Genomic DNA, 51,268 nt, shown 5'->3' with positions numbered 1-51,268 from the left:
CACACAAGGGTTTCGGATGATGGCCGCGGCTTTCCCTGCCCCTGCGCCAGCCCGGGGTAGCGATCAGGCGGCCCAATCGTCATCGACGGGCTGCAGCCGGTTGGCGATACCGTCGAACCGCGCGGCCTCGGCGCGGAACCGGTCAGCGCCGCGCCGGCGAGTCGCCCTCGCCCGCCAGTCGCCGCTGTGATTCCTGTCAAGGTCGTCGGCCTGCTGCCATAGCGAAGCCGCCCTCGCGCGCGCCCAGCGCGCCTTGCCGATGCTCTTCTGATCCATGGAGCCACTGTCGCCGCCGGCGGTCGCACGCGCCGATACGGAGGCAACGCCGGCTGACTGCCTACCAGGTCCGGTTCTTCCGCTGGGCAGCGCGGGCCACTTCGCGCTGATCGATCTCCAGGCGAAGCCGCTGCTGATGCCTTACCGCCCACAGCTCCGACCCGATTACGCCCTGCTCGTAGCTGGTGCATAACCGGCGGCCGCGGTGCTGGTCGTCAAGATGACGGTCCACCTCGACCCACCAGGCGTTATCGTCCACGCGCTGCGATAGGCGCAACACCTCCGTCATGCCGCAGTAGATGGCATCGGGAAGTTGATCGGCACGGCTGGCGACCGAGCGCCATCGGAAGTCGGGAGGAAGCATGCGCGCAGGATACGCTCGCCCGTCTCAGGGATTGCGACCGGATTGCATGCATATTGCGTCGCGATGCTTGCTGGTGCATATTGCAAGCATCTGGGACCAGAGTGCTTGCGATGAACGACAGTAGCTCCAGCAACACCCCACAGTCCGCCGGGGGAAAGGCCCGCGCGACAGCTCTTACAGGCGCTAAGCGCTCTGAGATCGCGAAGAAAGCCGCCGATGCTCGTTGGGGGAGCGCTAAGAAGGCTACCCACGAAGGAACCCTCACGATCGCGGACGTACCGATCACCTGTTACGTGTTGGAAGATGGCAATCGTTACATCAGCACTCGCGGGATCATGAAAGCTCTGAAGCGGCCTTGGCGAGGGCGGAAGTATGCCGGGACCGAACTGCCCGTATTCTTGGAGGCAGCGAACCTTCATCCCTTTATAAACAAAGACTTGAAGGAAATACTGACCGGGACCGAAGTGCGCAGCACGAGAGGGGTCGTGTCAGAGGCGTTCAGGGCGGAGGCTCTGCCGGCTGTCTGCGACATTTATTTGCGTGCTCGCATCGAGGACGAACTTACCGCCACCCAATTGGTGGTCGCGCAACAGGCTGAGGTCTTGGTGCGCGCTCTCTCCCAGTTGGGCATTATCGCGCTGGTCGACGAAGCCACCGGTTATCAAGAGGTGCGGCCACGCGACGCCCTGCAGCAGTACCTAGACGTCGTACTACGAAAAGAGCTCGCTGCCTGGTCCAAGCGTTTCCCCGACGAGTTCTACGAGAACATCTACAAGCTCAAAGGCTGGCCCTGGCCCGGCATGAAGAAGAACCGGTTCAGCGTGGTGGCGCACTACACCCGTGACCTGGTGTATGACCGACTCGGGACAGGAGTCCTGAAGGAGCTTGAAATGCGCACGCCAAAGACCGAAAGCGGCAGCCGCGCCAATAAACTCCATCAGTGGCTGTCCGATGATGTTGGGCATCCCCTTCTAGCGCAGCACCTCCATTCACTAATCATGTTTCAGCGCTTGGCTATCGCAAGCGGTCATGGCTGGCAACGATACGTAAAGATGGTTGATCAGGTTCTGCCGCGGAAAGGCGACACGCTAGAGCTGCCGCTAAGCGATCCAGATTAAGCGCGCGGCCTACAAAGACCAGCGGGCGAGTCAACGCAGGTAGCTGCTTCAATCTCGTCGCCACGTTTGTATTGCACATGCATTACAAGTCATTGAATTTAATTGATTTTATTGACCCGCAGCAATTTACGTGTTCTGCTCTACCCGCGCCTCGACGATGCTCACTTCTGGGCAGGGGACGCGAAAGGGCAAAGCATGGACGACGTACGAATCACCTACTCGCAACTATTCAACCCCGGGTTCGTCAGCGCCCACACCAGGTTTAGTTCCATAGAGGAGATGCTCACGGCTGCAGGAGTAGACGTAAGCTCTGCGGAAGCGTTTGCGGCTGTGCCTCGCGAGCGGCTCGATCAACTTGCAATGAAAGAGACACGACACACCTCTTGGGCTGACTTCACGAAGGCAGCGACTGAGCCATTTAAGGCGAAGCTCGTTAGCGAATTGCTAGCGGGCCGCGGCGTAAGGCGCCGTGTAATTCGTTGATAAAGCGGTGGTCGGCTGTGCAGTTAAGGAGCTGACCAAAGGAAACGTCTTCTGGTGCCGGAGAGGCGCTGCTCAGGCGCCCCAGCACCCGGGCTGAGCTGCCTGCGGCTCCCGGATCCGGCATGCCGATCATGCGTCCCGGGACACCCGGAGACCATAGGCCGACTGCGCACGGCAGCGTCGGCGCTGCCCTACGCCGCCAACCGATGCTCGTAGAACGGATGCCGCTTGTCGTCGAAGATTGCGTAGAGCGCGCCCAGATCGGCCGGGTTGGGGTTGAGCCAGGCATCCACATGTTCGGGCTTGATGTTGATGATTGTCCGATCATGGCCGGCCTCGGCGACCTCGGGCTCGGGCTCGTCGGTGATCGCCGCGAAGGACAGCAGATCAGGCTCCTCTCCGGCCGGATCGACCCAGTGCGACCACAGGCAGGCCACCAACATCGGATCGCCGGTGCGGGGCGTGAACTGCACTACTTGATTGCTCCCGTCCGGCCCCTCCACGTTCTCGTAGAAGGTGTCCACCACCATGAGCGCGTGCGTGTATCCGAAGGCTGGCCGCCAGAAGCCCTCCAGGCTGTCGCGCCTGGCGTTGTAGGTGCCGGGGTAGCGCTGATCGTAGCTGGCCGGCTTCCCGGCGAGCCGGCACTGGTAGCGCATCGGCTTCACTACTCGATTGCCGCCCTCCGACACGATCACGGCGCCGTACACGCCGGGGAAAATCCGCGAGTCTCTTGCCGCGTGGTCGGTGCGCCGAAGGTCGGCCAGCTTGCCTTGGGCCCGGGCGATCTTGTTGGTGGCCACCCGCACGTCGTTCTCAGCCTTCTTCGTGACCTTGGTCTGCAGCGCGCGCTCGGCGTTGACCAGGCGGGTCTTCTGGGTGAACAGCTCCTGCTCGAAGGCAGTGGCATCGCCGGCGTTCCAGTCCTGGATCGCCGCCCAGACCGAACGCTCGGCGGGTGTCTTGCCCGCGGCGAACGCATCATCCATGGCCTTCGGCGTCTTTGGCCGCTTCTTGCCGGGATCGTGGGCATACAGCGCCGCGAACTCGTCCATAGACACGACTGCGCCGAACTCGCGCACGAGCTTGTGGTAATCGGCCTTGATTTGAGCGGAATAGCACATCGCCGGATTACACCACGGCCCGCTCAAGGATCCGTGAGCGACGAAATCTGCCGAACCTTAACAAGCGGACGGCTATGATTCACGTTCGAGGCATCCCGGCCCCGTCGCCAACCACAGAGGCCCATGCCCAACACCGGACAGTTCTATCTCGTTGACGTCGCTGGCCAGGCCGATGAGGCTGGGCGGCTCCTTGAAGTAACGAGCGTTCAGTGCCGATGCCTGCCGTGCGGCTGGTCGTTTGATGCCTTGCCTGGCCGGGGCCTGATTGCCATTGCGGGAGGAGCCGTTCTCGCCTGCCCGCATTGTGAGAATCGTCAGGCCGTCAGCTTGGCTAGATTTTCTGAGTTCATTGACCGCGTTGGCAGCGGGTCTCGTCCGGCACCCACGGATGCCGACCACCTGAGCCACTAGCGGGCTGAAACGGTGGCAATGCTGCTGGCCAGCGAGCCTCCTTCCATGAAGGCGTACCGCGTCAGCCGAGCAGTCAACACCCCACGCAACAACGATGAGGCTCTGCTGCGGCAACTCGCCTGACTTATCTGCCCACCTCGATTGCGTCCGCCCGAATAGCGCGGAGCAGGCCTTGGCTGCCGCCCAACATCGCGATGCCAGGCGTTGCACTGACGCTCATCGTCGCCCCGAAGACCAGCGCCGCTCCATCGGACCGTCGGATGTCCGATACCGGCAGGTAGCCTGACGTCTTGACCCTGCCCCACCCCGAGGGGTAGATGTCCTCCCAGGCGATGCCCGCGAACAGGCTCGCCGCGTCGGCCGCCGTCATCAGGCGCACGCGCTTGTAGCTGCCGTCGTAGGCCAGCACCGAGCCCATGGGGATGCCCACGGCAGACGAGTTCTGCAAGCTCTTTTCCTCGTCCCGAATGTTGGGCCGATAGCGATTCCCCAGCGCATATTCGGTGGCCGAGGCGGCGCTACCGAGCACGGCGTTGATCGCCGCCAGGATCGCTGCATTGGTCGCGTTCGTGTAGTCCTGGTCGAACGTAACCGTGAGCGGCGCCGCACCATCTACCGCGACAGTCAACACCTTGTTGACCGTGCTGCAGTCGCCGAGCCTTTTACCCAGGCTGGTGATGAACACCGCGTTGGTCGGCCCGACACCAGCACCAGAAACGTCCACGGACCCATGCACGTAACCCGGCAGGTTGGCGGCTCCGGCGAAGGTGCTGACGTCACCGAAGAGCACCGCTGCGGCGGTGCCCGACACGGCGATGGAAGAACCCGCGCCGCCGGCGCTGGCGACCTTCAAGGCCCGCCCGAAGTCGCTGATCCGGAAAACGAAGGGCGTGTTGCCGTATCCACTGACCTCAATCTCCGCGTGGGAGGCCGGCTGGTAGTCCAGCGTCGCAGGCATCCACGGCGAAGGGTTGTAGAAATAGTCGCCGACCACCTCGCAGCCGATGAGGACATGTCGATCCCGCTGACGCGAGCCGAGCGGCTGCGCGCGGATGGCAAGGCCCGCGACGGCTCCGTCTACGGCCGTGCCGATCAGCCGGTCGTTTCGATTCTCGACGTAGCTGGGCTTGGTGAAGTCACGGTTCGTGTGGAAACTGAACGCGCAGAACGGGGAACGGTAAACGGTCCCTTCGCTGCGGAAGTCCCAACCACTGGATACGCCCATCCCCCAGGCCGCCTGCGAAACCCAACCTGCGAGCGTGTTTCCGAAGTGTTCGATCCAGCTGTCGCGCACGCTGATCTTGGAATCCGGATTGGCGCCCGAGGCCTCACAGTGGACCGCGTAGCGGGCGTTTCGGGCAGTTACCTTAATTCCATCCAGCGTGCCACTCTGGACTACCCAGAAAGGCTGATAGTTCGCAGGCGCTTCAGTCGAACCGTCTGGCAGCTCATAGTGGATCCATGGGCGTGCAGCCCCCTGTGCTTTAAGCGTTGCGAAGGGCGCCAGTGTCCAGTTGAAATCGCTGGAGTAACGGCCGCCCGCAACCAGCAGCGTCGTCCTGCGCGTTGCCGATCGATCTTGCACTGCTTGGTTAGCGGCTGCCGGCGTGGGATAGGTTGTGCCAGGCCGGACCTCCATTTTAGAGCTTTCATATACGCCAGCGTCTGCCCGCAGAGTGCGCAGACGCACATCCAGCATATTGTCGTTCGAAGTCGCGCCGCCAGTCGGCGAGCCAGGCAGTTCGTAAGTGATCCCGGAGAGCTGAGCGGTTCGCAACTCGCCCGTCGCCGCGGCAGTGGTGCCGACCTGCATCACCAGACCTACGCGGTCTGCGCCTGCAGGCACCTCGATCTCACCAGATTGGGTAATGACGTTTCCAGACTGGGCGATGGTGAAGTTGGAAACAGTGAGATTGGACGATGCTGCCCCTATCAAAGCTTGTGCGCGCACGCCGGTGAGCGGTGTAGAGGCAATGAAGCCGAGCGTGGCCGAGTAGATCTGAGTAATCCTGACCGTCATTCCCCGTGCAGCTCGAGCGTCGAAGTCCGCGGCCAGGTAAGAAGTTCTGCCGGTCTCACCTGCCGGGATCGAAAGGCCAATCTTGCGACCAGTGCTGTCTGCTACCGCCGTAGCACCATTGGCAACGATGACCCGTGGAAGCGCTCCAGGAAGCATATCTCCGGAGGTGAGCCGCGCTTCTTCAGCAACTGCCCGACCGGATTGGATCTCTTGCTGAAGCGGAGCCAAGCGCATCTCCAGCGCCAAGTCGTTTTCAGACCCAATACCATCCCCTGCCGAGACAAATGAATATCCGATCTCACTGAGCGAGAGCGTCCGATTCGCACCTACTGAAGGCGCGTTGCTTGCCACCTGGATAACCAATCCCACACGGTCAGCGTTTGCTGGAACTTCAAGCGTCGCTTTCTGCACGATCAGTGTCCCTGATTGCTCGATCGAATAGTCTGAGACACCAAGGTTCGACGACGCGGAACCAGCGAGATATTGTGCTTGGACCAGATTCAGAGGCGTATTGCTCAGCCAATTCGCCGTAGCTTCATACCGTTGGGTTACTCGGATGCGCTTCCCTCGCAGTGCCTGGGCGGGGAAGTCGGCCGCTATGTAGGTAGTGGCACCAGTTGTGCCTGCAGGAATGGAGAAGCCGCTTGGCAAGCCTCCGATTTGACTGAGCACGGCGCCGTTGAATGCCTGCGCGCGGGGCACAGCCTGTCCACGCACATTCCCGGACGTCAGCGCCACGACACTGTAGTCGGCCTTCTGCGTCAGCACGTCCGCGCTACGCCACTCCAGGCCGGCCGCGACCCTCACGTAGCGGCCGCTGTTGCTTACCGTCAGACCCGACACTGGATCGACATGCGTGCCGCTGTCGCCGATCACCGCAACCTGCCGGTTCAGCGGGATCTGATTGGCCGCTGCCGCCGCGCTGGCCGCCGCCCAGGTTGGAAACTCGATAGTGCTGCCGTCGGCGAGGAACTGCTGGAAGTCAGCTTCCACGCCGGTCCAGCTTTTGCGCGTCTGCCCGCGGCGGTCAAGCCAAGTGGTGGCCGGCCCATTGATACCCGCATCAAGGTTCTCGGCGTTGTCGTACAAATCCAGGGGCGAGCTCGAGCCCACCGGATTGCCGGTGTTGTATTTGGTCATCTGGGTGCGTCTCCGGTGGTGCTACGGCGCGGTCGCGTCGTCGTATTGGTAGAAGGCGGGGTCGTACTGCAGGGCAGCCAGCTCGACGGAGCCGTCTTCGCCTGGCGTGAGCTCGGCCAGCACGGCGTCATATCCAGCGCGCGTGCTGTCGCAGAAGATCAGCTCGGGGGGATCAATGGTCGGGTCGTCCATGATCCAGGTGTTGAAGGCGTGGTCGCCCGGCAGCGCCGAGGCGGCGATGGTCAGGCGGTGGTCGTCCACACGGACCGGCACGATCACGCTGGATAGCGTCCCATCCTGGAACCGGATCAGGCACCGCGGTGCCGGCAGGCTCCAGTCCAGGTACTCGCCCACCTCGATCAGCACGCGCGTGCCGTCCAGGCGGGCCGATTCGATCATCGCGCTGGTGGTACTGGATCCGGGGATATCGTCGAACAGCTTCACCCGGTCGCCGTACTGGTAGACCAGGCCCATCATCTCGGTCTTGGTCGTGTAGGTGAGCCGCTGCCCTTGGTGCTTCATGAGCCGCCGCATACCGATCCGGTAGGCGCGATCGCGCGTGCCCACGCCCTGCAGCTCGAACGTCTCCACCTTCCATGGCGTGCCGCCGCCCGGCAGCCGGCACTCCACCGTCTCGGCCGCCCAGGTCACCTCGTCGATGTAGGTCACGTCTACGCCGTCGAAGTCATCCGGCCCCGGCGAGGTGAACGCCGTGGTCAACGGCTCCAGCTGCCGCTGCGGCGAGATGCCGCCGCGCCAGGCCTTGATTCCCTCCCGGCCGGCCGAGCACATCGAGTCGATCAGCAGGAAGTACCCCATGCCCGCCTGCGCAGCCATCTGCAGCAGGTCCAGCGCGCTGGTGCCGGACTTCTCCGCGCTGAAGTCGAAGAACTCCCCGCGCGGCGTCCAGTAGGTGTTCTCCAGGTGCGTCAGCGTCTCGGTGTCGATCTGGTCCGCTGGAAGGCCCAGCGATCGCATCACGTGGATCATCGCCCCGCTGATGCTGCGCGCGGTGCCGTCGTCATATAGGCGGGTCGCCTCGACGTTGAACCGGCGGTCCGTCTGCGCCGCCAGCTTGGTGCCGGTGGTCACCGTCAGACCGATCGTGGTGAGGTCGTCGTAGCGCGTGGGCCGCTGTGGCAGCCGCGCGCGCAGGCCTTGCCAGAAGCAAGCATCGCGCGCCGAGTTGCCGCCGCGCTCGGTCACCCGGCGCACGCGCACTTCGATCTGTCCCGGCGTGCCCAGCGTGATGCGCTCGGTGAAGCCCAGCGAATCCTCGGAGGTGGCCGTGTAGCTGTGGGTACGCACTGACCATGGATCGCCCGAGCCGTAGACACGCCACGCCACCCGAACTGTCACGGTGAAGGTGCGCTTGTTGCCCTTGTCCGTGTACCAGATCAGGCCGCCCGGGAAGTTGAAGTCGTACTCGAATGCGTCGGTGGTTTCGCCGTTGGGGCAGACCAGGAACGGCCCGAGCCATTCTTCGCTCTCCTGCAGACCGGTCGCCCGGTAGTCGGTCGCGGTCCGTGAGGTCCAGCCCGGCCAGCTGGTATCGACCACGCCGCCCTCGGTTAGCCGCTGGACCACCAGGGTGAGGCCGGACACGGCGGCGATGCGGTACTCGCTCTGGCCGCGCGACATGGCCAGCGAGACGCTGCCCGGCGGCAGCCCGCCGAAGGCAGTGCCGCCAGGGCCGTCATAGGCCAGCGTCACGCGGGGCAACGTGGCCGGGGTGCCACCGGTGGTGGCCACACCCGCCGTGGCTGCCGGGCTGGGGCCGAACACCGCCGCCGGCAGTCCGCTGAAGGTGATGCTTCCGCCAGCATACGGGCTGGCCGCCTCGGCGATGGTGACCACCCCGCCCGACTGCGTCGCCACCAGGCCGCTGTCCACCAGCTGATCGTTGATCGCGGTGAGCAGCACGCCCAGGGTGATGTAGTTGGCCACCAGCGCCACGCTGTAGCTGGTGCCGCGCCAGCCGATGCCGAAGGTGACCGGCGTGCCGCTGAAGTCGAAGCCGGTGACCGCAGCCGAGCCAGTGAGCAGGGCGGGACTGCCGCCGACACCGGGCACGGCGGGCGAACCGGGCGCGTAGCTCGCCACGAACAACCCATAGTCGGCGCCGTTGTAGGTCAGTAGCACCGGCATGCCCACATACGGGGCCAGCTCGGCTACCGCGCTACCGGCGATGACGGAATAGAGGCCGCTGGTGGTCGCGGTAAAGGTCGCCGCCACCTTCAGCGTCAGCACAGCGCCGACGGTCCAGGACGCCGGCACAGACGTGGCCGGCCGTTCCTTGCCGTTCGCATCGGTGACCGTCGCGTTGTTCAGCGTCAGCACGTTGCCCGACACGGTCACCGAATCAGCATTGAGGCTGGTGGCTACGTCCGCCGTGTCGCTCAGGTCCAGGCCGGCCGTGCCGGAGGCGGTGGCGCCGACCTCAGTCGAGTTCACCCAGTTCTCCGAGCGCACGTCGCCCCCCACGTCGGCGCCCGGCGGGTAGATGGTCATCTCCACGTCGCTGCCGAAGGAACTGATCGGGGTGTTGCCCAGCCGCGCGGAGCCGAACGGGATGACATGCCGCCCTTTGCCCACGCACACGAACATCTGCGTGCGGTAGGTCTTGCCGCCGACGAAGCGCGATACCGGCTGCACCAGATAGTCGGCCCAGACCCGGCACCGCCCCAGGACCTCCCGTACGGGGCTGCCAAGGCGCGCGGAGTTCGCCCGTGCGGTATCCAGGCTGAGCGTGTCGCCCTGCCCGTACCGGCTGCCCGAGGGCATGGTGGCAACCATGTAGATCGCGTAGGCAGCCATGACGGCCACCACGACCCAGTAAACGACCGCGGCGGCGCCTTCGTAGTAGGGGATCGGGTAGATCCGCACGTCGGTGTCGGATTCGATCCAGGTAGAAGCCCACGCGTCCGCCGGCACTGCGGCGCCGCACACCTCGACCTCGATCGGGTGCGGGCCCTCGCTTGCGTAGCTCGGCACGTTGGAGCGCAGCCAGCCATCGATCGTGGTCCTACCGTGGCGATGGGTCTCCAGCGCCTCGCCCGGCATGCGTGAGGGGAAAATCTGGATCACGCGTAGTACTCCACCCGATTGAAACGGCACTCGAAGCGGGCGACCGGCAGCACGGTGACGTTGCGGCCGTCGTTGCACTCCAGCGCGCACATGCGGCCCTCGACCTCCACCAGCACCGCCACGTGGGTGACCACGCTGCCCTGATAGCAGAACGCAACCGCGCCTTCCACGAGGTCACTGCCGGCGTGCTGCAGGGCAGCCTCGTTCGCCAGTTCAGCCAGGTCAGCGCGCGTCGCACCCGGGTACTCGTCCCATGGCGCGAGGCCAAGGTCACGGCGCACCTCGTTGACGACGCCGTAGCAATCCAGCTCCGGGAACTTGCGGCCGCCGCTGACCCAGACCACGTCCAGGTACTTTTCCAGATCGATTTTCATGTGATGTAGCGCAGCCCCGGGTGCTTGGTGAGGTTGAAGCGGTCGCGCGGCCAGGCCGTGTCGAGGATGTTCATGAAGCCGGCTGTCACCTGGACCTCGGTTGCAGTCCACTGCCCGCCCTTGATCACCATCGACAACGGCTTCTTGGCCGGCGCCAGCAGGTCGTTGCTCAGGTAGATCCGTAGGGTGACGGTCACTTCGAGCCGGGCCGCCAGCGCCGCCCGGATCTCGGTGCTCACCACCCCATCGATGTTGGTCAGTGCGAAGCGGAGGTCTTGGACCCCGTCGGCGTTGCGTGTGGGCTTGGCCACATCCATGCCGCAGGCCTTGAAAGTCACGGTCTGTCCTGTCTCCAGCACCGCGGTGATGTCCTCCCAGCCCTTGGTGAGATAGTGGGTCTTGCTACCGACCGCGATCGCCAGGGTTTCGTGCTCCACCTCCGCGCCGCCGGAGGCGTACAGCCGTTCAAGAATGCTCATGGCCTAGGCCACTCCCTGTTTGCAGCCAAGTCGATGACGTTGGCCTGCAGGATTCCCTCGGGATACTCAGACCAGCCGTCTGCCAGCAGCGGCCGGGCGTAGATCTCCAGCGGTGCCGTGATCAGCCACAGGTTGCTGTTGGTCAGCGTCGGGCCGTCGTAGATATCGGTGAACCGGCTCTTGTAATAGTCCATCCCCAGTGGGCTGCGCAGACGGCACGCGAACCACGCAACACCGTCGTTCAGCCCTTCCTGAAACCACTTCTCGAAAAGCGCGGCTTGCCCGTCGTTCAACAGCCAGCGAACCTCGACGTTTGTCGGCGTGGCCGTATAGGCGCGGCGCGGCATCGATCGACCACTGACGAACGTGGACCGCTTCAGCGGCGAGACGTGGCGCAGGCCGTAGCCTTCGCGCAGCGGCTCGGGCAGCCACTGCGGTTGCATGATCAGCGCCATTACCCGACCTTCCTTCTGACGTTCCAGTTCGAGCGCATCGCGCGAGACTGCGGGCCGGTGCCCGAGGTGGTATCTGCAACGCGGTCCTTCCGCGCCAAGGTCACCGCCCGGGTGACGGTCTGCTCCAGCATCAGTCGCTCCCGCTCACTGATCGAGCCGTTGACGTTGAAGTTGAACTCGTTGTTATCGCCAGCACCGCCGCCGGTGCTGGTGTCGCGAGCCACCCGCTCCAGGGTGGCATCCAGCTTCGCGCTGGTGGCCGCGGTAGTGACCCGCTCGCCCTTCTGCAGCAACCAGGTGCCCGTCTCGGGAACGCTGTCGATGCCGTCGTGCGCCATGCCGACCGCGGAGATGCTGGAGATGATCCCGGCCGTCGCCGCAGCGACGGATGCGATCGCGGCCAGATTGGCTGGCCACGGATTCTTCGCCGCCTCGGCCATGCCTGCCTGGATCGCCAAGGTTGCCTGCGCGATCGCGGCCGCCTTCTGCGCCACGAAGGCGACCTTGTACAGCGCAGACTGCTCGCCGAAGCTGTTTCGCATGATGTCTGTGACGCTGCCGAGGCCCTGCTGTGCAGCGGTCAACGTGACCTGCCAGCGGGAGTCTTCCAAGGATTGCAGACGTTTCTGGTGCTCGGCCCTCATCTGCTCTTCCTGAGCATCCCATTCGCTTTCGAGATCCGCACGCGACTGCCGGTACTCATTCAGCGCTTCGAGCTGAGCTTCATACCTCGCGTTCTCCTGTTCCATGGCCTTGTCGATCTTGGAGAACTCTCCGGCCGCGCCGCCATACAGCGCATCCGGCCCAGTGAAGCCGTCTGCACCCGTTCCACCAACCTGGTCCAGCGCGCGCCGAGCGGTCGCCGCGTAGTCCGAATCATTCGCCGCGCCGGCTGCGGCCGCCGCCTGGATCACCTTCAGCCGCTCGCGCGCTAGGTCGACGCCCAGGCTGTCCTCTCGGTTCAGCTCCTTGCGCAGCTTTGCGAATTCGTCCGTCGCCTTGGCGGCCTTCTCATTGGCGTCTTTCACACCGTTAAGCCGGTCGATCTCCATCGCCCAGCCCCGCAAGGTCTCCTGCTGCTGGGCATTGAGGCCACGTAGAGAACCAGTGGCGAGCTCGAAATTAAGCTGCTGCAGCTCCGTGGCCTTCTCGGACCTGTCCGCGCTGGCGTCGAACAGCGCTATCTGGCGCCGGTACTGGAGGCCTGATGCTTCGTAGGCACGCATCAGCTGCTGCTGCGCGGCAGCCCGCTTCTTCGAATTCTCGGCGTCGGCCGCGGCAGCAGCGGCAGCCTCCCGCCCTGCGGGATCGCCAGTAACTCCGGCCGCCGGCACCGGATCCATAGCCTTCTGTGCCCTTGCCGCCTGGGCGGCCAGGTCCTGGGCCAATGCGAGCTTGGCCTGCTCCTGTGCGATCTCACCCTGCAGTCGCTTGATCACCGTATCCGGCGTGCTCAGCAAGTCGGACGGAATCAGCTCTTTGGCATTCAGCATCGATAGCCCGAGCGTGCCGCGAGCCTTCTTGACCGCGTCCACCGTGTCATTCAGCCGCTTGATGCGGTCCTCCACGCGGACCGTATCGAACGCATCGGGCCCGTTGAGCCGCGCAGACAGCTCCTCTGCGACGAATCCCGTGGCGCCGGCGAATGAGGCCGTGAACTTTGCCAACACCCCGATTGCCTCAATGGCACCAGAGATGATGTTGTTGAAGCCCTCGCGCACCTGGGGATCATTCAACGTGGCAATCAGCGTATTCACGGCCTCCGTAGCACCAGCCAGGCTTCCATCGCCGCCAGTGGTCAGGTCGTTGATAGTGTTCATCAGCGCTGCCAACGCGCCACCGAAGGTATCCCGAGCAGCCTGGGCCGCGCCGCCGTACGATTCCTCCAGGATCTCCAGAATCATTATCTGGGCTTCACCCTCTTTGCCGGCTTTCACCAGCTCGTCGATGGTGCCGCGCACTTCCTTGGTGAACGCCGCGCCGAAGCCCTGCTGCGCGAGCGCTGCCGCGGCCTTGCTCGGCGATTCCAGCGCGCGACCAATCGTCTCGGCCGACTGGCTAACGCTGATGCCCAGGCGTGCCGACTGATCGATGATGGCCTGCATGGCGCGGGGGATGTTGGTCCCTAAGATGCCCGAGTACGAAAGCAGACGGGTCTGGGCTTCCACGATCTCGCCACCGCTGAAGGTGGACTTGGCGGACAAGGTGTCGGCCATATCCAACAGCTGCTGCCGTGTGTAGCCTGCGGCACCGCCGGTCGAACGAATGATCGCGTCGAGCTGGGCGATCTCCCGTTCCGCAGCGACTGTGTTTCGGGCGATCAGAACCACCGCGCCGGCAATAGCTGCACCGAGGGCAACGCCCGCCATCTTCGCTTCTTTCTCGATGTTCTTGCGCCATTTCTGCGTCTGGCGTTCGGACTTGTCCAGGCCGGACGCAAAGCCGCCGATCTCGGCAATGACGTCGATGGTCAGCGTGCCGAGAGAACGTCGTGACATGTGCAGTTATCCCCAGCTCGCCATCGCCTCATCAAGGCCGATCGGCTCCGCTTTCTGGTATCGAAGGAAGTCAGTTACTTGGAATGCCGGGGCTGACGGCTTGCGCTTGCTGTTGGCGAACAAGCTGGCCAGCAGGCCAGCGTTCCAGTCGGCGCGCATCATCGGGTTCAAGCCTCCGTGGCGTTCCCGGTATGCAGCCCAGAGCCTCACCTCGCGAGCGCTGAGGCGTTCCTTCGCCACAGCAATGGTTTCGCCGCCGATGCCGTTAAGCACCAGCTCGCACCAGAACTCGTCTTCCGGTGTTAGCTCGTAGCTTTTCCCAGCGAGTTCACCTCGCCGATGGCGCTCAGCAGCGCCAGTGTCAGGGCGCCGTCCAGCGCGCCACGGTCCGCATCGGACGCGCCGGTGATGTCACCGACGGTGAAGACGGGCTTGCCGTCCTCATCGCAGATGGAGGCTGCGATACGGCCGGCCACGCTGTCCTCGCGTCCGCCGGCGGCGAGCACGTCGGAGATTGCGGACTGGAAACCCAGCGGCCGCACGAACACCGTGGCGGTGAACTCCTGCTCGCCCTGGCGCCAGCTGATCTCCTTCTCGACCGGACGGCCGGTGAAGGCTCCGGCCTGCAGCAGACCGGCGATCGACAGGGATACCGCCGTGCTCTTCCGGACGGACGGCGGTGGCACCGCCCGCTTCCGGCTCTGGGTCTTCGCAGCGGTCACGGGGTGGCCTCCTTACGCAGCCAGACACCTGCACCCGATCGCTGCATGCTTGCAGCCGTGGACACTACTGCATTCCCCTGGAAGTCGAAGGGGAAGTCAGCCACGTAGGCGTTGAAGATGTACCAGGTGCGCGTCTTCGGGAGCACCATTTCGGGCTCTTCGCTGCGAACGGCCGTCGCTGCCGCGCCAGTTCCGGCACCACCGGTGAAGGTGACTGATGGAGCGGTGGTGTAGCCGGTGCCCGGGTTGGTGACCGTCACACCGATCACTGCGCCATCATCAACGATCGCGGTTGCGGTCGCGCCGGTGCCACCGCCGCCGACCAGAGCGACGGTCGGAGCGCTGGTGTAGCCGGTGCCACCGCCAGTGACGTTGATGGCGCGGATGGAGCCGCCCTGAGCCAGCGTTGGCTCGATATCCACGCCGTCAGACCACCCGATCGCCCACTGGGTCAGCTCATCGGAATCGTCCTCACCGAGCTGCCACATGAGGTAGTGGCTATCGTTGCGCGGGTCAGCGTTGATCGTGACCGATGCTTGGCCCGGCGTCCGCAGGCCCTTCTTGTAGGACCGTGCCTTGGTCTCGGACAGGCAGGTGTCTTCGATCTGGTCCGCCGGGTTCGCGCCGGGGTTGAAGTTGGTGATGCACTCGATCTCGCGGATCTGGCCATTGATCAGGCCGTACAGCTGGGTGCCTTGCGTCAGCATGCTCATGAATGTCTCCCTGCGGGCATAAAAAAACCCCGCAGTGCGGGGTGTGGGTGGGTGAAACGGACGAACGTCTTCAGCGCGGCACGAGCCAGTCCACGTCAAACGAGTAGCGGTACAGCTTGGTTTCGGGGTCTTTCACCTGGTCACCCCAGCGGGTCACGTAGGCCTGTCCCTCGATCGCGTCGCGGATAGCCCGCGCCGCCGGCAGCAGCGAGACCGGGTCGTCGCTGTAGACGTCGATCTGCAGCGAGTACCCGTCCACGTCAGGGCGGTCGCCCAGGTACTGAGCCGGTTCTCCGCCGATGGTCTGCCAGACGACGTAGGGCCGCGCCGGCGGCTTCTCTACCAGTCCGAACGGATAGACCCGTGTCGGGTTGCTGCCGAACAGAGCCAGCACCGCCGCGCTGGCAGTGCAGGCTTGGAAGATGGGCGCGATCACTTCCTTGCTCCCTTCGCCTGTTTGGCAAGTGCGCGGTCGAGCGCGCGATTGAACTCAAGCGCGAAGGTATCTACCGCCTTCTGTCCGGCCTGCTCGGCCACCGGCCGCAGGAATGGGCGGGCGGCCACCTTGGCCGTGCCCAGCTCCACGTGGCGCCAGTACCAGGTGTCGCCGCCGGGATTGCTGGAGCTGCCCTCCGTTGCATAGGTCTGGCCAGTGCGACGCTTGCGGCGGTTCTCACGGGTGTTGCCGTACTGCCTGGCACCGCCGAGCACACCCAGCCGGAAGGCCAGCTGCCCGTCGTGCTTGAACGCTCGGCCGTCCCAGCGCAGATCGATGTTCTTCCAGATCTCCTCGCCCGTCTCATGGTCGTCCAGGCGGCGGGCGTTGCTCTGCGCCTGAGCACGCAGGACGGCGGTCGCCTTCCGCAGCGCGGCGCGACCGCCCTTGGCATTGGCCTCGTTCTTCAGCTGGGCCATCTTCGCCTTCACGCCGTCCAGGCCACTGACGTCGAACCGGATGTTGTCAGCCATCGTTGACGCCTTCGCTGCATGGCAGCGTCATGTATTCCAGCCCGCTAACCGGGTCGGCCAGCACGCCATGGACGTTGTAGACCTGCCCCCGGTGGATGATGCGGCTCTTGTCGGTGACGCCGACACGGTGCCGGATGGTGATGCGCGCGGTCACCTCGCTGTCGATAGCCTGGGCGGCCACGAACTCGCGGACGGACGCCGGCACGACTTCGGCGAACACCGTGGCCAGATCAGTCCACGTCACGATGGGTGCGCCGGATCTGGGATCCTGGCTCTCCACGGGGTTCTGTATCAGCACCCGGTGGCGGAGGCGGCCGGCAGCGATCACCGCGGCTTCCCGCTCATGTAGGTGCCGGCCTCCGGATCAGCCTCCACGTCCTCGCTCTGGCAGACGTAGTCCATCAGCCGGTTGGTCGCCTCTGCGTTCTCCGCCAGCGCCTGGGCGACCGCCATCATCGCCTGAGCCTGCGCCAGCTGAGCCGCCGCGGACGCCGCCAGCGCCGCTGCCAGCTCGTTCTGATCGTTCATGCGCAATCCCCATCCATTTCAACAGCCAGGCCCGACGGCGCAGGCAACCTTGGCAGGCCACATCAAACCCCCAGCCCGACCCGGTAGGGCCAGAGCAGGCTTCGGGTGCCTTCCTTCATATCCGACACGATGGTGCCGGTGATCACGTTTTCGCGGTTCGCGTACAAGTGCCCGAGGGTGAGTAGCACCGCCGCCCGGATCGCGTCGTTGACGACGATCGGGTCACAGCCCGCGGTGCCGGCCAGCACCGCCGCAGCGAGGGCGTCCTCATCCTCGTAAACCCGCCGATTCAGGAAATCTTGAGCGGCGTCCTCTGCCGCTCCGCCGTAGAGCGTCAGCATTTGGTCGTCGTCGCTATCGACCCGGCAATGCTGCCGGGCCTGTTCGATGGTCACCAGGCGCATGTCAGTCCGCCTTCAACGCCGCTTCCAGCGCTTCGACAACGGTCTTGCGGTCCTTACCGGCCTTCTCCGCATCGAGAGCGGACTGCAGCAAGACCTTGTCCTGCAGCCCAGCCAGCGACGCGATGACGTCCGGAGCGTTGCCGTCGACCAGCAGCTCGCCCGGCGGCGACTTGGTGCTGGCGGTGGTGCCGCCTTCCCCCGTACCGCTGCCGGGGCCGGGGCCGGGGCCGGCGTTCGTGCTGGCGCTGGTGCTGTCCACCTCGGGCGCGCCGCCCAGAACTTCCACGAGGCCCTTCTTCTCCAGCTCTTCGGCCTGCCGTTGGTTTCCCACGGGGAACCGTTCGCCCACCTTGCGGGAGCCGTGGTGGTCAAAGCTGGCAATCGCTCGTACTTCGTACATGTCCTGTCTCCAGATAAAGGAAAGGGCGGCCAAGCCGCCCTCTCGGTGGACCGTGACGCCCCCCCTTACGGGGTGTCGAGGTCGGTCATGGTGCCCTTCACGAAGGCTTCCGGACGGTAGACCGTCAGCGCCAGACGCTCTTCCATCAGGATCTTCACCATGTTCTTGACGAAGTCGCGGTCGTCTTGCGTGGCCACCATGACATTGACGTCCTCGCGATCATGCAGCTCGGCCGCGATGCCGCCGCCGAACGCACCCACGAGGAACTCGCCGCCTCCCATCGACTGGGTCGGCACCACGTTGCGGCCCCACAGCGCCGGTGTGGTGATGCCGCGCGGGTTGGCGAACAGGTAGGCGTTGTCGTCAGTCTTCTGCAGCTCGATCGCCGCCCAGTCCAGCGGGCTGATGACGATGCCGTCGGCCCAGGCTTCGGCCAGCTCGACCTGCAGGAGCGCCAGACGCAGGCGGTCGATGCGGGTTTCATTCTGGACGGTCACGCCCGGGTTGGCGTATGCGCGCGCCTGGGTGTAAAGACCATCGATATTCAGGCCCACGCCCGAACCCTTGAGCAGCTGGGTTTCTTCCTTGAGCTTCAGACCGTAGCGCAGGCGACCGTCAATGTAGCCGCGAAGCGTCGGGATATCGGCCAGCACCTGGCGGGAGGCGTGGATCCAGTGGGCGATGGTGGTCACCGCCGCCTGATCAGCTTCGAACGTCAGGTTGGATTCCGGCTTCAGGCCGGTCGGGTTTTCGGCCACCACGTCCGCGTTGTTGGTGTAGCCGGTCTCGCGCACGTACTGGATGGCGTTGGAGGTGGTCGGCACCACGTTCAGCAGATCGCGGATGGTCAGGCGGCGCAGGCCCGGGGCGATGATGCCCTCCCGGCGCTGCGGAACGATCAGGTCACCGGCCGATGCGCCGTCGCTGGTCACGACAGCCTTCACATCCATGTTGAACTTGCTGCCGCCGCCGCTGGCCGCGCGCGCGGCCCACGCCTGGAAATCCTCGTTGGAGGCCAGCTGCTCGCCCATGGACTGCGGCGCGGCGTACTGGCCACCGCCCTGCTCGAGCTTGGCCACCAGCTGCTCGGCCGACTGCAACCGCGCCTGCAGCGCACCCTGTTCGGTCAGCAGCTTGTCGACGTTGGCGCGGGTTTCATCGGTGAGCCTTGCGTGCGCCTTGATTTCCTTCTCGGCGGTCTCCGCCTGCGACTTGATCTGGTCACTGATCTTTTCCAGCTCTGCCTTGATCGCGTCAGGCAGCGCGGCCGCCATCACCGGCGCCATGAGAGCACCTTCGGGGCTGGTGAACAGGGTGGACAGCAAGTGGGTGCCGGCGACCGCGTCTGCGGAAATGACCAGCAGCGCCAGCGTGGTGACAATGGCGGCCAGGATGTACTTGTTCTTCATTGGGTGTACCTCAGCGGTTGGGGATGGAAAACGACTTGAGCGCGGCCAGGTAGTCGGCCTCGGTTGGTGCGACGACAGGGGTTTCCTGGCCGTGATCGGTGGGATCGCCCGCACCGCCGCCAGCGGGATCGCCCGCGCTGGACTTGAGTTCACTGATCAGCTGCATGGCTTCCGACTTCGGCATGCCGGACGCGCGCAGCGCCGACTCAATTCGCCGCACCGCAGAAGCGCTTGTCTTGCCCGCGCCGCGCTCGACTTGGTCGGTCGGCAGCAGCTCGTCGGCGAAGCCGCCCTCAATCGCGTCGCTACCTGCGATCCAGGTCTCGGCGTCCATCAGCTTCGCCATCGCCTTCTGGTCCTGGCCGGTACGCGCTGCGTATATGTCGGCCATGGCCCGGTCGAAGGGCTCCAGCGTCTCGGCGTATTCGCGCAGGTCATTGCGGTTACCGGCGGCGACCACCCATGCGTTGTGGATCATCAGGAAGCCAGCCCGGGCGATCTGCACGGTATCGCCGGCCATGGCGATCACCGAGGCCGCCGACGCCGCAAGGCCCAGCACCTTCACGGTTACCTCGCCGTCGTGCTCGCGTAGCAGGTTGTAGATGGCCAGGCCCTCGAACATGTCACCGCCCGGGCTGTTGACGTTCACGGTGACCGGCCCCTTGCCGAGGTTGCGCAACGCGCCGGCGATGCGCTTAGCGGTCACGCCCTCCCCGGTCCAATAGTCCTGGCCGATCACGTCGTACACGCTGATCGAGCGATCGGCGTCGTCATTTGTGGCGGCGCGCACGCCCGGGTTCCAGCGGTCCAGCGCGCGGGGCAGGATCTGGCTGCTAACACCCGCGCACACCCTGCCCTCCGGAGCGCCCGGCAGCTTCTTGATCGTCATGCGGTCAGTCCTTCTCTGGCTCGTCTTTGAATCCCAGGAACGCGCGAATCGCGGCCCGGGCTTGGTTGGCGTCGGACGCCTGCCCGAGGCTGTCCAGCGTGGTCATGGCGCTCTGCACCGTCAGCACCGCGGCGTTGCCGCCCATCGGCTCCCGGTCCTCGAGCTCCCGCACTTCGTCTCTAGTCAACACGCCGTTGTTGACCATCGCGGTGTAGAACGCCGCGCGGCCGGCGCTATCGGCGCGCAAAAGGCCCTCCACGGAGAACTTCGGGTAGAAGCGCGACCGGTCGGTTGGCGTCATCAGATCCTTGCTGATCGCCTGCTCAACGCGCTTCAGCCACGGTGCCAACGTGAACGTGAGGAACCCGATCATCTGCTGCTCGATGCCGGTGCCCCAGCTGCTCGACTTCTCGGTGTGCCCGACCATCCAAGGCGGCACGCGGAACCAACGGCAGACCTCTTCGACGCTGAACCCCCGCGACTCCAGCAGCTGGGAGTCGGAAGGCTTGATGCCAAGGCTCCCGACATCGCTCCCGCCTTCCAGCAGCGGTGTCTCGCCACGCTCGACCGAACCAAGCACGTTCTTGTGGAACTCGGCTCGCTGGTTGGGTTTCAGGAAGGCCGCGATCTTGTAGTAGATCGTCTGCAACATGCCGTTACTGAAAGTACGCGCTGCGGCACGGTCGGCCGCTATGGCGCCGCCGAACACGTGAGCCCCATAGGCGATCACCGAAACACCGTTCTTTCCGTCCAGGGTGAACCCCGGGATCTCCCAGATCCGCTCACGGGGAATTACACGCTGCCGGCCATCCTCTTCCGTATAGCGCCATTGCTTCTTGCCATCAGCGCCACGCGAGGGATACAGCCGATCTGGGTTGAGGAACTGCAACCCCACCAGGCGGCCGCCAATCAAAAGTTTCTCGGCGCGCCCAGCGCCGCGCAGTAGCATGGCTGCGACCATTGCTTCCCAGAACACCGACGCCGAAGAGTCGACGTTCGGCTGGTCACGGATGACCAAGTGCAGCGGGTGTTGTGGCGCGGGCCTCTTACCGTTCTTTGCACGCTCGTACATGCCCAGAGGCAGGGTAGCGATAGTTTCGGAGATCAGGCGCACGCAGGCCCATACTGCAGAGACTTGCATCGCCGTGGCGGGGGTGACAGACACGCCAGCAGGCCCGCGCCCGCTGGCGAAGCTGCTCCACCCCGCCTCATCGGTAAGCGACAAGGGAAGCCCTAACCAGTCGCGGACAGCGGTGGCGATGCGGCCGGGCTGCTTCAGTGCCCCGGCCGTCACGCCTTGCCCCTGATCGGAGATGACAGGAATCCGTCCATGTCGCCTTCGTCCTCGCCTGTCGGCATCGACAGACCGATACCCATCAGCAGTGCCGCCATGTCATCGATCTTGTCCGGCGACCGTTTCTTGTCGGGCTTCATGTTCAGGTTTCCATCTTTCAACGCGATGAGGTTGGACGCGCACCAGTTCAGGACCGGGTCGTTTCCGTGTTGGATCTTCTTACCGATGTAGGCCTGCTCGAGTTCCTTCATCGCGGGGTGATAGTTCTTCGTGGTCTGGTTGAATTCGACCAACGGGTGCCCATCCGCCAAGAGACGCTGTGAAATTTCAGCTGCGTTCCAGCGGTCATATCCGATCGCCTGGGGACCGAAGCGGGCGATGTCCTCGCGGATCCTTGCCTCCACCACGCTGTAGTCGGTGACCTCCCCTTCGGTCGCCTCAATCAAACCAGCCGCCACCCAGCCGGCATACGGAACCACCCCGCGCTCAGTGCGCGCCCGCACCGCGTCTGCCGGAACGAACCGCCGGCCCCAGGTGTAGTAGATGCCGTCTACTTTCCAGACCAGGCGCCAGGACGTCATATCCAGCGTACTTGCCAGATCGAACGCGCCCCAGCACGGCTGCCCTTCGAGCCAGCCCAGATCGACCGCGCCACCGCACCTCTGCCACTTCGTCAGGTCCACCCAGCCGGTGGCAGAAGACGCCGGCCGGTTGAGCCGCTTGATCTTGAACTCGGCCAGCTTCGAGGGCATCTGCCGCGCCTCGACGGCCTCCTTGCGGATGGCCTTCAACAGGTGCGGGTTGGCGTCCATCAGCGGGTTGGCTTTCGGCCACGCTGATTCATCGAATTCATCGTCGTCATCGTCGACGGCGAAGAACACCACCAGGAAGTGGTCGGCCGAATCGCCCAGGATGCCCTGTAGCACCTGCTTGGCGAACTGCCGTATTTCTCCCCACGGCCCCGGGTTGGTATATCCCTCAGTCGTGGTGTACAGCCATAGCGGGTTGCTGCGAGCGCCAGCAGCTGACGTCAGTACGTTCAAGAGGTCCGCCGACTTGTGGGCGTGGATCTCGTCCAGGCCTACATGCGACGGGTTGAGGCCGTCCTGCGTACTGGCCTTGGAGTTGATCGGCTTGAACGTGGCCCCCGTCTCCACCCGGCTGATCGCGTTGGCCCAGCACGCCAGCCCGAACGCCTCCTGCAGATCGGGCGTCTTCTCGGTCATGCGCTTGGCGACGTTGAAGATGATCCGCGCCTGGCTGCCGGTCGTGGCCGCCGAAATGATTTGGGCGCCCTCTTCCTCTTCGCAGCACTGGCAGTAGAGCAGGATCGCCGCAGCCAACGTCGACTTGGCGTTCTTGCGGGCAACCGCGAACAGCGCCGAGGTGAAGCGTCGGCTGCCATCGAGGTTGCGGAAGCCGAATAGCTGCACCACGAAAAACACGTGGGACCGGTGCAGCTCGATCTCCGGCCGTGCCCACTTTCCTTCAACGTGCGGAAGCTTCTCGATGAAGTCGCATGGGTCGCATGCGTGCCACTCATCGAACAGGAACGGCGGCCGCTTCCGCTTGGCGCGCTTGAGGTCCGCCAGGAATCGCTTGCCGGCCAGCCGAATCCACTTTCCGAACTTCTTGCCCTTCTTGTCGGCTACCGCCTCTTCGGCATACGCCGTGGCGATACCAACGTAATCACGCACGGGTCTTCCGCTTCGCACCGTTGTTGGCGAAGGCGTTCCCGGTCTTCTCTACATCCCCGGACGGCCGGACCTTGCCCTGGGCAACTGGCGTCAGCCCGAAGTCATTCATCAGGCCGCGCAGCTGCGACACCATCGACGCCACCGGAGCCAGGCCGGCGGCATAGAGCTGCACGGTGTTGCCGTGCAACGCGCACAGCTGGCCGAACGCGGATAGGCCGGCCTCGGTCAGCAGCTTGTTCGCGTGCAAAATAGGTGCCAGCCGGTCCCATTCTTTGATGGCGTGGGCATTCGGCAGCCAGTCCGGAGCAGGAGGCACGTCGGACACCAGCGGCAGCTCGGCGGCCGGCGCCGGCGGCGCGCGGTCAGGGCGATCCGTGCCGGCCACCACTTTCAGCGATGTCGGTTTGCGGGGGTTCGCCATATTCGTTCCGAGGGCGGTCGGTTGACCGCGAAAAATTGGTTTTTCTCAACTGACGGTGCAAATAAACAGCTGGGCGTATGGTCAGGTGAGAATGACTCTCAAACTTTCGACCTCCCCCTCCCCGTTTTGTTAATTTTTCGTTAAATCTCGTTCTATTTATGGAACACGTGTCGGCCGAACGGCGTTCCCGAATCCACCGTCTTCCCTCGCCGTTTTGGCGTCGTGGCAGCGCTTGCAGAGGGCCTGCCAGTTGTCGGTGTCCCAGAACAGCGCTTGGCAGCGTTTGTGCGGCTTGATGTGATCGACCACCGTCGCGAGCCTCACTCGGCCGGATCGCTGGCACTCCACACAAAGCGGCGCTCGTTTGAGGAACGTCTCGCGGGCCTTCTGCCATCGCCCGCCGTAGCCGCGTTGCGCAGTGGTGAGGCGAACGGCTTCGGCCGGGACGTGCGCCACCGCATCGGCCTTGTGCGGCCGGTGCTTGGGGGCACGCGCAGGCACTACCGGTCCGCCTGGATCACGGCTTGGCAGGCGCGGAGCTGGTCGTCGGCGTCTCGGCCGATTCGAACAACTCGGCCCGCAAACTCTTCTCGGCGCTGGGTGGCCGCATCACGTTCGAGGGTGCCGGCTGCGGCTTGGGACAGGAGGCCGGTGTGGCACGCGGCGAGGTCGTTGCGCAGGCGGAGAGCACCAGAGCGCAGGTCAGCCACAACAGCATTAGCGACGGCCGGGGCCGCAGCGCGGTCATCTTCATGCTTCGCTCCGATAGTGGCCATGGTGTCGGCCTGGCTATGCTCGATTGCCCGAGCTTCGTTCACTTGATCGACGACCGCCTCTGCGCCTTTCGCCCGCTGGTCTAATTCGGCCACGTTCGCGCGGTCGCCGCGCCAGGACCAGCCCGCCCAGAAGGACAAGGCTATCGCCACGGCGGCGAGCAGGGCATAGAGACGGATCATCAGGGCATCTCCGGCGGGATCACCGCGCCTACCTGGCGCATGGCCGACTCCAACGACATGACCCGCAGCCTAAGTCGGTGGGCCTCTTCCTGCGCCGTCATGCGCAACTTGATTTCCTCGGCCAGCTGCAGCGTGGTCGCCGCCTGAGATTCTTCCAGCGACTTCACGCGCTGCACCAGGCCATTCAACAGGTCGACGTTGGCGTCCGTCTCGGTCCGCTCTTTGCGGCGGGAGAGCAGCGCCCCCCAAGTTTCCCTTGCCACCCAGAACGCGGCGAGACCGCCGGCCATCCACCACGGGACGGTTTCCTCGGTCATGACACGACCACGCCACCGGCTTTGCGGTAAGCCGCCAGCAGGTCATCCAGCTTCCGCTCGTGCTGCCCATACCCGGCGCCCGGCAGGCTCGCCCAGATGTTGCGGACGAAGCCGATCGCCTTGACGACATGGCCGGCCTTGATCAGGTCGAGCGCCCTCCGCTCCCTGATCTGCTGGATGGCGATCAGATCCTGGCTGAGGGGAGAAAAGTCCTTCAGCCCCAGCAGACGGCGATACGCGTCGTAGTACCGCGACAGCAGCTGGTAGCGACCAGCCGCCGTGGACTTGATGCCCAGTCTGGGCAGCGACACCAGCTCGCGCGGGTGGTCGGCATAGCCGGTGAACAGCCCGCCTCCCACGATCACGTCGTAGCCGTGGTCCTTGGTGGGCTGCTTGCCGTTGTCGGTGCCCTCGGACCAGGCCAGCATGTCCAGGAACGCCACGACGTTCACGCCGCCTGCTTGTTGGGGAGTGATGCGAGCCATGGGCTTTCTCTGTCAGGGCGCCCGCCCCGCCGCCGGCTGGGCGCAAGGGTTGATCCGGTCTGGGAAGCGGGCAAAGAATAAGCCCGGCTCAGTGGCCGGGCATAGTCGCGTGCGATGGTAGGAATCTACTTGTAAAAGTGCGGAGGTGTCACCTCCGCAATCCATTCTTGACCAACCAGGGGTCATGGGCAGGGAAACGTGTCCTTCAGTGCCAGGAGAACAATCAACTCGATTGAAGTGTCGTTGTCGACCACGCCTTTACCCACGTGCTCCTTGATGTACCGATTGGTAATGCTCAACACCATATCCTGGTCCGTTCCCAGCTTCGGAGGCATGCAGAACATAGGTGTACCCGTGTCGTGGGTGATTGCGGCGTTCGACCAGAAGATGCCTCGCGCCACACCGATGGCATAAGTCTCAGCCGTGCTCTTGACGGCACCGCCCGCGTCAACAGCCTGCTTGTAGGTGCTCACGCTCACCTCTGCATGCGCCGAGGCGCTGACAAGTAGCAACGCCGCTGCAACCATCCTGATTTTCTTCATTTTCGCTCCCTGTAGGCGACGTCTATCGGCACAGCCATTTGAATCTTAAGGCTGATGAGTCAGTCCTTACCACTCAGCAGTGTGCCAGCCTGGCTCAAGCTGCGTGGCCCAATGAAGAGCGCATGTACCAAGCCGCCTCTTGCTCTGCCTCCACCATTTTGCCGAGCAACCACTCGTACACCGGCTTCCACGTCCTGCGGTATGCGGCCTCGTCCCGGCCAATGGCGGCCGCTCGACGCCGGTCGCTCACCGCCCCCAAGCCTGACCCGCCACACATCTTGCAGACTACTCGAAGATCTCCGGAAACCGTTTCGCCTCGGCCCTCGCAGCCATTGCAGTGCGGCCTGGCCGCAATCTCATTGATCACGGCGCCGGCCAGGCTCGGCAGCGACTCCAGCGTGCTGATCGGCCAGCACTGCGCCTTGATCTGGCCCAGACGGAGGGCGGCACGGTCTCGCTCGCCCCGCTGCTCAGCCGTCACCGCACCGGCCCAGCCCATACAGACCTCCGCGATGCCCAGCTCGGTGCGGGCATCGGCCAGGCGGCGCTGCTGCCGCCGCAGCTCGGGGGTCACCAAGGCGATCACCGCGTCCCGCAGCTTGTGCCGGCGCAAGGCCGCGCCGTCCGGCCACCAGCAGGCCTCCAGCAGCTCCCGGCCCAGCCCGGCAGGCACCATGCCCAGTGCAGCCGCAATGTCCTGGTTGGTGAGGTCGGGCGTCCCGCCGCGGCCGGTGTCGAACTTGACGGTGGACGGGCCCAGACGGGCCATCAGCTCACGGACGTTTGCCATCTTCTTTCCCCAGTTGATCGTTGAGATTTCCCGCACCGGTAATGCGCACCACCACCTGCCCGCCCTTCCTGCGTTCTTCGTGCACCATGTGGCGCGTGATGAACACCTTGTCGTCGATCCCCAGGACCTGAGCGATACCGTCCCGGTAGGGCTTGAAGCGCCTCAGCATGTTGTCGTCATCGGGCAGCGCCTTGTGGGGCCGTTGATAAAAGTCCAGCCACAGGAACAGCCTGCCCGGGGGCAGCGAAACTCCCTTCCAACCTGCCTGGAGCGCCAGCAGCGCGCCGGTTTGCCTCGCCATGGCAGTCGCGGCGGCCTTCTTGCTCCAGTGGAGCCGCACGTTCGGCGACAGGTCCTTGCTCGGCCAGGGCAGCACCATTTCCAGCGCGCGCTCAGTCACCAAGCACCTCCGGACGAGCGGCGATCATTGCGGCATAGCGGCGGTGCATCGCTTCACCGGTGAAAGACTTCACCAGGTGAATCTCCTGCAGCATTGCCTCAGTTGGCTCCACCGGCACCAGCACGTAGCCCTCGGGCGGCGTGAGCGCGGCGGTGATGGCCCGCATTGCACGCATGATCTTCACCGATCCGAAAACCGGATCAGTGACAGCGCCTGACCGAATCATGCGCGCCAGCTGCATACACCCATCCGCCTCATACTCAGAAGCCAAAAGTTCCCTCGCCCTCTTCTCGATGTCGGTCATGCCGCACGCTCCATCTGCTCCCAGTGCGCCGTCAGGCGCTGCACCCGGCCGCCCCGCGCCAGGAACTGCTCAACCGTCTCGCACACCGAATGCTGGACCGCTGTCGCTGGCACCGGCATGTTGGCCGCCCGCAGGCTCACCCGCGCGGCACGGACCCGGCTGGATTTGTTAGGCGACACCGGGGCACCACGGGCGCGGCGCTTTCGGTCGTCCCGGGCCAGGCGCGCTTCCGCCTTGCGGCGCGCCCGGTCGCCCTCTTCCAGCGTCGGCCGGCGCATGCCCTTCCCACTCACCCGATACGCCCTGCCGCTGGCGGTCTCGGTGCGCTCTAGGAAGCCACACAGGTAGCCGCAGCGAACTGCCTCGGCCAGCCTGCGACGCTCATCACCTGGCGCCACGCCGAAAATCGCGCTGATGGTGGGCATAGTGAACAGCTTTCCGGCCGGCTGCTCGGAGAACCAATCGCGGACGGTCGCGGGGGTGACGTCGGTTTTCATGCTGCTTCCCTCAGTTGGTTGACCACCGTCTGCTGCTCGATCAGCTCGTCGTCGGTCCCGTAGGTCTCGTGGAAGGTCCGCGAGCCATCCATCAGGCTCGGGCCGTAGATCTCGCGCATCTCGCTGAACGTCTTGCCCTGCATCGGGTGACGGCGGTGGTGCCACACGCACAGGGCGTACCCGAAGGCGTGACCGCGGCGCTTGTTCCCGCTCTTGGCGTGGTTGTAGTCGCAGCCGTAGACCGCCTGGCCGGGGGCCATCAGCCCTTGGGCGATCAGCGACAGGCATGCCATGCAGGGCCCGACCTTGGCCGCCTCGATCCGGGCGCCCTCGGCAGCAGTCGGTCGCGGTGCGTTGGACCACATCAGCTCTGGCCCTCCCTGGGAAGCCGCGAGGCGCACACCCGCCGGTAGTAGCCGATGCAGCTATGCGGATCCTCACCATCGCCCGGCATGTGAAAGCTCATACGCTTTCCCAAGTCGCAGGGGTTGTAGTCCTTGGGCGGTTCACCGCTCTGCGTCCAGAACTTGAAGTGGCGGCACTCGTCGCAAGGCTCCACATCGCCCACGTCCTTTCGCTCATTCCGACGCCGCACAACCTCTTCCAGCAGCTGATCGGTCGTGAACTGGGCAAGTAGCTTCTTGGCGGCCATCAGCGCGCGGCTCCCTTTTGGTCCTTGTCCGCCAGCCGCCAGCCGTGCTGCCAAGCCAGCGCCTTCTCGCCCAGCGGCTGCACCTTGCGCGGCTCCAGCTCGTCCTGGGTATCCACCCACACCATGTGCGGGTTGGTGCTGAGCCCTTCACCATTCAGGCGGGCCGAGTACCCGGCGTTGATCTGGGCGGCGTACGTGCTGCGGGTGTTGAAGGAAGTGAAGTCCATCAGTATCGGCTCCCGACCTGGCCGGGTTCGTTTGAACCGGTGCAAGGGTTGCGATGGTCGTTGGCACGTGGGCAGCGTTTGTTGCCGCAGATGGGGCACAGGATCATTTCGAACACGCCCCACAGCGCGCGCTTCACGAAGGGCAGGCATTGGGCGCACCAGCAGTTCGGAATCCAGCGGTAGACCGGCTTGAGGCGCATCTCGCCGCCGACACACCGACAGTCGCGGTACTGACCGGTCCACAGCCAATGCCCGTGGCTGCCGGGTGAGACGGAGCCAGTTCGGGTCGGTAGGCGCTCGCTCGGCCGGGATTGTTCTACAGCGCTCATCGTGCGGTTGCTCCTGTCTGTGTGGCGGTGCGGCGGCGGCGGGCCGGCGCGCGATGGCATTGGCGGGCCAGCGCTTCAAGCCGAAGCGCCTCGCCCAGGTAGTAGTCGTGGCGCTCCTGGCGCTCGGTCTCGGTGAACTGCACGTCGATCAGCGCTGTCTCGGCGGCCACACGGTTGGCCTTGGCAAGCCGCGCCGGGTCGTGTTCGAAGATGTCCAGCTGGGTCCGCAGCGCGCGCATCAGGCTGCCTCCGCTGCGCCGGCACCGGCATCCATCAGCCCGGCCACGCCCATCGCCTCGACCTCCGTCTCCGACAGGTGCAGTTCGCGAGCGATCTCCGCCATGTGCTGCTGCACCTGCTCGCGGCTGGCCGGCACCTGCTCGCGGACTTCGTGCTCAATCTCGGCCACCGGTGCCTCGGGCAGCGCCCCGCCGCGCATCACGTGCTCGCGGGCCTGGTCGTACGCTTCGCGCAGCAGGCGGTCGGCCATGTCGGCGCTGGCCATCCGGTAGCGGTGACCGTCGAGGTGCTGCCACACCAGCCGGGTGAAGCCGTCCTGCTTGCCGGCGTCGGCGCGCACCGCGGCGAACGCCGGGACGCCCAGGCAGCGCAGGCGAAACTCGGGCAGCGTCGGCGGCCACGGATCCGCGCAGCTGATGCAGGCGCTGATGCCGGCGGCCAACTGCTCACCCGCCAGGCCGGCCAACCCCTTCGCCCAGGTCAGCGCTGCGCCCTCGTTCGGGTTGTCGCCGTAGCTGCCCGTCCAGCGGCCGCCGTAGATCTCAGCCATTCGAACCCACAGGGTGCGCGTCACCGTCGAGGACAGGGCTGCGCGTGGCGTCTGCGTCGGCGCGCTCGCCATCGATGGCATGGCGGAGGACACGCTCGGCAGGAGATTCGCGACGGATTGCATGGGTGCCTCCAGTGGGACGGTTGGTGGTGGTCAGCTCACGTTCGAGCCAGGCAGCTTCGAAGCCCTGCCAGTTGCGGTTGCAGCACTTGCGGAGGCAGTCATCGACGGTGAAGCCCAGTGCGGCAGCCTGGTGCAGCTCGGCGCCGAAGCTCTCCAGCACGGTCGGTGTGACTGGGGCGCGCCGGTTGCGGCGAAGCTGCAGCCAGTCGGCAAGGACTTGGGATGACGGCGGGGTCGGCCAAGTCGAGAAATCCAGATCCGCCGCCTGGGCGGTCGGCGCGCTTGCGCGCTTCTTTCTGCTCTTAGGTTCTCTTCCTGGTTCTATTCCTGGTTCCTGTGCACGTCGTTCACCACCCCCGTGAACGTCATTCACTACCCCGTGCACCTCGTTCACTACCGGGTGGTGAACGTCATTCACCACCAGATAGGGATCGTGCTCCGGGACCTTCGGCTCAGCCTGGATGCCGAAGTGGAAGTTCAGCCGGTACTGATTGGGCAGGCGGCGGTTGTCTTTTGCGCGCGGCAGGACGCTGATGTAGCCCGCCTGGGCGAGCTTTCCGATCTGATCGATCACCGAGCGGCGGGTCAGACCGCAGTCGTCCGCGAGCGTGTCGTGGCTGGGCCTGCACTGCCCCGTGTCCTTGTTGTGGCGCTCGGCCAACATCAGCAGCACCAGCTTCTGGGTGCTGGTGACGCGCTGACGAGCCGCCCATGCGAATGCTTCGAAACTCATCGTCAGATCACCAGCGCAAGGTTCTGGCCCGGGGCTACAGGCCACCAGGTGCACGCGCTGCGGCCACTGACCTCGCACGGCTTCTTGGGGCCACGCCATGCGCGGCCGTCTTCCAGCAGCTCCGGCAGGCGGCGAGCGAGCATGTAGCGGTCATGGCCGGTGGCCTTGGCCAGCTCCATGCTCGTCAGTCCCGGGTGAGCCAGCACAGCGCGCGCGGCCCGGTCCTGCTGGGCTGCCTGAGCGCCGCTGGCAACCACATGCTGGGCCGCCTCGTGGCTGGTACTGATATCGGTGGCGCGTGCAGGATGGTTCATGCCAGCTGCTCCAGGCCGATTACCTTCAACAGCGTCTTTCGGAAGGTCACCAAGCTGATCAACATGTCGTCGGTGCCATTGATGATCCGACGTGCGTACGGCCGGTCCTTCTCGTCGATCACGCCATCCGCAACAGCAGGACTGAGTGCGGCCACCAGCTCACCGAAGTCCGTCATCAACTGCCCAACGCCTGCCGTGTCACACGATTCCTCGATGGCATCAAGGCGGATCGGCAGAACACCGCGACGACGGCCCAGCTCACGCTCGCAACTCGAGCGGTACGGCTCTGGAAGGCTGAGAACCCAAGCGTCCTCCAGATTGGCAGGCAGGGTTTTGACCACCCCATCGAGGTAGCGGCCCAAGATTTGGCCGTTGTGCTTCTTGTCGGAATCGCAGTCACCGCCGCGCGTGATACGGAACGGAACTTCGCGGTCGTCTTCGGCCAACCGATTCAGGTACATGTCGGCCACTGCCATGGCGAACGATCGGCGATTGCTGCCGGTGTCGCGCAGCATCTGCTCGGTGAAGGCGTAGATCACGGTCTGGCGCTTCGGCAGAAAATGGGTCGCGTGCTTCATGACGGGGTCTCAGCTCGGCGCCACACTGGGGCCATGGAAGAATTCAATTCAGGGACGAACGCAGGCCAATCAGGCGGCGTGCACTTCAAGGTCAATTCGGCCAGCGTCCGGGTCGTCCTGCGCGGCTTGGGCGGCTTGGGCGGCCGGAGGCGTCTCCTGCACGCCCAGCAGCCTCATCACCTGCGGCAGCGCCGGGACGCTCTGCTCTTCCGGCCAGGCCTCAACCTGCTCAACAGGCAGATTCAGCAGCTTCGCCAGGGGCGCGTCGGTCTTGAAACCGAACTTGGCCCGCAGCGCACGCTTGCTCATGCGGCTGTCGACCAGTGCATTGATCTCGCCCGCAGGAGTCGGTGCCGGGGCAAGCGCCGGACCCACTCGGTCCGAGTGCAACCTCAGCAGCGCGAAAGCCGAGGCAGCGCGCGGGGACTGGGACCGACCGCTGGCGAGATCACCAATGGTTGACGCCGCGCAGCCGACTGCCTCGCCGATCAAGGCGTACGTCATGCCTTTGACCTGCAGGTCCGAAATTACTTCTGCCCAAGATTTGTCCATGTCGGAGAGCCTACGGGATTCCGTAGGGTCACGTCAACGGCATTCCGTTACGGAGTTCCGTTCAAATATGAACATGGAAACTATCGGCAGCCGCATCCGCGCTGAGCGCGAAGCGCAGGACATCTCGCGCAACGAACTGGCCAAGTACGCCGGTATTGCCCCGACCACTCTCTCCAACCTCGAACTCGGTCTGTCGAAGTCGAGCAGCGCCCTCTACAAAATCGCGCGACGCCTTGGCGTGCAAGCCGATTGGCTTGAAACGGGACGTGGCACCAAGGAAGCATCGGCAACAGATTCCCCCCCCGTCGCTTCGACTGAGACCCGCCCCGGCTACGTTCGCTTCAATCTGCTCGAAGGGGCAGCCGGAATGGGGGCAGGAGTGGTGAATCAGGATTTCCCTGAGGTGATGCAAGTGATGGAGGTTGCTGAGTGGGAGGTGCGGCGGAAGCTGGGCTTCCTCCCCCGGCCAGGGCAGATCCAGATCATTACAGGGCGTGGACCGTCCATGAGACCGAAGATCGAGGACGGCGATATCGTGTGGATCGACACCGCCGTGGACTACTTCGATGGCGACGACTACTACCTGATCAGCTACGACGGCGAGACGCAGATCAAGATGCTGCAGAAGCGCGTGGATGGCATGTACGTGGTCAGCGCGAATCCGGACTTCAAGGAGTGGCGGTGCGAGCCCGATGAGCTCTCCATACAGGGCCGCGCGCTCGTCCACGCTGGCTTCAGGCGTTTTTGATAGGGGATGTTGATGAAGATGCTGGTACGAATGGGAACGCTGCTGCTGGCAGCTGCGCTACCGATTTCCGCGCTCGCTGCCGACCTGACAGAGGAACAGCGCACCCTGGTGCAGGTCTACGACGCGCCCGGCCACGACAAGGCTGCTATCTATACGGCCGGACGTCAGTGGATCGCCGAGAACTTCAAGTCGGCGAAGGCCGTGATCGAGTACGAGAGCCAGGCCGATGGGACGATCATCGGCAACGGCAATATCAACTATCCCTGCGCGAGCGCCTGGGAATGCTTGGGCAAGCCCGATTGGACGGTGCCCTTCACCATGCGCCTTGAGGCGAAGGACGAGCGTTTCCGGCTGACCTTCAGCAACATCAGGCTGCACTGGCCCGCGAAGATCAATGCCGGAATTCGCCAGCCTGAGTTTGACGGCCCGGTCCGCAGCGCCAAGGACATGGACAAGATCAAGCCGAAGCTGATGATGTTCGGCGACGAGATCCGCACCTCGCTTACTACGCGAGCCGCCAGCGACAACTGGTAGGCACACGCCACCGGGGAACCTGTCCCACGGCCAAAGAGCCTCGCCGAAAGCGAGGCTTTTTTTTGCCCGAAGATAACTGTGTTCAGTAATCTGTTGCCCCACCTACGGCATTCCGTTGACAGATACATACGGCATTCCGTAGTCTACAGGGGTCGCCCCAGTAACAGCCCATCCGGGCCGGGGCTCGGAGTCATCCATGGCTTTCGCTGCCTTCACCGCTTCCGGTCCCGTCACGGTCAAAGCCGTGCACGCCACCGATACCGTCGCCATCTCCTTCGGCACCGTCGAGATCAACCTCTCGCCTGTCGAATGGGCCGAGCTCGCCATGAAGGGCTCCAGCGCCGCGCTCGAACTGCGCGCCAACCACGTCCGCACCGGCATGCGCATCGGCCCCCTGCAGCTCGGCAACGCCGACCTGGTCGAGGCGCAGGCATGAGCGCCGCCAAGCACACCCCTGCGCCGTGGGAAGTCAGCTGTGGCGGACACGGCAGCCGATCCGGCGTCGTGATCGACGAGTACTTCGTTCTGAATCGTGCCGTTGCCGACGACGTGGCAATCGCCGCAGACATCGTTGATCCCGCAACCGGCCTGCCCAGCGAGGCCAACGCCCGGCTGATCGCCGCCGCGCCTGAGCTTCTCGCGGCTCTCAAGATGGCTGAGTCGGTATATCGCCACAACGTCGTCAAAGAGGGCGAACCCAGCAGCGTCCTCGATGCAATGCAGCGCGCGATCGCCAAGGCCACGGGCGCTGCCGCATGACCGACAACGACTTCATCGCCGCCATGAAGCGCGGCCTGCCGCCCATCGCCCCGCCGGTCTGGTGCGGCATCGATCTCGCCACCGGCACCGACGTCTCTGTAGAGGCAGACGTAGACGCCGCCGGGGCCATCACCAACATCCGCGTGATCCAGCCCTCCCAGGAGCCAGCATGAGCGCCGTCATCCTCTCGTTCCCCACCAACACCGCCCAGCGCGCCAACGGCGCCGGCCTGGCCGTGGCGATCGCGGCACGCCGAATGGGCTACCGCCCGCACCACATCGCCCGCGCTGCCGCCCTCGCCCGTCGCGAGGTCCTGGACGGCCACAAGAGCGCTGCCCGCGCCGTCGCCGACATGACCCGCGACCTGGCGCATGGCGCTCGCAACCACACTCCGGGTGCCGCATGAGCTACTACAAGACCAACGACCCCGCTGTGCTGGCGGCGTACGAGCGGGAGCGCTCTGACAAGGAACTGCTGCAGGCGGAGATCGAGGCGTTCGCCGCCCGCTTTGGCGGCAAGGGCCTGATGTACGCGGACCCTGCGCGGCTCGCGGGCATCAAATTCAGCCCCGCCCGGCCGCGCGACCTGTGGCGTGCACCCGATAGCAACGGCCTTCAGTGGCCCCGCAGCGCGCCGCTCAAAGGTGCAACCGCTGAAACAAAAGCCGCGCTCAAAGCATTGCAGGCCGAGTGGCAGATGCACCTGCCAGCCCGCGATATCGACACGAATGCCGTGTACCGAGCCCTTGGGTTCAGCAGCAGCTGCGACTTCTTGTTTGAAGGCCTGACGCTCTTCCGCTCGAACGGCTTCGTTTATGCCTCCACGAAGAAGGCGATGCCGCGCATGAAGGAAGTGCTGGGCAGCGAGTACGAGTTGGCAAAGGCGGTGCGCTCGTGAGCGGGATCGACTTCGCCTTCGGCCTGATCGTCGGCTTTGCCGCCGGCGCGGTCCTCGCCACCGCCTGGGTGCAGCGCCGCCAGGAAGAGCACTTCGCCAAGCTCATGGAGCAGATCCGATGCGCTGGCTGAGCAGCCACTGGCGCGCCGCCGCGCTCGCGCTGTTGGCCGCGCTGCTCGGGCTCGTCTCGTTCGGCATGGCATGGGTGCGCATCTACGACACCGGCGTCTACCTGTTGATGGGGGCGCTGCTCTCCGCCAGCCTCGTGCCCGACGCGTGGAGGCGCGGCCGCGATGGCTGATCCAGTCGCCACCCCGCCCACCGTCGCCTCAACCGTGCGCGCCATGCGCCGTGCAGGCGCCGCCGGCGACGCGGTGCCGGCGGGCGTGGTGCAGGCCTGGGCAGAGACCTTCCTGACGCAGCTGTACGGCCCGCAGAAGCCGGTTCGCTACGAGTGCAAGAGGCCTTACAGCACCGACCCGTGGCAGGAGGCCGATCCGGAAGACGTGATCCACGCCAGGCGCCGGAACCTGGAGATTCGCGCGCTCTACCTGCACCCGCCCGCAGGCAAGCACAAGGACCACCGGTGGCCGCCCGGCAGCAACGGCCAAGGCGAATGCCTGGAGTGCGGCGAGACCGAGTGGCTCGCCGGCCCCGACTGCAGGCCCTTCGCCCCGCTCCGCGACCGCAGATCCGATCTGCCGTTCCGGATCACCTGGCTGATCGAGCCGCTCGAAAAGCTCCACTACCTCGCCACGCACCTCAACCCGACCGACCGCGCCAGGTGGCGCAACGAAGCCACCTACCTCATCGACCGCATCAGAGACCACGAGAAGGGAAGCCAGCCATGACGACCGACAAGAACAACGCGGCACCGGACCCGCAGCCCGCAGAGCTGGCCGAGCAGCAGGGGGTGAACGGCTGGGATATCGCCGAGAAGGTGCGCGCCGACTTGGATCGGCAGTCATGCCCTGACGCCTACATGCGCATCGCCGTCGAGTCGGTCGTGAAGCACCTCGCCGCAACTGGCAAGCAGCAGGTTGGCGAGGTGCAGGGGGACATGTTCTGGCTCGCGGTAGATGGCGAAAGGATGGGCTATTCGGTCGAAGAGCTGATTGACGACATGTGTGACGGCGAAGAGGTTGAAATTCAGACTGCTGTGCAGCTCCCGAACTTCTGGGTCCGCGTCAAAGCTGGAGACGGTGGAAGCGTTGACTTCGACGTGATCGACCAGCGCGATGCAGCGCCGGGGGTGGGCCAATGATCTCCCGTCTCTTCAATAACGCGCACGTCCTCTTCCAGAAGACGAATGACGACGGAATCACCGAGGCGGCAATCGCTGCCTCAGTGGACAACGGCGACATGGTCGTCCTGGAGCAGGAGGGACGCCACATCGTCATCGATCCGTCCAGCGTGCCGGAGTTGTGCCGACTGCTGAAGCAGCTGCAGAAGGAGCTGGGCAATGGCTGAAGTCGCCATCGACATCACCGGCGAGGAAGGCGCGCCCTCCATCGTCAACACCGTCGCATTCGACCTGCAGCTGACCGGCTGCGGCCTCTCCATCGAAATGACTCACGAACAGGGGCAGGCCATCTACCTGGGCTTGGCGGAGTTCTTCGGACCCGAGAAGGAGCCGACCAATGGCTGACGGCGAATCCTACATCGACTGGTACGGCAAGGGCCGCAAGCAAAACTGGCGTACGCCGCGCGGCATGTTCGATGCCCTGAACGAAGAATTCGGCTTCACGATGGATGGCGCGAGCGAGCCCGGAAACGGCCTGTTGCCAGTCGCCTCCACTGCTGAGGCCCCCATTAGCTGGGCCGGACAGCGCGTGTTCTGCAATCCACCGTGGTCGAACATCCGCCCTTTCATCGACCTTGCGGTGCAAGCGGAGCTGGCAGTGTTCCTGGTCCCCGCCCGCACGAACGTGGGCTGGTTCCATCACGCACTGGATCTCGGAGCCACCGCCCGCTTTTTTAAAGGCCGCCCGAGTTTTGAGCTGCCGGAACACACCGGGAAGGCCATAACAGCCCGGTGGATTGTCTGCTTCTGGTTTTCTCGAAGGAAGCCACCACCCTGGCCACCGTCAAGCCGCCGCGTGACCGGCGCACCAGGCTGCGGGAGGACGTCTGATGCGCGAGCGACCCATCCTGTTCAACGGCGCCATGGTGCGCGCCATCCTGGCCGGCCAGAAGACCCAGACCCGGCGCGCGGCGAAGCTGCCGCATCAGAATCCGCTCGGTCGATGGGAGGCATCCACCTCGGGTGGCCACGGCGCGCGCGACGGGAAAGGAAACTTGGTGCCCGAGCACGCGTGCATCTGGCACACCCGCACTGGTGAGGCATTCTCTTGCCCGCTCGGTGAGCCTGGCGACCGACTGTGGGTGCGTGAAACGTGGATGGACCTCACGGGCACGGGGATCGAGCACCGGGACATGGCGACCGGAAAACGCACTCGGTACGCCTACGGCGCCGATAGCCCCAAGGGCAGCTGCAGCGACCAAGCACGCAAGGACTACGGGCTCCGGTGGCGGCCGAGCATCCACATGCCGCGCGACGCCTGCCGCCTGGTGCTGGAGATCACCGACGTGCGCGTGGAGCGGTTGCAGGCGATCAGCGAGCCTGATGCCATTGCCGAGGGTATCGAAGAGCTCAACGGGCGCTTCACCTTCAACGGCGGCATGCACGAATCACTGACGCCGCGGCTCAGCTTCCAGACCCTGTGGGATTCGACCGGTGGGGACTGGGCAAGCAACCCGTGGGTGTGGGTCATCGAGTTCAAGCGCGTGGAGGTGGCCGGTGGCTGATCCCATGACCCAGGCCAAGCACACAGCGCGCGTGCTGATCGGCGAGGCGCGTGCCCGGCGGCTGGTGGGCCACGGCTTCTGGTGCATGTTCCGCATGGCCCAGTCAGCTCGCCGCCGCGCCGCAACCCTTCCCCGCCCGGCGCCGCCGGCACTCCCCATCCAACCGGAGCTGTTCGCTTGAACATGACCCCATCATTTGGCCTGGGAGCATTGGCGTTCTCGGCCACCATGGAAGTTCCGCACATCGCCAAGCGCGATAGGCCGCTGGCTCAGCACGACTATGCGGACTACGGCTGCGTCCGTTCCGTCATGGAATTCATGAAGTGGGCGCACGAACAGGACCGCTTCCCGACGGTCCCGGCTGTGCAGAACCGATTCAACGTCAGCAAGGCGACGGCCTACAGATGGACCAACGCCCTTGCTGAGACGTACGGCATCGACCCGCCGGTTCGATCCGGCCCAGGCATCTTCGAATGACTGCCGCCAATCAGGAGAGCTCCCTATGACCCAGCGACACATCAGCCACCCCGAGGGCCTGCCCAAGTGCGCCGCCGGGCACAGCGCGCGCCACATCCACGACCTGCGCGGGCTCGCCGCCGGCGGCGGCCATTTCGTCGAGTGCAAGTGCCGGATGACCAGCAAGCAAGCCGAGCCGGACGCAGCGCTCTCTGAGTGGCGCCGCATCAACCGCCCCGCCCGCAGCGCGCGAAAGGTGCTGGCCGCGATCGCGGCGCCGGCGGACAACGTTATCCAGATGCGCCTGGCGATCCCGGGCGAAGGGAGGCTGGCAAATGGCAGTTAATATCTGCCTGTCGCGTGAAGAGGTCCGCCAGCTGTGCCGCACTCCTCAGAAGGCGCGACAGGTCACCTTTCTTCAGCGCAACGGCATCCGGCACTATCTGGACGCCCACGGCTGGCCCGTGGTGATAAGGGCCAGCCTGGAGCAGACTGAGCGCGCGACGCCGGCCGGTGCCGGCTCCTGGAAGTCGAACAAGGCAGCCTGAAATGGGAAGGAAACCCACCAAGCCGGGGGCCATTCCCCGATTCCGTGTGCGTCAGCGCGGCAAGGTCGCGTATTACTTCTACGACCACGGCGGAAAGCCGCGGCGCGAGACCTCGCTGGGGACCGATTACGGCCTGGCCATCAAGCGCTGGGCCGAGCTCGAGCACGAGACCAATCTGCCCAAGGCAGCGGTGCTGACCTTTGCCATGGTCGCCGACCGGTACATGGCCGAGGTCGCGGTGCGAAAGGCGTCGCGCACCCTGGCGGACAACCAGAAGGAAATCGCCAAGCTCAAGGAGTTTTTCGACGACCCGCCGGCGCCGCTGGAGGGCATCCAGCCCGTCGACATTCGGCAGTACATGACGTGGCGTACGAAGGCCGGCACGGCTTACGTGCGCGCGAACCGCGAGAAGGCGCTGCTCTCGCACATCTGGAACTTCGCTCGCGACAAGGGATACACGGCACTGCCCAACCCGTGCGCGGGCATCAAGGGGTTCAAGGAGACAGGGCGAGATGCCTATGTCGAAGACGATCAGTTCGCGGCGATCTGGAAGGCCGCAGATACGTGCCTGCGGGATGCCATGGACCTGGCCTACCTGACGGGTCAGCGGCCGTCAGACGTACTGTCGCTTTCGGAGATGGACGTACGGGATGGGGTTCTCAACGTGCAGCAGGCAAAGACTCGCGCCAAGCTGCGGATCACGGTAGCCGGCGAGCTGGAAGAACTGCTGCGGCGTATCCGGGCAAGAAAGTCTGCGTACAAGGTGCACAGCACTCGCCTGATCGTGAATGAGAATGGGCGGACGATCGGAGTGAACGCGATGTCCAGGAAGTGGGCGAAAGCCTGCGAGGTCGCAGGCATTGCTGGTCTGCAGTTCCGCGACCTTCGTGCCAAGGCTGCTACTGATAAGGCCGACACTTCAGGCGATGTGCGGGCCGCGCAGAAGCAAATGGGTCATTCGTCGGTGGTCATGACGGAGCACTACACACGGAATCGACGTGGGGCGAGGGTCACCCCGACGCGATAGGACCCAGTTAGATGCCGAACCGACGGGGTTTTGGAGCATTACTTCCTTGGTTCGGCTCTTGGGCAGGCTTCACACCTGCATCTGGGTACTTCTTCTGAACATGCCGAAGTGACTCTTTAAAAATCTCGTCCAACTGGGACTGAGACGGCGGGCGCAGGTCCTTATTGTTGTTGACGAGCCAATCGAGAATCCGCTGTGTACGAGCGACCTCAAACTCAAGATTCATGATCGCTTCAGGAATATCGATTCCATTTACAGAGATGGACATTTCTAGCCGCCTTCCTGGTTCTGACTGATTACTGGTTCTTTCGGGCTGCCAGCCTTTATGTGGTCCCACGTAGCACTGGCAGCGATCCCAAGGACGAAGGAAAGGCCGAGGCCAAGAAGATACAGCCCAATGGCTCTCCCGTTGCGACGCCAAGGTCGCGCATAGGGATAGTAGGTCTTCGTGTTGCATTCGCTACACAGAACCACATTCCCTTGCGACACGACAGGGTCGAGGGCCATCTCCTTGTCACAATTGGGACAACTGATAACGGAGTGGACGACCTTCCGGACAGTGACGCTCGGCACGCCGTCGTTGACAATTTTACTCACCGCCGCCCCCTTCCTTGTTGATGCCAATCATATGCCATGATCAACGGTAGAGTGTCGATTGCGGAAACAACCTTAAATTGCGGAAAACAAAAAGCCCGCTTTCGGCGGGCTAAGTGTTTGATTCTTAATGGAGGCCTGGGTCGGAATTGAACCGGCGTACGCGGATTTGCAGTCCGCTGCATGACCACTCTGCCACCAGGCCGGTGACCCTACGATCATCGAAGGCGTGTTGCGTGCCCCGATAAAACAAGACCCCGAGAACGGGGCCTGGTCAGGATTTGGAGCGGGAAACGAGACTCGAACTCGCGACCTCAACCTTGGCAAGGTTGCGCTCTACCAACTGAGCTATTCCCGCAAAATCAAGCGTATATGTTACCGAAACCACTCGAAACACACCAGCTTTTTCACACTTTTTTTCACATCCCGGCCCCTGCTTCCGGACCGGATGCCCGCGTGCCACCGCGGAGAAAAACAAGGCCCCAAGGGGGCCCTGTCGAAATCTGGAGCGGGAAACGAGACTCGAACTCGCGACCTCAACCTTGGCAAGGTTGCGCTCTACCAACTGAGCTATTCCCGCAGACTTTCGCTTGCCCCGACGGCACCGCACCCTGAGGCGCTGGAGGCTGTCGGCCCCTCGACCTGCGTCGAAGGAGCGCTATTCTGTCGGAATTCCTTCACGTCGTCAACATCCTTTTCGCACCACGTCAGTGCGCTGTTCCGATCTGCCCGGACGCCTCCACAGCGCTGGCGCAGCCCCTCGATCCCAGGAACCCTTCGGCCATGCCACGCCATCTCCGTATCGCCCGCCTCGCCAGGGGCACTGCGATCAGCCTCGCCGCCGTCACCCTCCTGCTGGGTGCAACGACGCACGTCTTCTCCAACGCCTGGCTGATGCTGACCGACAGAAGCAACGTGATCCCGGCCGAGTCCTCGATCCTCTGGTTCGAGCCCTACGTCATCAACCAGGGCGCATCGAACTACTGGCTGTACGGCAAAGACCGCACCAACTACTACCACTTCGCGCATATGGAGCAGGCGCTGTACCTGTACCTGCCGATCAATAACAGCTGCCCCGGGTTTGATCGGGAAAACATCCGCACCTGGTGCAACGTCCGGATCGGGAAGCACCACTGACCCTCGACACGCACAAACGAAAAAAGCGACCCGGAAGGTCGCTTTTTTCGTTGCATCGCATTGGGACGAATCCCGATGAAATGCGCTATCTGGAGCGGGAAACGAGACTCGAACTCGCGACCTCAACCTTGGCAAGGTTGCGCTCTACCAACTGAGCTATTCCCGCTTGGGAGGCGAAATTCTACAGCCAAATGCCCCCCTGTCAACAGCCCTCACGCATTCTTTTTTGCTTTGGCGTTCTCACGCGCAAGGCGCTCGTCTTCGCGCAGGCTCGGCCACGCGGCGTGCAGGTATTGCAGGCCCGACCACAGTGTCAGGATCGAGGCGATCGCCAGGGTCCAATCGCCGATGTGGAAGACCTGGGTGCCCATCCAGATGTCCTGCATCGGGGTGTGCGGCGCGACCGAGTACAGCAGGCACAGCAGCGCGACCATCTGCGCGGTGGTTTTCACTTTGCCGATCACCGCCACACGCACTTTGGCCCGCTGGCCGATTTCCGCCATCCATTCGCGCAGTGCCGACACGGCGATTTCACGGCCGACGATCACGGCCGCCCAGACCGCCATCCACGCGGTGGGATGGCCCTGCACGATCAGGAACAGCGCCACGGCCACCATCAGCTTGTCCGCGACCGGGTCGAGGAAGGCGCCGAACGCGGACTGCAGGTCGTAACGGCGGGCGATCCAGCCGTCGAGCCAGTCGGTGAGCGCAGCCAGGCCGAAGATCGCCGCCGAGGCGAAATTGGTCCACTTGTAGGGGAGATAGAACACCAGCACCAGGACGGGGATCATCACGATCCGCAGCAGGGTCAGCCAGGTGGGGAGGGTCAACTTCATTGCGTCTCTCTACTCGCCCGCCGCGTCGGGCGTGGGCAGTCCATGAAGGTTAGCGTAGATACGCGCAGCGAGGGCGTCATTGATGCCGTCCACTTTCGCGATTTCCGCTTCGCCGGCGGCTTTCAGGCCGACCAGGCCGCCGAAATGTTTGAGCAGGCTGGCGCGCCGGCGCGGGCCGATGCCAGGAATATCCTCGAGTTTGCTGGTCATCCGGGCCTTCTGGCGGCGCCCACGGTGGCCGGTGATGGCGAAGCGGTGGGCTTCGTCACGCACCTGCTGGATGAACTGCAGCGCCGGTGAGGCCGCGCCCGGGCGTAGTTCGCGGCCATCCGGCATGACCAGGGCTTCATGCCCTGCCCTGCGCTCCACACCCTTGGCCACGCCGACCAGCATCACCCCTTCCACGCCCAGATCGGCCAGCGCCGCCTGCGCCTGGGCCAACTGGCCGGCGCCACCATCGATCAGCAACAGATCGGGCAGCACCGCATCTTCCTCCACCGCCCGGCGGAAGCGCCGCTCGATCGCCTGGCGCATGGCCGCGTAGTCATCGCCGGGCTCGATGCCGCTGATGTTGAAACGGCGGTACTGGCTGCGGACCGGGCCCGCCGCATCGAACACCACGCACGAGGCCACGGTGGCTTCGCCCATGGTGTGACTGATATCGAAACACTCCACGCGCTTGACCTGTTCGGTCAGACCGAGCATCTGCCGCAGGTCTTCGCTGCGCGCGTGCTGCGCGGTGCGGCTGCCCAGTTCGGTCACCAGGGTGATCTGCGCGTTGCGCGCGGCCAGTTCCACATAGCCGGCGCGCTCACCGCGCACGTTCCAGCGCAGCTGCACCTTGTGCTCGGCGGAGGCACTCAACGCCGATTCGATCAGGCTGGCATCGGGAATCTCGCGATCGAGCAGGATCTCGCGCGGCGGCGCGTGCTCGGCGTAGTACTGGGAGACGAACGCGCCCAGCACTTCATCGGCACTCTCTTCGCCATTGGTGCGCGGGAAGAACGGCCGCGTGCCCATGTTGCGGCCATCGCGGAAGGCCAGCAGCAGCACGCAGGCACTGGCGCCCTGGGTGGCACAGGCGAGCACGTCCAGATCCGCCGCGCGGCCGTCCACGTACTGGCGGGTCTGCATGCTGCGCAGCGAGGCGATCAGATCGCGCAGGCGCGCGGCCTGCTCGAACTCCAGTGCTTCGCTGGCGGTCTGCATCTGGGTGCCGAGCTCGCGCGCCAGCTGATCGCTCTTGCCTTCCAGGAACATCGAGGCGCGGCGTACCGACTCGGCGTAATCGTCCGGCGCCACCAGCTCCACGCACGGCGCGCTGCAGCGGCCGATCTGGTACTGCAGGCAGGGCCGCGAGCGGTTGCGGAACACGCTGTCTTCGCAGCTGCGCAGCTTGAACAGCTTGTGCATCAGGTTGAGCGTTTCGCGCACGGCAGTGACGCCCGGGTACGGACCGAAGTAGCGCCCGGGTACCGCCCGCGGGCCACGGTGCAGCGCGATGCGCGGCCATTGCTCACGGGTCAGCAGCACGTGCGGATAGGTCTTGTCGTCGCGCAGGGAGACGTTGTAGCGCGGCGAGAGCGACTTGATCAGCTGGTTTTCCAGCAGCAGCGCCTCGGCCTCCGAGCGGGTCACGGTCACGTCCATGCGCGCGACCTGCGACAGCATCGACATGATCCGCGTGGTCTTGGGCGTGCCGTTGAAATAGCTGCCCACGCGGTTGCGCAGCGCACGCGCCTTGCCGACGTACAGCAGCGTGTCATCGGCGGCGTACATGCGGTACACGCCGGGGGCGGTGCTCAGGTGGGCCGCAAATGCCTTGCCATCGAAGGCGGGGGCGGAAGAAACAGTCATTCGTTGATCGGCACGTCGCTCAGGACACCACTGACGGGGTCGAATCGCAGCACGGCATGGGCATCGGTCTCGGCAATCCAGACCGCGCCACCGCCGAGCGCCAGGCCAGCCGGGCCATGCAGGCGGCGCGGCAACTCCAGCGTACTCAGCTCACCACCGCCCAGGCGCAGCGTGCGCAGGCGGCCGTTGCCGGCATCGGCGATCCACAGCAGCGGCGCATCCGGACTGAGCGCGATCGCCTGCGGGTACTGCAGCAGTGCCGAGGTGCGCGGGCCGTCCTGTTCGCCGAAGGTCCACAGCCCCTGCCCGACCAGCGTCTGCACCAGATCCCCACGCAACTGCATGGCGCGGATAGAGGAGCCCAGCGCATCGCAGACGTACAGCACCTGCTGGACCGCCGCGACCGAGCACGGCTGCGCGAACGCGGCCATGTGGCCACTGCCGTCGCGCTCGTCGATCGCCCCACTGCCGGCGCGCCAGTGCAGGCTGCGCTGGCCAAGGTGATAGCTCCAGATACGGTTGTCGCCGGCCATCGCAATGTGGATCTGGTTGTCGGCGACGGCCAGTCCCTGCGGATGGTTGAGCGCGGTGTAGCGCGGATCGGCCACCGGCCCTTCGATCGGTTCGCCGGGGCGGCCAGTGCCGCACAGCGTGTCGACCTGGCCGGAGAGCAGATGGATGCGGCGCAGGGCATGGTTGCCGGTGTCGGCCACGTACAGCCATTCGCGCTCCAGCGCGAGGCCCTGCGGATGGTGGAAGGCCGCCTGGGCCTGGTCGCCATCCATGAAATCGGCGGTGCCCATGCCGAACTGGCGCAGCACGCGGCCACCATGGCTGCATTCCAGCACGCGGTGATGGCCGGTGTCGGCGATGTACAGGCGCTCGGTGGTCACCGCCAACCCGGTCGGGAAGCGCAGCGGGAGGCGCGGCTCGGGACTGAGTTCACGGGCGCCGTGCAGATCCTCATCGGACGGCCGCGAGCTGCCTTCGCACAGCGCAGTGAGCGAGCGTTCCAGTTCCCCGCCGAGACCGACCAGACGCTCGCGCTCGCGCCCTTGGGCATCAAGCAGGACCAGGGTCGGCCATGCGGTCACGCCGAAGCGGCGCCAGCCATCCCAGTCCGCATCCAGCAGGGCCGGCGCGTTCAGCCCCTGGCGGCGCAGCAGCTTGAGGGACTGATCGGGATCGCGCTCGCCGTCAAAACGTGGCACCTGCAGCACCAGCAGCTGAAGCTTGCCCGGGTTGCGTGATTGCCACTGGGCCAGCTCGGCCAGCCGCTGCGCGCACCACACCGAGGCGGCATTGACGAAGGCCAGCACGACCGGCCGCCCCTGCAGCTCGGCCAGGGTGGTCGGTTTGGCGTTGAGCCACGTGGCGAACTCGGGCAGATCCTGGACGGGCTGGACGTTCATGCCCCGATTATGCCGGACTACGCGTCATGCAACCGTCGTGCCACGGTCACGGGTGTGCCGCCCACCAGGCTTCGGCGCGCGCCAGATCGTCCGGGGTATCAATGCCGGGCGGGAACTCGGCCGGGGTCAGCGCCACGCTGATGCGGTGCCCCGCTTCCAGCACGCGCAACTGCTCCAGCGACTCCAGCTGTTCCAGCGTGCCAGCCGGCAACGCGGCGAACTGGCGCAGGAAACCGGCGCGGTAGCCGTAGATGCCGATATGGCGCAGCCAGTGCGCGCCGGCGAGCGTGTCGCGCGAGCGGGCGAAGGCATCGCGGTGCCACGGAATGGGCGCGCGGCTGAAGTACAGCGCGTCCAGGTTCTGCTTGCGCACGACCTTGACCACGTTCGGGTCGAACAGGGTGTCCGCGTCTTCCACCGGCGTGGCCAGCGTGGACATCTCCGCACCGCTGTAGACCAGGGCTTCGGCCACCGCGCGGATGCCTTCTGCCGGGGCGAAGGGCTCGTCGCCCTGCAGGTTCACCACCAGGGTGTCATCGGACCAGCCCGCCTGCGCCGCGCACTCGGCCAGCCGATCGGTGCCGGAGGCGTGCCCGGTGGAGGTCATCGCCACACGTACCTCGGCCATGCCCTGCAGGGCATCGGCGATGCGCTGATCGTCGGTGGCGACCCATACCTCGCGCGCGCCGGCGAGCAGCGCGCGTTGCGCCACGCGCAGCACCAGCGGCTCGCCGCCGAGCAGGCGCAGCGGCTTGCCTGGCAGCCGCGAAGCGGCATAACGGGCGGGAATGGCAACGACGAACTCGGCGGAAGCGCTCATGGGGGATGACCTGTACGAAAGGAATGCAGTCAGGGACGCAGTGTGCCGCAACCGGCACCGGGCCCGTCAACGCTTGCCGAGTTTCTCGACGCGGTCCAGCAGGCTGATCCAGAACGCCGCCGGCAACTCGGCCGACAGCGGCACGGCGAAGTGCCATTCGGTCGCGAACGCCTTGCACTTGACCGCGTCCTTCTCGGTCATCAGCACCGGCAGTTCGCTGCCGAAGCGCAGATCCGCTGGCTGGTAGGCATGGTGATCAGCGAAGGCATGCGGCACCACGCCGATGCGATGCGCGCGCAGCATGTCGAAGAAGCGCTGCGGATTGGCGATACCGGCCACCGCATGCACGCGCTGGCCCTGGAAATGCGAGAGGCGCCGCGCGCGGCCGCCCTGCAGCGGCTGTGCGCTGTCGATGCGCAGCTGCATCGGCCATTCGCCGAAGCCGCAGGCGGTCTGCGCTTCGGTGCCATCGCTGGCCTGGCCCATGTTGACCACGCGGAAATCGCAGTCGCGCGCACGGCTGGCTGGCTCGCGCAGCGGCCCGGCGGGAATCAGCCGGCCGTTGCCGTAACGACGCTGGGCGTCGACGACTTCAATTTCGATGTCGCGCGCCAGCCGGTAGTGCTGCAGGCCATCGTCGCAGACGATGATGTCGCAGCCCGCCTCGACCAGCGCCTTGCCGGCCGCGACACGGTCCGCATCCACCCGCACCGGCACGCCGGTTTTCCAGGCGATCAGCACCGGCTCGTCGCCGCCGACGGCGGTATCGGTGCTGGCCAGGACCCAGCGCGGGGTGCCTGCATCCTCGCGCCCATAGCCACGGCTGGCGACCCCCGGCTTCCAGCCGGCGTCGCGCAGACGGTTGACCAGGGCGATCGTCAGCGGGGTCTTGCCGGTGCCACCGGCGGTGACGTTGCCGACCACCACCACCGGCACCGGCAGTGAATGCCGTTTCAGCCAGCGACGGCGATACGCCATCCGGCGCAGCGCGATCGCCGCGCCGTACAGCGGTGACGCCAGGCGGGCCAGGAACGGAATGGCGCTGCCGTCGTACCAGTACGACGGCGTGTGGGTGCCCTTGCCTGCCATCAAGGCTGCCTTTCGCGGAACTGCATCTTGTGCAGGTGCTCGTACAGGCCACCCAGCGCCAGCAGTTCGTTGTGCGTGCCGCGCTCGACGATGCGGCCATGGTCCATCACCAGCACCTGATCGGCATGTTCGATGGTGGACAGACGGTGCGCGATCACCAGTGTGGTGCGCTCGGGCATCAGGCGCTGCAACGCATCCTGCACCAGGCGCTCGGACTCGTTGTCGAGCGCAGCGGTCGCTTCATCCAGGATCAGGATCGGCGCATCGCGCAGGATCGCGCGGGCGATCGCCAGGCGCTGACGCTGGCCGCCGGAGAGCAGCGCACCGTTCTCGCCGACCGGCGTCTGCAGTTGCTGCGGCATGCGCGCGATGAACTCCCACGCATTGGCCGCTTCGGCCGCGGCGCGGATCTGCTCTTCGGTCGCATCCATGCCGTAGGCGATGTTGGCGCCCACGGTGTCATCGAACAGCATGACCTTCTGCCCGACCATGGCCACCTGGCGACGCAGGTCAGCCAGCGGGTAATCGTCCAGCGCCACCCCATCCAGCGTGATGCGGCCGCCGCTGGGTTCGTAGAAGCGCGGCACCAGGCGGATCAGGCTGGTTTTGCCGCTACCGGAGCGGCCGACAATCGCCGTCACCGTGCCCGGCTTGGCCACGAAACTGATGTCGTCCAGCGCGATGCCGGTGTCTTCGCGATAACGCAGCATCACGTGCTCGAACGCAAGCTCGCCCCGTGCGCGGCCGATCCGCTGGATCCCTTCGTCGCGCTCGACCGGCATATCGAGAATCCCGAACAGGCGCTCGGCCGCGGCCACACCGCGCGAGATCGAGGTCTGCACACTGGTCAGGCGACGCAGTGACGGAATGATCGCCATCATCGAGGTCATCAGGCCCATGAACTGGCCTGCGTTGAGCTTGCCGGCCAGCGCCTCGCGGGTGGACACCCATACGATCACCGCCAGCGCCAGGGCCGCGAGGAACTGCACCGTGCTGGAGGCCAGCGCGCGCGTGGTTTCGACCTTCATGTTCAGGCCGAGCATGCGGTTGGCAAGCCTGGAATAGCGCGAAATCTCGTGCGCCTGGGTGCCATGCACCTTCACTTCCTGCTGCGCGGCCAGGGACTGTTCGGCGGTCTGCGCCATGCCGCCCATGCCGTCCTGGATGCCACGGCTGATCCGGCGGTAGCGCTTGCCCACGATCGAGACGATCACGCCGATCAGCGGCACCACCACCAGCATCGCCATCGTGACCTTGACGCTCATCTGCAGCATCACCACCAGCATGGCGATGATGGTGAGCGTATCGGCCACCAGGGTCTTGAGCGCATCGGCGCTGGCCTGGGTGACCTGCTCGGTATCGAAGTTCAGGCGGCTGACCATCACCGGCGTGGCCTCGGCATCGAAATGCGAGGACGGCAGATGCAGGTACTTTTCCAGCACCTGCTCACGCAGGTCGCGCACCACGCTGCGCCCGGTGCGGGCCAGCGCGTAATCGCTGACCAGGGTGGCCAGGCTGCGCATCATGAACAACCCGAGGATGGTCAACGGCAGGATCACCGCCATCCGCGGCTCCGGGTTGACGAAGCCCCGGTTGACCAGCGGCTCCATGAGCTTGGTGAAGCTGTAACCGGCCAGGGCCTCGACCACCATCGCGACCACGGCGGCAACCATGAACACCCAATAGGCACCGGTATACCCGAGCAGGCGCTTGTAGATCGGCCAGACGGGGGAATGTTTCTTGCTCATGGACGCACCTCCGGCGCGGTAGCGATGGCGATGCGGCGGAAGCCCAGCTGGCCCAGAGCATCCTGGGCCGTGACGACAGCCTGGTAAGGGGTGCGCGCGTCGGCGCGCAACAGCACGGTCTGTTCCCGATCGCTGCCGGCGACGGCGGCAATGGTCTGCTTGACCGACTCGACGTCGGTGCGCAGCACTTCCTGGTCGTTGATGAAGTAACGCCCTTCGGCATTGACCAGCACGCTCAGCGAGCGCGGCGGCTCGGTGGTGTCCTGCTGGCTGGCGGTCGGCAACTGCAGCTGCAGCGTCGAACGCGCGTCGAAGGTGGTGGTGACCACGAAGAAGATGATCAGAACGAGGATCACATCGATCAGGGGAACCAGATCGATCTGCGGCTCGTCCTGGATCCGGTCATTGCGGATGCGCATCCGTCAGCCCTTGACCGTGACCGGTGCGGCGCCGGCCGAACCAGCGGCGGCACGCGGCGCGTTGTTCATCACGCCCGGGCGACCGTCGAGTGCATCCAGCAGGGCCGACGCCTCCTGCTCCATCTCGATCACGTAACCGGCGATGCGGCCCTTGAAATAGCGATGGAACATCAGCGCAGGGATCGCCACGATCATGCCGGTGGCGGTGCAGACCAGCGCCTTGCCGATACCGCCGGCCAGCTGGTTCACATCGCCCACGCCGTGGTCGAGAATGCCCATGAACATCTGGATCATGCCGACCACCGTGCCGAGCAGGCCCAGCAGCGGGCCCGCCGAGGCGATCGTGCCCAGTGCGTTCAGGAACCGCTCCATGCGGTGAACCAGATGCCGGCCGGCATCTTCGATGCGCTCGCGGATCTGGTCGCGCGGGCGGTTGCGCGCTTCCAGCGCGGTCGCCAGCAGCGCGCCCAGCGGCGAGTTGCCGCGCAGCGACTGGATGTGGCTCGGGTCGAGCTTGCCGCGTGCGGCCCAGTTGCGCACTTCCTGGCCCAGCCCGGGGGGCAGGACTTCATTGCGCCGCAGGGTCCAGAAACGCTCCAGGACGATTGCCAAAGCCAGTACGCCCAACAGCAGCAGCGGCAGCATCGGCCAGCCACCGGCCTTGACCAGTTCCCACACGTTTCAATCCTCCGGCCCAGCGGCCGCCTGTTTGATCGCCGATAGGATAGCAGCCGGCCGGCTCCGCTCCGCGGCATCCCACCAACGCCGCTCGAAAACCCGTTGTTCACGCACCTGCAGGCCTCCACGCCCGAGCCAGATGCGAAGCGCGCCGCTCTCGGACGTGTTGAGCACTTCGGCGCCCACCGCCTGCCAGCGCTCCACCACCTCGGCACGCGGATGCCCAAACCGGTTGCGGTGACCGGTCGAGACGATCGCCAGCCGCGGCGCGACGGCCGCCACCCAGGCCGGCGTGGACGAACTGGCACTGCCATGGTGCGGCACCACGACCGCCTGGGCCGCCAGCAGCGCGCCTGCGTGCCGGAGCAGCAGGGCCTCGCTGCGCTTCTCGATGTCCCCGGCCAGCAGGATGGCCCCCTGGTTGGTTTCCAGCCGCAGCACGCAGCTGCTGTCGTTGGTCGACTGCGGTTCGTCGCGCGGCGGATGCAGCACCCGGAACGTCACGCCGTCCCACTGCCAGGATTGCCCGGCATGGCAGGTCGATGCGCGGCCACGCAGGACGCCGGGCGGCGCCTGCAGCATCGCGCCGGGAAAGCTGCGACGCACCCCGCGCAGGCCACCGGTGTGGTCGCGATGGTCGTGGCTGATCATGATCCGGTCCAGCCGACCCTGCCCCAGCGCACGCAGGGTGGGCACGACGATCCGCTCGCCGGCATCGAATCCCTCCTCGGCCCCCGGCCCGGTGTCGTACAGCAGCGTGTGCCGACGCGTGCGTACTGCCACCGCCAGGCCCTGCCCCACGTCCATCACCAGCAGTTCCACCTCGCCCTCAGCCGGCACGTGCCGCGCCGGCCACAACAGCGGCAGGCACAGCAGCAGTGCGGGGACCCGGCCACCGCTGCCACGCGGCAGCAGCAGCCAGAACACGCCGAACACGGCCGAGATCAGCGCCCAGCGGTTGGACTGCGGCAGCCACCACAGCGACAGCTCGCTGCGCGCGGCATACCCGAACAGCCACCAGCTGGCCTCGAAGCACC

74 protein-coding genes and 4 tRNA genes (2 of these 78 only partly in view) are annotated in these 51,268 nt (G+C 65.3%); 22 read left to right on the top strand and 56 right to left on the bottom strand.

The annotated features are described in order from the left end of the window. Nucleotides 1–20, top strand: partial view of a hypothetical protein gene (locus ABE422_RS11595; RefSeq protein WP_346483024.1) — the 3' end only. Its footprint begins 502 nt before the window's first position; 20 of the gene's 522 nt are visible here — the last part of the coding sequence; its start codon lies beyond the left edge, outside the window; the stop codon is at nt 18–20. A 43-nt stretch (nt 21–63) separates the two neighbouring features. On the opposite strand, the gene ABE422_RS11590 is transcribed toward ABE422_RS11595, so the two are convergent. Then, entirely contained in the window at nt 64–276 is a 213-nt protein-coding gene (locus tag ABE422_RS11590) for a hypothetical protein (protein ID WP_346483023.1), read from the bottom strand. A gap of 61 nt (nt 277–337) precedes the next feature. Further along, the gene (locus ABE422_RS11585; protein WP_346483022.1) at nt 338–640 is read right to left on the bottom strand and encodes a hypothetical protein; all 303 of its coding nucleotides are present in this window, start codon (nt 638–640) and stop codon (nt 338–340) included. Nucleotides 641–750: 110 nt separating this feature from the next. Between ABE422_RS11585 and ABE422_RS11580 the strand changes: the two genes are divergently transcribed. Further along, nucleotides 751–1,758: a P63C domain-containing protein gene (locus ABE422_RS11580; protein ID WP_346483021.1), complete on the top strand. Its 1,008-nt coding sequence runs from the start codon at nt 751–753 to the stop codon at nt 1,756–1,758. A gap of 674 nt (nt 1,759–2,432) precedes the next feature. On the opposite strand, the gene ABE422_RS11575 is transcribed toward ABE422_RS11580, so the two are convergent. The 40 genes from ABE422_RS11575 to ABE422_RS11380 all read right to left on the bottom strand — a co-directional run bounded on the left by ABE422_RS11575 (nt 2,433) and on the right by ABE422_RS11380 (nt 31,864). Continuing rightward, a complete protein-coding gene (locus tag ABE422_RS11575; RefSeq protein ID WP_346483020.1) occupies nt 2,433–3,365 on the bottom strand; it encodes an SOS response-associated peptidase family protein in 933 nt (310 codons plus the stop codon). Nucleotides 3,366–3,900: 535 nt separating this feature from the next. Continuing rightward, on the bottom strand, nt 3,901–6,936 hold the full coding sequence (locus ABE422_RS11570; RefSeq protein ID WP_346483019.1) for a hypothetical protein: 3,036 nt from the start codon (nt 6,934–6,936) through the stop codon (nt 3,901–3,903). 21 nt (nt 6,937–6,957) lie between these two features. Next, nucleotides 6,958–10,023, bottom strand: coding sequence for a host specificity factor TipJ family phage tail protein (locus tag ABE422_RS11565; protein WP_346483018.1), 3,066 nt, complete (start codon nt 10,021–10,023; stop codon nt 6,958–6,960). Continuing rightward, entirely contained in the window at nt 10,020–10,397 is a 378-nt protein-coding gene (locus ABE422_RS11560) for a nitrite transporter (protein WP_266084470.1), read from the bottom strand. The genes ABE422_RS11565 and ABE422_RS11560 overlap by 4 nt, the downstream gene beginning before the upstream one ends. Next, on the bottom strand, nt 10,394–10,876 hold the full coding sequence (locus ABE422_RS11555) for a DUF1833 family protein (protein ID WP_346483017.1): 483 nt from the start codon (nt 10,874–10,876) through the stop codon (nt 10,394–10,396). The genes ABE422_RS11560 and ABE422_RS11555 overlap by 4 nt, the downstream gene beginning before the upstream one ends. Then, entirely contained in the window at nt 10,873–11,331 is a 459-nt protein-coding gene (locus ABE422_RS11550) for a hypothetical protein (RefSeq protein WP_346483016.1), read from the bottom strand. The genes ABE422_RS11555 and ABE422_RS11550 overlap by 4 nt, the downstream gene beginning before the upstream one ends. Continuing rightward, nucleotides 11,331–13,829, bottom strand: a complete 2,499-nt coding sequence (locus tag ABE422_RS11545) for a phage tail length tape measure family protein (RefSeq protein WP_346483015.1) — start codon at nt 13,827–13,829, stop codon at nt 11,331–11,333. The genes ABE422_RS11550 and ABE422_RS11545 overlap by 1 nt, the downstream gene beginning before the upstream one ends. Nucleotides 13,830–13,835: 6 nt before the next feature. Next, nucleotides 13,836–14,102 carry a hypothetical protein gene (locus ABE422_RS11540; protein WP_266084474.1) on the bottom strand — a complete coding sequence of 89 codons (267 nt, stop codon included), beginning with the start codon at nt 14,100–14,102 and terminating at the stop codon, nt 13,836–13,838. A 29-nt stretch (nt 14,103–14,131) separates the two neighbouring features. Next, entirely contained in the window at nt 14,132–14,551 is a 420-nt protein-coding gene (locus tag ABE422_RS11535) for a phage tail assembly chaperone family protein, TAC (RefSeq protein WP_346483014.1), read from the bottom strand. Continuing rightward, complete coding sequence (locus ABE422_RS11530) at nt 14,548–15,264, bottom strand: phage tail tube protein (protein WP_346483013.1); 717 nt, start codon at nt 15,262–15,264, stop codon at nt 14,548–14,550. Before ABE422_RS11530 ends, ABE422_RS11535 begins: the two co-directional genes overlap by 4 nt. Nucleotides 15,265–15,334: 70 nt before the next feature. Further along, nucleotides 15,335–15,700: a DUF3168 domain-containing protein gene (locus tag ABE422_RS11525; protein ID WP_346483012.1), complete on the bottom strand. Its 366-nt coding sequence runs from the start codon at nt 15,698–15,700 to the stop codon at nt 15,335–15,337. Next, nucleotides 15,697–16,233, bottom strand: coding sequence for an HK97-gp10 family putative phage morphogenesis protein (locus ABE422_RS11520; protein ID WP_346483011.1), 537 nt, complete (start codon nt 16,231–16,233; stop codon nt 15,697–15,699). Before ABE422_RS11520 ends, ABE422_RS11525 begins: the two co-directional genes overlap by 4 nt. Continuing rightward, a complete protein-coding gene (locus tag ABE422_RS11515) occupies nt 16,226–16,531 on the bottom strand; it encodes a phage head closure protein (protein ID WP_346483038.1) in 306 nt (101 codons plus the stop codon). The genes ABE422_RS11520 and ABE422_RS11515 overlap by 8 nt, the downstream gene beginning before the upstream one ends. A 26-nt stretch (nt 16,532–16,557) precedes the next feature. Then, the gene (locus tag ABE422_RS11510) at nt 16,558–16,761 is read right to left on the bottom strand and encodes a hypothetical protein (protein WP_346483010.1); all 204 of its coding nucleotides are present in this window, start codon (nt 16,759–16,761) and stop codon (nt 16,558–16,560) included. Nucleotides 16,762–16,823: 62 nt separating this feature from the next. After that, nucleotides 16,824–17,165, bottom strand: a complete 342-nt coding sequence (locus tag ABE422_RS11505) for a head-tail connector protein (protein ID WP_346483009.1) — start codon at nt 17,163–17,165, stop codon at nt 16,824–16,826. A 1-nt stretch (nt 17,166) separates the two neighbouring features. Then, nucleotides 17,167–17,565: a hypothetical protein gene (locus ABE422_RS11500; RefSeq protein ID WP_346483008.1), complete on the bottom strand. Its 399-nt coding sequence runs from the start codon at nt 17,563–17,565 to the stop codon at nt 17,167–17,169. 65 nt (nt 17,566–17,630) lie between these two features. Then, on the bottom strand, nt 17,631–18,974 hold the full coding sequence (locus ABE422_RS11495; protein ID WP_346483007.1) for a phage major capsid protein: 1,344 nt from the start codon (nt 18,972–18,974) through the stop codon (nt 17,631–17,633). 10 nt (nt 18,975–18,984) lie between these two features. Then, entirely contained in the window at nt 18,985–19,863 is an 879-nt protein-coding gene (locus ABE422_RS11490) for a head maturation protease, ClpP-related (protein WP_346483006.1), read from the bottom strand. Between the two features lie 4 nt (nt 19,864–19,867). Then, nucleotides 19,868–21,028, bottom strand: a complete 1,161-nt coding sequence (locus ABE422_RS11485) for a phage portal protein (RefSeq protein ID WP_346483037.1) — start codon at nt 21,026–21,028, stop codon at nt 19,868–19,870. A 125-nt stretch (nt 21,029–21,153) separates the two neighbouring features. Then, on the bottom strand, nt 21,154–22,854 hold the full coding sequence (locus ABE422_RS11480) for a terminase TerL endonuclease subunit (protein ID WP_346483005.1): 1,701 nt from the start codon (nt 22,852–22,854) through the stop codon (nt 21,154–21,156). After that, nucleotides 22,847–23,275, bottom strand: coding sequence for a hypothetical protein (locus ABE422_RS11475; RefSeq protein WP_070427050.1), 429 nt, complete (start codon nt 23,273–23,275; stop codon nt 22,847–22,849). Before ABE422_RS11475 ends, ABE422_RS11480 begins: the two co-directional genes overlap by 8 nt. A gap of 156 nt (nt 23,276–23,431) precedes the next feature. Next, nucleotides 23,432–23,623, bottom strand: a complete 192-nt coding sequence (locus ABE422_RS11470; RefSeq protein ID WP_346483036.1) for an HNH endonuclease signature motif containing protein — start codon at nt 23,621–23,623, stop codon at nt 23,432–23,434. A 152-nt stretch (nt 23,624–23,775) separates the two neighbouring features. Further along, entirely contained in the window at nt 23,776–24,231 is a 456-nt protein-coding gene (locus ABE422_RS11465) for a hypothetical protein (RefSeq protein ID WP_346483004.1), read from the bottom strand. After that, complete coding sequence (locus ABE422_RS11460; RefSeq protein ID WP_070427046.1) at nt 24,231–24,548, bottom strand: hypothetical protein; 318 nt, start codon at nt 24,546–24,548, stop codon at nt 24,231–24,233. Before ABE422_RS11460 ends, ABE422_RS11465 begins: the two co-directional genes overlap by 1 nt. After that, the gene (locus ABE422_RS11455; protein ID WP_346483003.1) at nt 24,545–25,033 is read right to left on the bottom strand and encodes a glycoside hydrolase family 104 protein; all 489 of its coding nucleotides are present in this window, start codon (nt 25,031–25,033) and stop codon (nt 24,545–24,547) included. The genes ABE422_RS11460 and ABE422_RS11455 overlap by 4 nt, the downstream gene beginning before the upstream one ends. A 182-nt stretch (nt 25,034–25,215) precedes the next feature. Continuing rightward, entirely contained in the window at nt 25,216–25,575 is a 360-nt protein-coding gene (locus tag ABE422_RS11450; RefSeq protein ID WP_346483002.1) for a hypothetical protein, read from the bottom strand. A gap of 94 nt (nt 25,576–25,669) precedes the next feature. Next, on the bottom strand, nt 25,670–26,365 hold the full coding sequence (locus tag ABE422_RS11445) for a hypothetical protein (RefSeq protein ID WP_346483001.1): 696 nt from the start codon (nt 26,363–26,365) through the stop codon (nt 25,670–25,672). Beyond that, nucleotides 26,349–26,744, bottom strand: a complete 396-nt coding sequence (locus ABE422_RS11440; protein ID WP_346483035.1) for a hypothetical protein — start codon at nt 26,742–26,744, stop codon at nt 26,349–26,351. Before ABE422_RS11440 ends, ABE422_RS11445 begins: the two co-directional genes overlap by 17 nt. Before the next feature lie 13 nt (nt 26,745–26,757). Continuing rightward, nucleotides 26,758–27,069, bottom strand: coding sequence for a hypothetical protein (locus ABE422_RS11435; RefSeq protein WP_346483000.1), 312 nt, complete (start codon nt 27,067–27,069; stop codon nt 26,758–26,760). Then, nucleotides 27,066–27,566: a hypothetical protein gene (locus ABE422_RS11430; protein ID WP_346482999.1), complete on the bottom strand. Its 501-nt coding sequence runs from the start codon at nt 27,564–27,566 to the stop codon at nt 27,066–27,068. The genes ABE422_RS11435 and ABE422_RS11430 overlap by 4 nt, the downstream gene beginning before the upstream one ends. Next, nucleotides 27,563–27,931 carry a Ref family recombination enhancement nuclease gene (locus tag ABE422_RS11425; RefSeq protein ID WP_346482998.1) on the bottom strand — a complete coding sequence of 123 codons (369 nt, stop codon included), beginning with the start codon at nt 27,929–27,931 and terminating at the stop codon, nt 27,563–27,565. The genes ABE422_RS11430 and ABE422_RS11425 overlap by 4 nt, the downstream gene beginning before the upstream one ends. After that, nucleotides 27,931–28,218: a hypothetical protein gene (locus tag ABE422_RS11420; protein ID WP_346482997.1), complete on the bottom strand. Its 288-nt coding sequence runs from the start codon at nt 28,216–28,218 to the stop codon at nt 27,931–27,933. Before ABE422_RS11420 ends, ABE422_RS11425 begins: the two co-directional genes overlap by 1 nt. Next, nucleotides 28,218–28,445 carry a hypothetical protein gene (locus ABE422_RS11415; RefSeq protein WP_346482996.1) on the bottom strand — a complete coding sequence of 76 codons (228 nt, stop codon included), beginning with the start codon at nt 28,443–28,445 and terminating at the stop codon, nt 28,218–28,220. The genes ABE422_RS11420 and ABE422_RS11415 overlap by 1 nt, the downstream gene beginning before the upstream one ends. Then, a complete protein-coding gene (locus ABE422_RS11410) occupies nt 28,445–28,774 on the bottom strand; it encodes a hypothetical protein (RefSeq protein ID WP_346482995.1) in 330 nt (109 codons plus the stop codon). Before ABE422_RS11410 ends, ABE422_RS11415 begins: the two co-directional genes overlap by 1 nt. After that, nucleotides 28,771–29,013 carry a hypothetical protein gene (locus ABE422_RS11405; protein WP_346482994.1) on the bottom strand — a complete coding sequence of 81 codons (243 nt, stop codon included), beginning with the start codon at nt 29,011–29,013 and terminating at the stop codon, nt 28,771–28,773. The genes ABE422_RS11410 and ABE422_RS11405 overlap by 4 nt, the downstream gene beginning before the upstream one ends. Further along, a complete protein-coding gene (locus tag ABE422_RS11400; RefSeq protein WP_346482993.1) occupies nt 29,013–29,564 on the bottom strand; it encodes a hypothetical protein in 552 nt (183 codons plus the stop codon). The genes ABE422_RS11405 and ABE422_RS11400 overlap by 1 nt, the downstream gene beginning before the upstream one ends. Beyond that, on the bottom strand, nt 29,557–30,420 hold the full coding sequence (locus tag ABE422_RS11395) for a helix-turn-helix domain-containing protein (RefSeq protein ID WP_346482992.1): 864 nt from the start codon (nt 30,418–30,420) through the stop codon (nt 29,557–29,559). Before ABE422_RS11395 ends, ABE422_RS11400 begins: the two co-directional genes overlap by 8 nt. 2 nt (nt 30,421–30,422) lie before the next feature. Further along, nucleotides 30,423–30,734, bottom strand: coding sequence for a winged helix-turn-helix domain-containing protein (locus tag ABE422_RS11390; RefSeq protein ID WP_346482991.1), 312 nt, complete (start codon nt 30,732–30,734; stop codon nt 30,423–30,425). Then, the gene (locus tag ABE422_RS11385; RefSeq protein ID WP_070427031.1) at nt 30,731–31,312 is read right to left on the bottom strand and encodes a hypothetical protein; all 582 of its coding nucleotides are present in this window, start codon (nt 31,310–31,312) and stop codon (nt 30,731–30,733) included. Before ABE422_RS11385 ends, ABE422_RS11390 begins: the two co-directional genes overlap by 4 nt. A gap of 69 nt (nt 31,313–31,381) precedes the next feature. Continuing rightward, on the bottom strand, nt 31,382–31,864 hold the full coding sequence (locus tag ABE422_RS11380; RefSeq protein WP_346482990.1) for a hypothetical protein: 483 nt from the start codon (nt 31,862–31,864) through the stop codon (nt 31,382–31,384). A gap of 67 nt (nt 31,865–31,931) precedes the next feature. Here ABE422_RS11380 and ABE422_RS11375 point away from each other — a divergent pair, with 67 nt between their 5' ends. From ABE422_RS11375 to ABE422_RS11285, 19 genes are all read left to right on the top strand, one after another. Then, the gene (locus tag ABE422_RS11375) at nt 31,932–32,612 is read left to right on the top strand and encodes a helix-turn-helix transcriptional regulator (RefSeq protein WP_346482989.1); all 681 of its coding nucleotides are present in this window, start codon (nt 31,932–31,934) and stop codon (nt 32,610–32,612) included. A gap of 12 nt (nt 32,613–32,624) precedes the next feature. After that, on the top strand, nt 32,625–33,146 hold the full coding sequence (locus ABE422_RS11370; RefSeq protein WP_346482988.1) for a DUF4468 domain-containing protein: 522 nt from the start codon (nt 32,625–32,627) through the stop codon (nt 33,144–33,146). 196 nt (nt 33,147–33,342) lie between these two features. Next, on the top strand, nt 33,343–33,582 hold the full coding sequence (locus ABE422_RS11365; RefSeq protein WP_346482987.1) for a hypothetical protein: 240 nt from the start codon (nt 33,343–33,345) through the stop codon (nt 33,580–33,582). Then, nucleotides 33,579–33,905 (top strand): hypothetical protein, encoded by a 327-nt coding sequence (locus tag ABE422_RS11360; protein WP_346482986.1) that lies wholly within the window; start codon nt 33,579–33,581, stop codon nt 33,903–33,905. Before ABE422_RS11365 ends, ABE422_RS11360 begins: the two co-directional genes overlap by 4 nt. Continuing rightward, the gene (locus ABE422_RS11355) at nt 33,902–34,078 is read left to right on the top strand and encodes a hypothetical protein (protein ID WP_346482985.1); all 177 of its coding nucleotides are present in this window, start codon (nt 33,902–33,904) and stop codon (nt 34,076–34,078) included. The genes ABE422_RS11360 and ABE422_RS11355 overlap by 4 nt, the downstream gene beginning before the upstream one ends. Then, a complete protein-coding gene (locus ABE422_RS11350) occupies nt 34,075–34,311 on the top strand; it encodes a hypothetical protein (RefSeq protein WP_346482984.1) in 237 nt (78 codons plus the stop codon). Before ABE422_RS11355 ends, ABE422_RS11350 begins: the two co-directional genes overlap by 4 nt. Continuing rightward, nucleotides 34,308–34,802, top strand: a complete 495-nt coding sequence (locus ABE422_RS11345; protein ID WP_346482983.1) for a hypothetical protein — start codon at nt 34,308–34,310, stop codon at nt 34,800–34,802. Before ABE422_RS11350 ends, ABE422_RS11345 begins: the two co-directional genes overlap by 4 nt. After that, entirely contained in the window at nt 34,799–34,933 is a 135-nt protein-coding gene (locus tag ABE422_RS11340; protein ID WP_346482982.1) for a hypothetical protein, read from the top strand. The genes ABE422_RS11345 and ABE422_RS11340 overlap by 4 nt, the downstream gene beginning before the upstream one ends. Beyond that, nucleotides 34,921–35,103: a hypothetical protein gene (locus ABE422_RS11335; protein WP_346482981.1), complete on the top strand. Its 183-nt coding sequence runs from the start codon at nt 34,921–34,923 to the stop codon at nt 35,101–35,103. The genes ABE422_RS11340 and ABE422_RS11335 overlap by 13 nt, the downstream gene beginning before the upstream one ends. Then, nucleotides 35,096–35,653 carry a hypothetical protein gene (locus ABE422_RS11330; protein WP_346482980.1) on the top strand — a complete coding sequence of 186 codons (558 nt, stop codon included), beginning with the start codon at nt 35,096–35,098 and terminating at the stop codon, nt 35,651–35,653. The genes ABE422_RS11335 and ABE422_RS11330 overlap by 8 nt, the downstream gene beginning before the upstream one ends. Continuing rightward, nucleotides 35,650–36,066: a hypothetical protein gene (locus ABE422_RS11325; protein ID WP_346482979.1), complete on the top strand. Its 417-nt coding sequence runs from the start codon at nt 35,650–35,652 to the stop codon at nt 36,064–36,066. The genes ABE422_RS11330 and ABE422_RS11325 overlap by 4 nt, the downstream gene beginning before the upstream one ends. Beyond that, entirely contained in the window at nt 36,063–36,272 is a 210-nt protein-coding gene (locus ABE422_RS11320) for a hypothetical protein (protein ID WP_346482978.1), read from the top strand. Before ABE422_RS11325 ends, ABE422_RS11320 begins: the two co-directional genes overlap by 4 nt. Further along, nucleotides 36,265–36,450, top strand: a complete 186-nt coding sequence (locus tag ABE422_RS11315; protein WP_346482977.1) for a hypothetical protein — start codon at nt 36,265–36,267, stop codon at nt 36,448–36,450. The genes ABE422_RS11320 and ABE422_RS11315 overlap by 8 nt, the downstream gene beginning before the upstream one ends. 485 nt (nt 36,451–36,935) lie before the next feature. Continuing rightward, complete coding sequence (locus ABE422_RS11310; RefSeq protein WP_346482976.1) at nt 36,936–37,610, top strand: hypothetical protein; 675 nt, start codon at nt 36,936–36,938, stop codon at nt 37,608–37,610. Nucleotides 37,611–37,614: 4 nt separating this feature from the next. Further along, on the top strand, nt 37,615–37,791 hold the full coding sequence (locus ABE422_RS11305) for a hypothetical protein (protein ID WP_346482975.1): 177 nt from the start codon (nt 37,615–37,617) through the stop codon (nt 37,789–37,791). Continuing rightward, nucleotides 37,788–38,087 carry a hypothetical protein gene (locus ABE422_RS11300; RefSeq protein WP_346482974.1) on the top strand — a complete coding sequence of 100 codons (300 nt, stop codon included), beginning with the start codon at nt 37,788–37,790 and terminating at the stop codon, nt 38,085–38,087. The genes ABE422_RS11305 and ABE422_RS11300 overlap by 4 nt, the downstream gene beginning before the upstream one ends. A 25-nt stretch (nt 38,088–38,112) precedes the next feature. Then, nucleotides 38,113–38,412, top strand: a complete 300-nt coding sequence (locus tag ABE422_RS11295; RefSeq protein ID WP_346482973.1) for a hypothetical protein — start codon at nt 38,113–38,115, stop codon at nt 38,410–38,412. Continuing rightward, nucleotides 38,402–38,614 (top strand): DUF4224 domain-containing protein, encoded by a 213-nt coding sequence (locus ABE422_RS11290; RefSeq protein ID WP_346482972.1) that lies wholly within the window; start codon nt 38,402–38,404, stop codon nt 38,612–38,614. Before ABE422_RS11295 ends, ABE422_RS11290 begins: the two co-directional genes overlap by 11 nt. Nucleotide 38,615: 1 nt before the next feature. Continuing rightward, nucleotides 38,616–39,641: a tyrosine-type recombinase/integrase gene (locus ABE422_RS11285; RefSeq protein ID WP_346482971.1), complete on the top strand. Its 1,026-nt coding sequence runs from the start codon at nt 38,616–38,618 to the stop codon at nt 39,639–39,641. A gap of 7 nt (nt 39,642–39,648) precedes the next feature. Here the strand turns inward: ABE422_RS11285 and ABE422_RS11280 are convergent, their stop codons facing one another. The 4 genes from ABE422_RS11280 to ABE422_RS11265 all read right to left on the bottom strand — a co-directional run bounded on the left by ABE422_RS11280 (nt 39,649) and on the right by ABE422_RS11265 (nt 40,815). Continuing rightward, on the bottom strand, nt 39,649–39,909 hold the full coding sequence (locus ABE422_RS11280) for a hypothetical protein (protein WP_346482970.1): 261 nt from the start codon (nt 39,907–39,909) through the stop codon (nt 39,649–39,651). 457 nt (nt 39,910–40,366) lie between these two features. Beyond that, nucleotides 40,367–40,440 (bottom strand) — tRNA-Cys (locus tag ABE422_RS11275). A 77-nt stretch (nt 40,441–40,517) separates the two neighbouring features. After that, nucleotides 40,518–40,593: transfer RNA gene (locus tag ABE422_RS11270), tRNA-Gly, on the bottom strand. Nucleotides 40,594–40,739: 146 nt separating this feature from the next. After that, a tRNA-Gly gene (locus tag ABE422_RS11265) sits at nt 40,740–40,815 on the bottom strand. Nucleotides 40,816–41,018: 203 nt separating this feature from the next. Between ABE422_RS11265 and ABE422_RS11260 the strand changes: the two genes are divergently transcribed. Then, the gene (locus ABE422_RS11260) at nt 41,019–41,372 is read left to right on the top strand and encodes a hypothetical protein (RefSeq protein WP_346481860.1); all 354 of its coding nucleotides are present in this window, start codon (nt 41,019–41,021) and stop codon (nt 41,370–41,372) included. 90 nt (nt 41,373–41,462) lie between these two features. On the opposite strand, the gene ABE422_RS11255 is transcribed toward ABE422_RS11260, so the two are convergent. From ABE422_RS11255 to ABE422_RS11210, 10 genes are all read right to left on the bottom strand, one after another. Next, nucleotides 41,463–41,538: transfer RNA gene (locus ABE422_RS11255), tRNA-Gly, on the bottom strand. 46 nt (nt 41,539–41,584) lie between these two features. Further along, on the bottom strand, nt 41,585–42,208 hold the full coding sequence (pgsA, locus tag ABE422_RS11250; protein ID WP_088433209.1) for a CDP-diacylglycerol--glycerol-3-phosphate 3-phosphatidyltransferase: 624 nt from the start codon (nt 42,206–42,208) through the stop codon (nt 41,585–41,587). 9 nt (nt 42,209–42,217) lie between these two features. Beyond that, nucleotides 42,218–44,065, bottom strand: a complete 1,848-nt coding sequence (uvrC, locus tag ABE422_RS11245; RefSeq protein WP_346481861.1) for an excinuclease ABC subunit UvrC — start codon at nt 44,063–44,065, stop codon at nt 42,218–42,220. Next, nucleotides 44,062–45,477 carry a hypothetical protein gene (locus tag ABE422_RS11240; protein ID WP_346481862.1) on the bottom strand — a complete coding sequence of 472 codons (1,416 nt, stop codon included), beginning with the start codon at nt 45,475–45,477 and terminating at the stop codon, nt 44,062–44,064. Before ABE422_RS11240 ends, uvrC begins: the two co-directional genes overlap by 4 nt. A gap of 46 nt (nt 45,478–45,523) precedes the next feature. Further along, entirely contained in the window at nt 45,524–46,297 is a 774-nt protein-coding gene (gene kdsB, locus ABE422_RS11235) for a 3-deoxy-manno-octulosonate cytidylyltransferase (RefSeq protein WP_313213044.1), read from the bottom strand. 66 nt (nt 46,298–46,363) lie between these two features. Next, nucleotides 46,364–47,386 carry a tetraacyldisaccharide 4'-kinase gene (lpxK, locus tag ABE422_RS11230; protein WP_313217826.1) on the bottom strand — a complete coding sequence of 341 codons (1,023 nt, stop codon included), beginning with the start codon at nt 47,384–47,386 and terminating at the stop codon, nt 46,364–46,366. Next, nucleotides 47,386–49,134, bottom strand: coding sequence for a lipid A export permease/ATP-binding protein MsbA (msbA, locus tag ABE422_RS11225; protein WP_313217824.1), 1,749 nt, complete (start codon nt 49,132–49,134; stop codon nt 47,386–47,388). The genes lpxK and msbA overlap by 1 nt, the downstream gene beginning before the upstream one ends. Further along, the gene (locus ABE422_RS11220) at nt 49,131–49,553 is read right to left on the bottom strand and encodes a biopolymer transporter ExbD (RefSeq protein WP_123728864.1); all 423 of its coding nucleotides are present in this window, start codon (nt 49,551–49,553) and stop codon (nt 49,131–49,133) included. The genes msbA and ABE422_RS11220 overlap by 4 nt, the downstream gene beginning before the upstream one ends. 3 nt (nt 49,554–49,556) lie before the next feature. After that, nucleotides 49,557–50,231, bottom strand: coding sequence for a MotA/TolQ/ExbB proton channel family protein (locus ABE422_RS11215; protein WP_313211230.1), 675 nt, complete (start codon nt 50,229–50,231; stop codon nt 49,557–49,559). Between the two features lie 3 nt (nt 50,232–50,234). Beyond that, a protein-coding gene (locus ABE422_RS11210; protein ID WP_346482969.1) for a DNA internalization-related competence protein ComEC/Rec2 crosses the window boundary here: on the bottom strand, nt 50,235–51,268 show its end. The gene runs 1,375 nt beyond the window's last position; 1,034 of the gene's 2,409 nt are visible here — the last part of the coding sequence; the start codon falls outside the window, past its right edge; its stop codon occupies nt 50,235–50,237.

The sequence above is a fragment of the Stenotrophomonas sp. TWI1151 genome, from assembly GCF_039673135.1.
In the GTDB taxonomy this organism is placed as follows: domain Bacteria; phylum Pseudomonadota; class Gammaproteobacteria; order Xanthomonadales; family Xanthomonadaceae; genus Stenotrophomonas.
Note: the sequence above shows the minus strand (reverse complement) of the source record. Positions and strands in the feature narration are given on the sequence as shown.

What these genes read in the sequence shown, in the direction of transcription:
- msbA (WP_313217824.1), bottom strand. Translation starts at nt 49,134, where the DNA reads ATGAGCAAGAAACATTCCCCCGTCTGGCCGATCTACAAGCGCCTGCTC.
- ABE422_RS11555 (WP_346483017.1), bottom strand. Translation starts at nt 10,876, where the DNA reads ATGAGCATTCTTGAACGGCTGTACGCCTCCGGCGGCGCGGAGGTGGAG.
- ABE422_RS11330 (WP_346482980.1), top strand. Translation starts at nt 35,096, where the DNA reads ATGGCTGATCCAGTCGCCACCCCGCCCACCGTCGCCTCAACCGTGCGC.
- ABE422_RS11585 (WP_346483022.1), bottom strand. Translation starts at nt 640, where the DNA reads ATGCTTCCTCCCGACTTCCGATGGCGCTCGGTCGCCAGCCGTGCCGAT.
- ABE422_RS11380 (WP_346482990.1), bottom strand. Translation starts at nt 31,864, where the DNA reads ATGGACAAATCTTGGGCAGAAGTAATTTCGGACCTGCAGGTCAAAGGC.
- ABE422_RS11590 (WP_346483023.1), bottom strand. Translation starts at nt 276, where the DNA reads ATGGATCAGAAGAGCATCGGCAAGGCGCGCTGGGCGCGCGCGAGGGCG.
- ABE422_RS11415 (WP_346482996.1), bottom strand. Translation starts at nt 28,445, where the DNA reads ATGGACTTCACTTCCTTCAACACCCGCAGCACGTACGCCGCCCAGATC.
- ABE422_RS11580 (WP_346483021.1), top strand. Translation starts at nt 751, where the DNA reads ATGAACGACAGTAGCTCCAGCAACACCCCACAGTCCGCCGGGGGAAAG.
- ABE422_RS11320 (WP_346482978.1), top strand. Translation starts at nt 36,063, where the DNA reads ATGATCTCCCGTCTCTTCAATAACGCGCACGTCCTCTTCCAGAAGACG.
- ABE422_RS11240 (WP_346481862.1), bottom strand. Translation starts at nt 45,477, where the DNA reads ATGAACGTCCAGCCCGTCCAGGATCTGCCCGAGTTCGCCACGTGGCTC.
- ABE422_RS11505 (WP_346483009.1), bottom strand. Translation starts at nt 17,165, where the DNA reads ATGCGCCTGGTGACCATCGAACAGGCCCGGCAGCATTGCCGGGTCGAT.
- ABE422_RS11545 (WP_346483015.1), bottom strand. Translation starts at nt 13,829, where the DNA reads ATGTCACGACGTTCTCTCGGCACGCTGACCATCGACGTCATTGCCGAG.
- ABE422_RS11405 (WP_346482994.1), bottom strand. Translation starts at nt 29,013, where the DNA reads ATGCGCGCGCTGCGGACCCAGCTGGACATCTTCGAACACGACCCGGCG.
- ABE422_RS11290 (WP_346482972.1), top strand. Translation starts at nt 38,402, where the DNA reads ATGGCAGTTAATATCTGCCTGTCGCGTGAAGAGGTCCGCCAGCTGTGC.
- ABE422_RS11475 (WP_070427050.1), bottom strand. Translation starts at nt 23,275, where the DNA reads ATGGCGAACCCCCGCAAACCGACATCGCTGAAAGTGGTGGCCGGCACG.
- ABE422_RS11465 (WP_346483004.1), bottom strand. Translation starts at nt 24,231, where the DNA reads ATGATCCGTCTCTATGCCCTGCTCGCCGCCGTGGCGATAGCCTTGTCC.
- ABE422_RS11425 (WP_346482998.1), bottom strand. Translation starts at nt 27,931, where the DNA reads ATGTGGTCCAACGCACCGCGACCGACTGCTGCCGAGGGCGCCCGGATC.
- ABE422_RS11530 (WP_346483013.1), bottom strand. Translation starts at nt 15,264, where the DNA reads ATGAGCATGCTGACGCAAGGCACCCAGCTGTACGGCCTGATCAATGGC.
- ABE422_RS11375 (WP_346482989.1), top strand. Translation starts at nt 31,932, where the DNA reads ATGAACATGGAAACTATCGGCAGCCGCATCCGCGCTGAGCGCGAAGCG.
- ABE422_RS11440 (WP_346483035.1), bottom strand. Translation starts at nt 26,744, where the DNA reads ATGGTGCTGCCCTGGCCGAGCAAGGACCTGTCGCCGAACGTGCGGCTC.
- ABE422_RS11450 (WP_346483002.1), bottom strand. Translation starts at nt 25,575, where the DNA reads ATGAAGAAAATCAGGATGGTTGCAGCGGCGTTGCTACTTGTCAGCGCC.
- ABE422_RS11310 (WP_346482976.1), top strand. Translation starts at nt 36,936, where the DNA reads ATGCGCGAGCGACCCATCCTGTTCAACGGCGCCATGGTGCGCGCCATC.
- ABE422_RS11400 (WP_346482993.1), bottom strand. Translation starts at nt 29,564, where the DNA reads ATGGCTGAGATCTACGGCGGCCGCTGGACGGGCAGCTACGGCGACAAC.
- ABE422_RS11500 (WP_346483008.1), bottom strand. Translation starts at nt 17,565, where the DNA reads ATGTACGAAGTACGAGCGATTGCCAGCTTTGACCACCACGGCTCCCGC.
- ABE422_RS11520 (WP_346483011.1), bottom strand. Translation starts at nt 16,233, where the DNA reads ATGGCTGACAACATCCGGTTCGACGTCAGTGGCCTGGACGGCGTGAAG.
- ABE422_RS11360 (WP_346482986.1), top strand. Translation starts at nt 33,579, where the DNA reads ATGAGCGCCGCCAAGCACACCCCTGCGCCGTGGGAAGTCAGCTGTGGC.
- ABE422_RS11575 (WP_346483020.1), bottom strand. Translation starts at nt 3,365, where the DNA reads ATGTGCTATTCCGCTCAAATCAAGGCCGATTACCACAAGCTCGTGCGC.
- ABE422_RS11560 (WP_266084470.1), bottom strand. Translation starts at nt 10,397, where the DNA reads ATGAAAATCGATCTGGAAAAGTACCTGGACGTGGTCTGGGTCAGCGGC.
- ABE422_RS11370 (WP_346482988.1), top strand. Translation starts at nt 32,625, where the DNA reads ATGAAGATGCTGGTACGAATGGGAACGCTGCTGCTGGCAGCTGCGCTA.
- ABE422_RS11335 (WP_346482981.1), top strand. Translation starts at nt 34,921, where the DNA reads ATGCGCTGGCTGAGCAGCCACTGGCGCGCCGCCGCGCTCGCGCTGTTG.
- ABE422_RS11550 (WP_346483016.1), bottom strand. Translation starts at nt 11,331, where the DNA reads ATGGCGCTGATCATGCAACCGCAGTGGCTGCCCGAGCCGCTGCGCGAA.
- ABE422_RS11445 (WP_346483001.1), bottom strand. Translation starts at nt 26,365, where the DNA reads ATGGCAAACGTCCGTGAGCTGATGGCCCGTCTGGGCCCGTCCACCGTC.
- ABE422_RS11570 (WP_346483019.1), bottom strand. Translation starts at nt 6,936, where the DNA reads ATGACCAAATACAACACCGGCAATCCGGTGGGCTCGAGCTCGCCCCTG.
- ABE422_RS11385 (WP_070427031.1), bottom strand. Translation starts at nt 31,312, where the DNA reads ATGAAGCACGCGACCCATTTTCTGCCGAAGCGCCAGACCGTGATCTAC.
- ABE422_RS11420 (WP_346482997.1), bottom strand. Translation starts at nt 28,218, where the DNA reads ATGGCCGCCAAGAAGCTACTTGCCCAGTTCACGACCGATCAGCTGCTG.
- pgsA (WP_088433209.1), bottom strand. Translation starts at nt 42,208, where the DNA reads ATGAAGTTGACCCTCCCCACCTGGCTGACCCTGCTGCGGATCGTGATG.
- ABE422_RS11260 (WP_346481860.1), top strand. Translation starts at nt 41,019, where the DNA reads ATGCCACGCCATCTCCGTATCGCCCGCCTCGCCAGGGGCACTGCGATC.
- ABE422_RS11280 (WP_346482970.1), bottom strand. Translation starts at nt 39,909, where the DNA reads ATGTCCATCTCTGTAAATGGAATCGATATTCCTGAAGCGATCATGAAT.
- ABE422_RS11455 (WP_346483003.1), bottom strand. Translation starts at nt 25,033, where the DNA reads ATGGCTCGCATCACTCCCCAACAAGCAGGCGGCGTGAACGTCGTGGCG.
- ABE422_RS11435 (WP_346483000.1), bottom strand. Translation starts at nt 27,069, where the DNA reads ATGACCGACATCGAGAAGAGGGCGAGGGAACTTTTGGCTTCTGAGTAT.
- ABE422_RS11430 (WP_346482999.1), bottom strand. Translation starts at nt 27,566, where the DNA reads ATGAAAACCGACGTCACCCCCGCGACCGTCCGCGATTGGTTCTCCGAG.
- ABE422_RS11285 (WP_346482971.1), top strand. Translation starts at nt 38,616, where the DNA reads ATGGGAAGGAAACCCACCAAGCCGGGGGCCATTCCCCGATTCCGTGTG.
- ABE422_RS11490 (WP_346483006.1), bottom strand. Translation starts at nt 19,863, where the DNA reads ATGACGATCAAGAAGCTGCCGGGCGCTCCGGAGGGCAGGGTGTGCGCG.
- ABE422_RS11305 (WP_346482975.1), top strand. Translation starts at nt 37,615, where the DNA reads ATGACCCAGGCCAAGCACACAGCGCGCGTGCTGATCGGCGAGGCGCGT.
- ABE422_RS11460 (WP_070427046.1), bottom strand. Translation starts at nt 24,548, where the DNA reads ATGACCGAGGAAACCGTCCCGTGGTGGATGGCCGGCGGTCTCGCCGCG.
- ABE422_RS11365 (WP_346482987.1), top strand. Translation starts at nt 33,343, where the DNA reads ATGGCTTTCGCTGCCTTCACCGCTTCCGGTCCCGTCACGGTCAAAGCC.
- ABE422_RS11220 (WP_123728864.1), bottom strand. Translation starts at nt 49,553, where the DNA reads ATGCGCATCCGCAATGACCGGATCCAGGACGAGCCGCAGATCGATCTG.
- ABE422_RS11390 (WP_346482991.1), bottom strand. Translation starts at nt 30,734, where the DNA reads ATGAACCATCCTGCACGCGCCACCGATATCAGTACCAGCCACGAGGCG.
- ABE422_RS11315 (WP_346482977.1), top strand. Translation starts at nt 36,265, where the DNA reads ATGGCTGAAGTCGCCATCGACATCACCGGCGAGGAAGGCGCGCCCTCC.
- kdsB (WP_313213044.1), bottom strand. Translation starts at nt 46,297, where the DNA reads ATGAGCGCTTCCGCCGAGTTCGTCGTTGCCATTCCCGCCCGTTATGCC.
- ABE422_RS11345 (WP_346482983.1), top strand. Translation starts at nt 34,308, where the DNA reads ATGAGCTACTACAAGACCAACGACCCCGCTGTGCTGGCGGCGTACGAG.
- ABE422_RS11410 (WP_346482995.1), bottom strand. Translation starts at nt 28,774, where the DNA reads ATGAGCGCTGTAGAACAATCCCGGCCGAGCGAGCGCCTACCGACCCGA.
- ABE422_RS11510 (WP_346483010.1), bottom strand. Translation starts at nt 16,761, where the DNA reads ATGAACGATCAGAACGAGCTGGCAGCGGCGCTGGCGGCGTCCGCGGCG.
- ABE422_RS11355 (WP_346482985.1), top strand. Translation starts at nt 33,902, where the DNA reads ATGACCGACAACGACTTCATCGCCGCCATGAAGCGCGGCCTGCCGCCC.
- ABE422_RS11495 (WP_346483007.1), bottom strand. Translation starts at nt 18,974, where the DNA reads ATGAAGAACAAGTACATCCTGGCCGCCATTGTCACCACGCTGGCGCTG.
- lpxK (WP_313217826.1), bottom strand. Translation starts at nt 47,386, where the DNA reads ATGGCAGGCAAGGGCACCCACACGCCGTCGTACTGGTACGACGGCAGC.
- ABE422_RS11295 (WP_346482973.1), top strand. Translation starts at nt 38,113, where the DNA reads ATGACCCAGCGACACATCAGCCACCCCGAGGGCCTGCCCAAGTGCGCC.
- ABE422_RS11395 (WP_346482992.1), bottom strand. Translation starts at nt 30,420, where the DNA reads ATGAGTTTCGAAGCATTCGCATGGGCGGCTCGTCAGCGCGTCACCAGC.
- uvrC (WP_346481861.1), bottom strand. Translation starts at nt 44,065, where the DNA reads ATGACTGTTTCTTCCGCCCCCGCCTTCGATGGCAAGGCATTTGCGGCC.
- ABE422_RS11350 (WP_346482984.1), top strand. Translation starts at nt 34,075, where the DNA reads ATGAGCGCCGTCATCCTCTCGTTCCCCACCAACACCGCCCAGCGCGCC.
- ABE422_RS11325 (WP_346482979.1), top strand. Translation starts at nt 35,650, where the DNA reads ATGACGACCGACAAGAACAACGCGGCACCGGACCCGCAGCCCGCAGAG.